Annotated in this window: 72 protein-coding genes and 2 tRNA genes (1 of these 74 cut by a window edge); 37 read left to right on the plus strand and 37 right to left on the minus strand. The window is 30.7% G+C overall.

Annotated features, from left to right (window positions below):
* A protein-coding gene (locus EW14_RS07570; protein ID WP_042850870.1) for a chlorophyll a/b-binding protein crosses the window boundary here: on the plus strand, positions 1-164 show its 3' portion. 82 nt of this gene lie to the left of the window's left edge; 164 of the gene's 246 nt are visible here — the last part of the coding sequence; its start codon lies off the left edge, out of view; its stop codon occupies positions 162-164.
* Positions 165-166: 2 nt separating this feature from the next.
* Positions 167-379, plus strand: a complete 213-nt coding sequence (locus EW14_RS07575; protein ID WP_042850871.1) for a hypothetical protein — start codon at positions 167-169, stop codon at positions 377-379.
* On the opposite strand, the gene EW14_RS07580 is transcribed toward EW14_RS07575, so the two are convergent.
* From EW14_RS07580 to EW14_RS07595, 4 genes are all read right to left on the minus strand, one after another.
* Positions 374-631 (minus strand): hypothetical protein, encoded by a 258-nt coding sequence (locus EW14_RS07580; protein ID WP_042850872.1) that lies wholly within the window; start codon positions 629-631, stop codon positions 374-376. The two genes, EW14_RS07575 and EW14_RS07580, sit on opposite strands and share 6 nt — an antisense overlap.
* A gap of 58 nt (positions 632-689) precedes the next feature.
* Positions 690-932: a hypothetical protein gene (locus EW14_RS07585; RefSeq protein ID WP_042850873.1), complete on the minus strand. Its 243-nt coding sequence runs from the start codon at positions 930-932 to the stop codon at positions 690-692.
* A gap of 54 nt (positions 933-986) precedes the next feature.
* The gene (locus EW14_RS07590; RefSeq protein ID WP_225866633.1) at positions 987-1244 is read right to left on the minus strand and encodes a hypothetical protein; all 258 of its coding nucleotides are present in this window, start codon (positions 1242-1244) and stop codon (positions 987-989) included.
* A gap of 194 nt (positions 1245-1438) precedes the next feature.
* Complete coding sequence (locus tag EW14_RS07595; RefSeq protein ID WP_002806330.1) at positions 1439-1714, minus strand: HU family DNA-binding protein; 276 nt, start codon at positions 1712-1714, stop codon at positions 1439-1441.
* Positions 1715-2340: 626 nt separating this feature from the next.
* On the opposite strand from EW14_RS07595, the gene EW14_RS07600 reads away from it, so the two are divergent.
* Positions 2341-4374, plus strand: a complete 2034-nt coding sequence (locus EW14_RS07600) for a glycogen-debranching protein (protein WP_042850875.1) — start codon at positions 2341-2343, stop codon at positions 4372-4374.
* Between the two features lies 1 nt (position 4375).
* Here EW14_RS07600 and EW14_RS07605 read toward each other — a convergent pair.
* A tRNA-Gly gene (locus tag EW14_RS07605) sits at positions 4376-4446 on the minus strand.
* Between the two features lie 112 nt (positions 4447-4558).
* Here EW14_RS07605 and EW14_RS07610 point away from each other — a divergent pair.
* The 5 genes from EW14_RS07610 to plsY are packed head-to-tail and all read left to right on the plus strand — an operon-like array spanning position 4559 to position 8724.
* Positions 4559-5905: an MFS transporter gene (locus EW14_RS07610; RefSeq protein WP_042851365.1), complete on the plus strand. Its 1347-nt coding sequence runs from the start codon at positions 4559-4561 to the stop codon at positions 5903-5905.
* A gap of 9 nt (positions 5906-5914) precedes the next feature.
* Positions 5915-6670 carry an ABC transporter permease gene (locus EW14_RS07615; protein ID WP_042850876.1) on the plus strand — a complete coding sequence of 252 codons (756 nt, stop codon included), beginning with the start codon at positions 5915-5917 and terminating at the stop codon, positions 6668-6670.
* A gap of 4 nt (positions 6671-6674) precedes the next feature.
* The gene (locus EW14_RS07620) at positions 6675-7079 is read left to right on the plus strand and encodes a DUF3119 family protein (RefSeq protein ID WP_042851366.1); all 405 of its coding nucleotides are present in this window, start codon (positions 6675-6677) and stop codon (positions 7077-7079) included.
* 35 nt (positions 7080-7114) lie between these two features.
* Positions 7115-8125, plus strand: coding sequence for a DUF3086 domain-containing protein (locus EW14_RS07625; RefSeq protein ID WP_042850877.1), 1011 nt, complete (start codon positions 7115-7117; stop codon positions 8123-8125).
* A 5-nt stretch (positions 8126-8130) separates the two neighbouring features.
* Complete coding sequence (plsY, locus tag EW14_RS07630; protein ID WP_042850879.1) at positions 8131-8724, plus strand: glycerol-3-phosphate 1-O-acyltransferase PlsY; 594 nt, start codon at positions 8131-8133, stop codon at positions 8722-8724.
* Here the strand turns inward: plsY and pyrF are convergent.
* From pyrF to EW14_RS07645, 3 genes are read right to left on the minus strand one after another with little or no spacing between them, the layout of a single operon-like run.
* Positions 8708-9436, minus strand: a complete 729-nt coding sequence (gene pyrF / locus EW14_RS07635; RefSeq protein ID WP_042850880.1) for an orotidine-5'-phosphate decarboxylase — start codon at positions 9434-9436, stop codon at positions 8708-8710. The two genes, plsY and pyrF, sit on opposite strands and share 17 nt — an antisense overlap.
* Positions 9437-9442: 6 nt before the next feature.
* Positions 9443-10681, minus strand: a complete 1239-nt coding sequence (tyrS, locus tag EW14_RS07640; RefSeq protein WP_042850881.1) for a tyrosine--tRNA ligase — start codon at positions 10679-10681, stop codon at positions 9443-9445.
* Between the two features lie 19 nt (positions 10682-10700).
* On the minus strand, positions 10701-11024 hold the full coding sequence (locus tag EW14_RS07645; RefSeq protein WP_002807348.1) for a DUF1825 family protein: 324 nt from the start codon (positions 11022-11024) through the stop codon (positions 10701-10703).
* 151 nt (positions 11025-11175) lie between these two features.
* On the opposite strand from EW14_RS07645, the gene EW14_RS07650 reads away from it, so the two are divergent.
* Positions 11176-11787: a hypothetical protein gene (locus tag EW14_RS07650; protein ID WP_042850883.1), complete on the plus strand. Its 612-nt coding sequence runs from the start codon at positions 11176-11178 to the stop codon at positions 11785-11787.
* 24 nt (positions 11788-11811) lie between these two features.
* The gene (locus tag EW14_RS07655) at positions 11812-13284 is read left to right on the plus strand and encodes a leucyl aminopeptidase (protein WP_042850884.1); all 1473 of its coding nucleotides are present in this window, start codon (positions 11812-11814) and stop codon (positions 13282-13284) included.
* Between the two features lie 12 nt (positions 13285-13296).
* Here EW14_RS07655 and msrA read toward each other — a convergent pair whose 3' ends face one another.
* Genes msrA through purC form a run of 7 tightly spaced genes read right to left on the minus strand, consistent with a single transcriptional unit; the run spans position 13297 to position 20158 of the window.
* Positions 13297-13899 (minus strand): peptide-methionine (S)-S-oxide reductase MsrA, encoded by a 603-nt coding sequence (gene msrA / locus EW14_RS07660; RefSeq protein ID WP_042850885.1) that lies wholly within the window; start codon positions 13897-13899, stop codon positions 13297-13299.
* 16 nt (positions 13900-13915) lie between these two features.
* The gene (gene lpxB, locus EW14_RS07665) at positions 13916-15094 is read right to left on the minus strand and encodes a lipid-A-disaccharide synthase (RefSeq protein ID WP_042850886.1); all 1179 of its coding nucleotides are present in this window, start codon (positions 15092-15094) and stop codon (positions 13916-13918) included.
* Positions 15091-15933 carry an acyl-ACP--UDP-N-acetylglucosamine O-acyltransferase gene (gene lpxA, locus EW14_RS07670; RefSeq protein ID WP_042850887.1) on the minus strand — a complete coding sequence of 281 codons (843 nt, stop codon included), beginning with the start codon at positions 15931-15933 and terminating at the stop codon, positions 15091-15093. Before lpxA ends, lpxB begins: the two co-directional genes overlap by 4 nt.
* A gap of 4 nt (positions 15934-15937) precedes the next feature.
* Positions 15938-16396 (minus strand): 3-hydroxyacyl-ACP dehydratase FabZ, encoded by a 459-nt coding sequence (gene fabZ / locus EW14_RS07675; protein ID WP_042850888.1) that lies wholly within the window; start codon positions 16394-16396, stop codon positions 15938-15940.
* A gap of 18 nt (positions 16397-16414) precedes the next feature.
* Positions 16415-17251 carry a UDP-3-O-acyl-N-acetylglucosamine deacetylase gene (gene lpxC, locus EW14_RS07680; protein WP_042850890.1) on the minus strand — a complete coding sequence of 279 codons (837 nt, stop codon included), beginning with the start codon at positions 17249-17251 and terminating at the stop codon, positions 16415-16417.
* Entirely contained in the window at positions 17252-19384 is a 2133-nt protein-coding gene (locus tag EW14_RS07685) for a BamA/TamA family outer membrane protein (protein WP_042850891.1), read from the minus strand.
* 36 nt (positions 19385-19420) lie between these two features.
* Entirely contained in the window at positions 19421-20158 is a 738-nt protein-coding gene (gene purC, locus EW14_RS07690) for a phosphoribosylaminoimidazolesuccinocarboxamide synthase (RefSeq protein WP_042850892.1), read from the minus strand.
* A gap of 133 nt (positions 20159-20291) precedes the next feature.
* On the opposite strand from purC, the gene purD reads away from it, so the two are divergent.
* Complete coding sequence (gene purD / locus EW14_RS07695) at positions 20292-21623, plus strand: phosphoribosylamine--glycine ligase (RefSeq protein WP_042850893.1); 1332 nt, start codon at positions 20292-20294, stop codon at positions 21621-21623.
* A 4-nt stretch (positions 21624-21627) separates the two neighbouring features.
* Positions 21628-23694, plus strand: a complete 2067-nt coding sequence (locus tag EW14_RS07700; protein WP_042850894.1) for an ATP-binding protein — start codon at positions 21628-21630, stop codon at positions 23692-23694.
* Here the strand turns inward: EW14_RS07700 and kaiC are convergent.
* The gene (kaiC, locus tag EW14_RS07705) at positions 23691-25220 is read right to left on the minus strand and encodes a circadian clock protein KaiC (protein ID WP_042850895.1); all 1530 of its coding nucleotides are present in this window, start codon (positions 25218-25220) and stop codon (positions 23691-23693) included. The two genes, EW14_RS07700 and kaiC, sit on opposite strands and share 4 nt — an antisense overlap.
* Positions 25221-25292: 72 nt before the next feature.
* Positions 25293-25610: a circadian clock protein KaiB gene (gene kaiB / locus EW14_RS07710; RefSeq protein WP_025913788.1), complete on the minus strand. Its 318-nt coding sequence runs from the start codon at positions 25608-25610 to the stop codon at positions 25293-25295.
* Between the two features lie 143 nt (positions 25611-25753).
* Between kaiB and rplU the strand changes: the two genes are divergently transcribed.
* Together rplU and rpmA are read left to right on the plus strand one after the other, a co-directional pair.
* On the plus strand, positions 25754-26194 hold the full coding sequence (rplU, locus tag EW14_RS07715; RefSeq protein WP_042850897.1) for a 50S ribosomal protein L21: 441 nt from the start codon (positions 25754-25756) through the stop codon (positions 26192-26194).
* A gap of 9 nt (positions 26195-26203) precedes the next feature.
* Entirely contained in the window at positions 26204-26464 is a 261-nt protein-coding gene (gene rpmA / locus EW14_RS07720; protein WP_025937540.1) for a 50S ribosomal protein L27, read from the plus strand.
* Here the strand turns inward: rpmA and EW14_RS07725 are convergent.
* A complete protein-coding gene (locus tag EW14_RS07725; protein ID WP_081925769.1) occupies positions 26457-27131 on the minus strand; it encodes a bifunctional 2-polyprenyl-6-hydroxyphenol methylase/3-demethylubiquinol 3-O-methyltransferase UbiG in 675 nt (224 codons plus the stop codon). The two genes, rpmA and EW14_RS07725, sit on opposite strands and share 8 nt — an antisense overlap.
* Before the next feature lie 142 nt (positions 27132-27273).
* Here EW14_RS07725 and truB point away from each other — a divergent pair, with 142 nt between their 5' ends.
* Positions 27274-28191: a tRNA pseudouridine(55) synthase TruB gene (gene truB, locus EW14_RS07730; protein ID WP_042850900.1), complete on the plus strand. Its 918-nt coding sequence runs from the start codon at positions 27274-27276 to the stop codon at positions 28189-28191.
* A 3-nt stretch (positions 28192-28194) separates the two neighbouring features.
* On the opposite strand, the gene EW14_RS07735 is transcribed toward truB, so the two are convergent.
* Entirely contained in the window at positions 28195-29370 is a 1176-nt protein-coding gene (locus EW14_RS07735) for a SpoIID/LytB domain-containing protein (RefSeq protein ID WP_042850901.1), read from the minus strand.
* Between the two features lie 89 nt (positions 29371-29459).
* On the opposite strand from EW14_RS07735, the gene rnz reads away from it, so the two are divergent.
* Both rnz and EW14_RS07745 read left to right on the plus strand, forming a co-directional pair.
* Positions 29460-30398 (plus strand): ribonuclease Z, encoded by a 939-nt coding sequence (gene rnz, locus EW14_RS07740; protein ID WP_042850903.1) that lies wholly within the window; start codon positions 29460-29462, stop codon positions 30396-30398.
* A 74-nt stretch (positions 30399-30472) separates the two neighbouring features.
* Positions 30473-31033, plus strand: coding sequence for a pentapeptide repeat-containing protein (locus EW14_RS07745; protein WP_081925757.1), 561 nt, complete (start codon positions 30473-30475; stop codon positions 31031-31033).
* Between the two features lie 9 nt (positions 31034-31042).
* Here EW14_RS07745 and EW14_RS07750 read toward each other — a convergent pair whose 3' ends face one another.
* From EW14_RS07750 to serA, 4 genes are all read right to left on the minus strand, one after another.
* Positions 31043-31411, minus strand: coding sequence for a hypothetical protein (locus EW14_RS07750; RefSeq protein ID WP_042850905.1), 369 nt, complete (start codon positions 31409-31411; stop codon positions 31043-31045).
* Positions 31412-31488: 77 nt separating this feature from the next.
* On the minus strand, positions 31489-31788 hold the full coding sequence (locus tag EW14_RS07755; RefSeq protein ID WP_011376994.1) for a ferredoxin: 300 nt from the start codon (positions 31786-31788) through the stop codon (positions 31489-31491).
* A 134-nt stretch (positions 31789-31922) separates the two neighbouring features.
* A complete protein-coding gene (gene prmA / locus EW14_RS07760) occupies positions 31923-32834 on the minus strand; it encodes a 50S ribosomal protein L11 methyltransferase (protein WP_042850906.1) in 912 nt (303 codons plus the stop codon).
* Positions 32835-32852: 18 nt separating this feature from the next.
* Complete coding sequence (gene serA / locus EW14_RS07765) at positions 32853-34439, minus strand: phosphoglycerate dehydrogenase (protein WP_042850907.1); 1587 nt, start codon at positions 34437-34439, stop codon at positions 32853-32855.
* A gap of 99 nt (positions 34440-34538) precedes the next feature.
* On the opposite strand from serA, the gene EW14_RS07770 reads away from it, so the two are divergent.
* From EW14_RS07770 to EW14_RS07790, 5 genes are all read left to right on the plus strand, one after another.
* Positions 34539-35105, plus strand: a complete 567-nt coding sequence (locus EW14_RS07770; RefSeq protein ID WP_042850908.1) for a hypothetical protein — start codon at positions 34539-34541, stop codon at positions 35103-35105.
* Positions 35106-35897 carry a photosystem II S4 domain protein gene (locus tag EW14_RS07775; RefSeq protein ID WP_042850909.1) on the plus strand — a complete coding sequence of 264 codons (792 nt, stop codon included), beginning with the start codon at positions 35106-35108 and terminating at the stop codon, positions 35895-35897.
* A 49-nt stretch (positions 35898-35946) separates the two neighbouring features.
* Positions 35947-36018: transfer RNA gene (locus tag EW14_RS07780), tRNA-Val, on the plus strand.
* 67 nt (positions 36019-36085) lie between these two features.
* On the plus strand, positions 36086-36703 hold the full coding sequence (locus EW14_RS07785) for an isoprenylcysteine carboxylmethyltransferase family protein (RefSeq protein WP_042850910.1): 618 nt from the start codon (positions 36086-36088) through the stop codon (positions 36701-36703).
* Complete coding sequence (locus tag EW14_RS07790) at positions 36696-37247, plus strand: pyridoxamine 5'-phosphate oxidase family protein (RefSeq protein ID WP_042850911.1); 552 nt, start codon at positions 36696-36698, stop codon at positions 37245-37247. Before EW14_RS07785 ends, EW14_RS07790 begins: the two co-directional genes overlap by 8 nt.
* 239 nt (positions 37248-37486) lie before the next feature.
* Here the strand turns inward: EW14_RS07790 and EW14_RS07795 are convergent, their stop codons facing one another.
* Entirely contained in the window at positions 37487-38038 is a 552-nt protein-coding gene (locus tag EW14_RS07795; RefSeq protein WP_042850912.1) for a DoxX family protein, read from the minus strand.
* 135 nt (positions 38039-38173) lie between these two features.
* Positions 38174-39328 carry an FAD-binding domain-containing protein gene (locus tag EW14_RS07800; RefSeq protein ID WP_042850913.1) on the minus strand — a complete coding sequence of 385 codons (1155 nt, stop codon included), beginning with the start codon at positions 39326-39328 and terminating at the stop codon, positions 38174-38176.
* Between the two features lie 277 nt (positions 39329-39605).
* On the opposite strand from EW14_RS07800, the gene EW14_RS07805 reads away from it, so the two are divergent.
* Both EW14_RS07805 and EW14_RS07810 read left to right on the plus strand, forming a co-directional pair.
* Positions 39606-40355: an NAD-dependent DNA ligase gene (locus EW14_RS07805; protein ID WP_042850914.1), complete on the plus strand. Its 750-nt coding sequence runs from the start codon at positions 39606-39608 to the stop codon at positions 40353-40355.
* Between the two features lie 96 nt (positions 40356-40451).
* Positions 40452-41381, plus strand: coding sequence for an oxidoreductase (locus EW14_RS07810; protein ID WP_042850915.1), 930 nt, complete (start codon positions 40452-40454; stop codon positions 41379-41381).
* Here the strand turns inward: EW14_RS07810 and EW14_RS07815 are convergent.
* On the minus strand, positions 41376-41642 hold the full coding sequence (locus tag EW14_RS07815) for a hypothetical protein (RefSeq protein ID WP_032521616.1): 267 nt from the start codon (positions 41640-41642) through the stop codon (positions 41376-41378). The two genes, EW14_RS07810 and EW14_RS07815, sit on opposite strands and share 6 nt — an antisense overlap.
* 100 nt (positions 41643-41742) lie before the next feature.
* Here EW14_RS07815 and murD point away from each other — a divergent pair, with 100 nt between their 5' ends.
* Positions 41743-43158 (plus strand): UDP-N-acetylmuramoyl-L-alanine--D-glutamate ligase, encoded by a 1416-nt coding sequence (murD, locus tag EW14_RS07820; protein WP_042850916.1) that lies wholly within the window; start codon positions 41743-41745, stop codon positions 43156-43158.
* Between the two features lie 101 nt (positions 43159-43259).
* Positions 43260-43574 (plus strand): hypothetical protein, encoded by a 315-nt coding sequence (locus EW14_RS07825; protein WP_042850917.1) that lies wholly within the window; start codon positions 43260-43262, stop codon positions 43572-43574.
* 14 nt (positions 43575-43588) lie between these two features.
* On the opposite strand, the gene EW14_RS07830 is transcribed toward EW14_RS07825, so the two are convergent.
* The 6 genes from EW14_RS07830 to EW14_RS07850 all read right to left on the minus strand — a co-directional run bounded on the left by EW14_RS07830 (position 43589) and on the right by EW14_RS07850 (position 47854).
* Positions 43589-44320, minus strand: coding sequence for a pirin-like bicupin family protein (locus EW14_RS07830; protein WP_071840810.1), 732 nt, complete (start codon positions 44318-44320; stop codon positions 43589-43591).
* 86 nt (positions 44321-44406) lie between these two features.
* Positions 44407-44535 (minus strand): hypothetical protein, encoded by a 129-nt coding sequence (locus EW14_RS10645; protein WP_255347392.1) that lies wholly within the window; start codon positions 44533-44535, stop codon positions 44407-44409.
* Between the two features lie 82 nt (positions 44536-44617).
* Entirely contained in the window at positions 44618-45154 is a 537-nt protein-coding gene (locus tag EW14_RS07835) for a DUF1643 domain-containing protein (protein WP_042850918.1), read from the minus strand.
* The gene (locus tag EW14_RS07840; RefSeq protein ID WP_042850919.1) at positions 45151-45636 is read right to left on the minus strand and encodes a DUF2214 family protein; all 486 of its coding nucleotides are present in this window, start codon (positions 45634-45636) and stop codon (positions 45151-45153) included. The genes EW14_RS07835 and EW14_RS07840 overlap by 4 nt, the downstream gene beginning before the upstream one ends.
* An 88-nt stretch (positions 45637-45724) precedes the next feature.
* The gene (locus EW14_RS07845) at positions 45725-46474 is read right to left on the minus strand and encodes a GAF domain-containing protein (protein WP_042850920.1); all 750 of its coding nucleotides are present in this window, start codon (positions 46472-46474) and stop codon (positions 45725-45727) included.
* A gap of 147 nt (positions 46475-46621) precedes the next feature.
* Entirely contained in the window at positions 46622-47854 is a 1233-nt protein-coding gene (locus tag EW14_RS07850; protein WP_042850921.1) for an NAD(P)/FAD-dependent oxidoreductase, read from the minus strand.
* A gap of 185 nt (positions 47855-48039) precedes the next feature.
* On the opposite strand from EW14_RS07850, the gene EW14_RS07855 reads away from it, so the two are divergent.
* Positions 48040-48276 carry a hypothetical protein gene (locus EW14_RS07855; protein ID WP_042850922.1) on the plus strand — a complete coding sequence of 79 codons (237 nt, stop codon included), beginning with the start codon at positions 48040-48042 and terminating at the stop codon, positions 48274-48276.
* Between the two features lie 142 nt (positions 48277-48418).
* A complete protein-coding gene (locus tag EW14_RS07860) occupies positions 48419-49291 on the plus strand; it encodes an EamA family transporter (protein WP_042850923.1) in 873 nt (290 codons plus the stop codon).
* Positions 49292-49487: 196 nt separating this feature from the next.
* Here EW14_RS07860 and EW14_RS10650 read toward each other — a convergent pair whose 3' ends face one another.
* Entirely contained in the window at positions 49488-49622 is a 135-nt protein-coding gene (locus EW14_RS10650) for a hypothetical protein (RefSeq protein WP_012008254.1), read from the minus strand.
* 295 nt (positions 49623-49917) lie between these two features.
* Here EW14_RS10650 and EW14_RS10580 point away from each other — a divergent pair, with 295 nt between their 5' ends.
* On the plus strand, positions 49918-50013 hold the full coding sequence (locus EW14_RS10580) for a hypothetical protein (RefSeq protein ID WP_369794268.1): 96 nt from the start codon (positions 49918-49920) through the stop codon (positions 50011-50013).
* A gap of 94 nt (positions 50014-50107) precedes the next feature.
* A complete protein-coding gene (locus EW14_RS10425; protein ID WP_197049573.1) occupies positions 50108-50278 on the plus strand; it encodes a hypothetical protein in 171 nt (56 codons plus the stop codon).
* 65 nt (positions 50279-50343) lie between these two features.
* Here EW14_RS10425 and EW14_RS10655 read toward each other — a convergent pair whose 3' ends face one another.
* On the minus strand, positions 50344-50475 hold the full coding sequence (locus EW14_RS10655) for a hypothetical protein (RefSeq protein ID WP_255347393.1): 132 nt from the start codon (positions 50473-50475) through the stop codon (positions 50344-50346).
* A gap of 282 nt (positions 50476-50757) precedes the next feature.
* Between EW14_RS10655 and EW14_RS07875 the strand changes: the two genes are divergently transcribed.
* The 3 genes from EW14_RS07875 (at position 50758) to EW14_RS07880 (ending at position 52117) form a co-directional block, all read left to right on the plus strand.
* Entirely contained in the window at positions 50758-50937 is a 180-nt protein-coding gene (locus tag EW14_RS07875) for a hypothetical protein (RefSeq protein ID WP_042850926.1), read from the plus strand.
* Positions 50938-51546: 609 nt separating this feature from the next.
* Positions 51547-51714, plus strand: coding sequence for a hypothetical protein (locus EW14_RS10430; RefSeq protein ID WP_197049574.1), 168 nt, complete (start codon positions 51547-51549; stop codon positions 51712-51714).
* Between the two features lie 67 nt (positions 51715-51781).
* The gene (locus tag EW14_RS07880; protein ID WP_042850927.1) at positions 51782-52117 is read left to right on the plus strand and encodes a DUF805 domain-containing protein; all 336 of its coding nucleotides are present in this window, start codon (positions 51782-51784) and stop codon (positions 52115-52117) included.
* Positions 52118-52120: 3 nt separating this feature from the next.
* Here the strand turns inward: EW14_RS07880 and EW14_RS07885 are convergent, their stop codons facing one another.
* A complete protein-coding gene (locus EW14_RS07885; RefSeq protein ID WP_042850928.1) occupies positions 52121-52444 on the minus strand; it encodes a hypothetical protein in 324 nt (107 codons plus the stop codon).
* A 208-nt stretch (positions 52445-52652) separates the two neighbouring features.
* Here EW14_RS07885 and EW14_RS07890 point away from each other — a divergent pair, with 208 nt between their 5' ends.
* From EW14_RS07890 to EW14_RS07895, 3 genes are all read left to right on the plus strand, one after another.
* Entirely contained in the window at positions 52653-52871 is a 219-nt protein-coding gene (locus tag EW14_RS07890) for a M protein (RefSeq protein ID WP_042850929.1), read from the plus strand.
* 83 nt (positions 52872-52954) lie between these two features.
* Positions 52955-53110: a hypothetical protein gene (locus EW14_RS10435; protein ID WP_011863497.1), complete on the plus strand. Its 156-nt coding sequence runs from the start codon at positions 52955-52957 to the stop codon at positions 53108-53110.
* A gap of 80 nt (positions 53111-53190) precedes the next feature.
* Positions 53191-54297, plus strand: coding sequence for a fatty acid desaturase (locus EW14_RS07895; protein ID WP_042850930.1), 1107 nt, complete (start codon positions 53191-53193; stop codon positions 54295-54297).
* A gap of 10 nt (positions 54298-54307) precedes the next feature.
* Here EW14_RS07895 and EW14_RS10440 read toward each other — a convergent pair whose 3' ends face one another.
* Positions 54308-54460, minus strand: a complete 153-nt coding sequence (locus EW14_RS10440; RefSeq protein WP_197049575.1) for a hypothetical protein — start codon at positions 54458-54460, stop codon at positions 54308-54310.
* Positions 54461-54901: 441 nt separating this feature from the next.
* Between EW14_RS10440 and EW14_RS10445 the strand changes: the two genes are divergently transcribed.
* On the plus strand, positions 54902-55054 hold the full coding sequence (locus EW14_RS10445; RefSeq protein ID WP_197049576.1) for a hypothetical protein: 153 nt from the start codon (positions 54902-54904) through the stop codon (positions 55052-55054).
* A 119-nt stretch (positions 55055-55173) separates the two neighbouring features.
* Here EW14_RS10445 and EW14_RS10450 read toward each other — a convergent pair whose 3' ends face one another.
* Positions 55174-55314, minus strand: a complete 141-nt coding sequence (locus EW14_RS10450; RefSeq protein ID WP_179852250.1) for a hypothetical protein — start codon at positions 55312-55314, stop codon at positions 55174-55176.
* Positions 55315-55575: the final 261 nt, after the last annotated feature.

Here is a 55575-nt window from a genome sequence, read left to right on the forward strand (position 1 = left end):
GGGTAGACAATCAAGGAGATGAAGTAAAGAATGTTTTTGGATTTAATAGCAGTGCTGAACTTGTAAATGGTAGAGCAGCAATGATCGGATTCTTAATGCTCATATTAACCGAGTTAGTTTTTAGCGGCAGACCTGTAACTTCTTCAATTTTTGGTATTAATTAAAAATGCAAGCAAAAAAATCTAATCCAATAAAAGTATTCTTATACATATCTGTTTGGGTAATTATTTGGGGTACTATAGGATCTTTAGTAGATTTTCCTCTATATAAAAATAAAATTTACTTAGAAGGAAGCATATATCAATATCTTACTTTCACAATTACAGCTGTTATTTCTATTATATCTGCAAAGTTTTTTTATAAGAAAATTGATTTATAAAAACTTGTACCTAAATTTCTTAATAATTTTTGCTGGTTCTTTACTTTCATTGGACTCGTAAAGTATCCACTGATGAGTCTCAGTATCATGGTCACAACCATAATTTCCCGATGGGTTATCGTAACTTGAAAGATATGAATGACAAATTTGGTCTGCCTCGAAAGCAGAGTCATAACCTGTTAGAAAATATATCAAAAATAGAACTGTTATCAACAAAAAAAATACTTGAGAAACTAAATTTACTACCTTCATAAGATATTCTAAAATTTAAATATATCATCTAATAAAATCTTTCGATCTAAAAATATAGCTAACGTCCAACATTAAATACAAAGTCATGGAATTCTTGATTCTTTAAATACAGGATGACTAGCAATACTAAAATGATATTTAAGCCTATTACTATTGATCCAAAAATATTTATTTGTTTTTTGCCTGGCAAAGTATAAGTAAATTTCTTGCCTTTAAGAAAACCAGCTAAGCCTTTTTGTTCTTTTATTTGAGTATTTTCAGTATTATTCTTAACTTCATTATCAGAAAAACCTTTTACCATTACAAATTAAATAACAAATTTATAATATTCCAAAAAAATAAATTATTTTAATAATTAACAATTTTTAATCACATATGGGATCATTAATGAAATTCTATCATTTGAGAAATTATTAAAAAAATAAGCTTCAATAATTTCCGTTTGCAGCCCCAATAAACTTGATTGGCATTTGAATCTATTTTGGTCAAATACTACTAATTGAAGTTTTTCTATTTCAGAAACTAATTCTTTACATATTTGGGTTCGAGAATCTTTAAAACAATCACTAGATTGTTTTAAAATCTTAGACTTTGTTGGTATTGTTTCAGCCATAACAAAATTAGATAACAACAAAAATTTAAGGAATAAAATAGTTAAACATTTCATTACTTCTTAAGATTTTAAAATTTTGGATAGCTCGTTAAGAGTATTGAGCATTGAGCTAATTACATCTTTTTGCGATTTTTAAAAAAAAAGATGCCCTAAAAGAGCACCTTGTTATTAAAGGAAGAAATAGATTAAAAAAATTACCCTTGAACTCTATCCTTAAAAAGTTTACCTGCAGAGAATGTTGGAACTCTTTTAGCGGGTATTGCTATTTTTTCGCCTGTCTTAGGGTTTAAACCCTGTCTTGCAGAACGATCTCTTGGTTCAAAAGAACCAAATCCTAGTAAAGAGACTTTTTTGCCTTCCACTACTGAATCAACAATAGTTTCTATAGCTGCATCAACAACTAAAGAAACATCCGTTTTTGTGAGCTCTGTACGAGCTGCAACAAGATTTACTAAATCAGCTTTGTTCATTGAAATTTAAATTAAAGCTAGGGGTTAAAAAAAAGATTTAAATCGAGTTTAAACCTCGAACTTTCACATCATATGGAGCAAATACAAATACGGCAACCGAAAATGCCGGCGGCGCAAAGCTTTATACAAATTTTAGGGACATTTTTAGCAACATTATTTATTTCTTATAACCGCGCTTTTTCATTTATAAAAAATAGCTTATTCATTTAGAGAACAGCAAAAAGCATTGGTGGCACTAGATTTAGCACTAAAAATCTAACTAGATTTAGCAAAGGGGGAAGATGTCAAAGGGGGGGTAAATTTAAGAATTTGAGCTATTTATTATGTTTTATTAATTTTCAGATATATTTCCTTCTCATCACATGAAAAAACACAATTTGTATTTTGAAATCAAGAAAAATCTAGTTTTCTCGTTATTAAACTTTCTCTATAAATCGTTTTATGCACTGAGCAGATGGATGAAGAAATTGTAATTAATTAGAAAATTAATACTCTCCAAGATCTAATAAAGTTGATTAGTGAAGCCTTAAATTTGAGTTTTTTTTTTAAATTTTGCATCTATTATTCAAATATCAGTAATTTAAATAAATTATCTCAATATTTAACTAATCAATGATAAAGAAAAAGTGATTCATCTCAATAAAGGTAAACCATTTCCTTTAGGGAGTTCTCGAACTTCACAAGGGATTAATTTTTCCTTAGTAGCCACAAATGCAGAATATGTAGAAATCTTATTGTTTGAGAAAGAGGACTCTATTTCCCCAAAAAGCACATTCAAATTAGATCAGACTCATAATACAGGTCCATACTGGCATGCGGAAATAAAAAATCTAGATGAAGGTTGTATTTATGCTTTTAGAGTGAAACAAAAAAATAATGAGATTAATAATAACTATGAAAAAAAAGTATTACTTGATCCATGTTCAAGGGGTATTACCGGATGGAGAAGTTATAAAAGAGAAAATGCATTAAAAAATCAAGAAAATACTAATTCTTGTCTTAAAAGTGTTGTTTGCGATAGAAAATTATTTAATTTTAAGGATTATCCAAGACCGAAACATTCTTGGGAACAAACAATTATTTATGAACTCCATATCAAAGCTTTCACTGAATCAACTGATAAAGATGAAAGTTGTTTTAAGAAATTTTTAAAAAAAATTCCTTATCTCAAAGAACTGGGTATTACAACAATTGAATTACTTCCAATTTTTTGTTTTGATCCTACTGATGCCCCAAATGGTCTAAAAAATTTTTGGGGATATAGTCCAATTAATTGGTTTACTCCGCATTTTGAATATCTTTCGAATGAATCCCCCGAAAAGAATAGAGAGGAATTTAGAAGATTTGTAGAGGAATGTCATAAAGCAGACATTGAAGTCATCTTAGATGTTGTATACAATCACACTTGCGAAGGTGATTCAAAAGGGCCAGCAATATCTTGGAAAGGTATAGATGAAAATCTTTATTACTTTATTGGAAAAGATAAAAATTATCAGGACGTCTCCGGATGTGGTAATACTATTGCAGCAAACAGAGGATTAGTTAGAAAACTAATAATTGAATCTTTAAAATGTTGGGCGAGTGAATTAGGAGTTGATGGTTTTAGATTTGATTTAGGAATTGCCCTATCAAGAGGAGAAAATCTTTCACCGCTTGATAATCCTCCAATTTTTGAAGATATAGAATGTGAACCAGAACTTATCGATATCAAGTTCATAAGTGAGCCATGGGATTGTGGCGGTTTGTATAAATTAGGTAATTTCCCATCTAAGAATATTTTCACTTGGAATGGTCATTTTAGAGATGACTTGAGGAGATTTTGGAAGGGGGATAAAGATACAGCTTGGAATATGAGCGATAAAATAAAAGGTTCTCCATCTATTTATAAAGAAGATAATATTTTCCCAAAGTCGATAAATTTTATTACTTCACATGATGGATTCACTTTAAAAGACTTAGTAACTTTCAATAGAAAACATAATTTTGCAAATAGAGAACAAAATAGAGATGGAGATAACCATAACAATTCTTGGAATCATGGTACTGAGGGACCAACTACGAACTTATTAATCAATGATTTAAGAAAAAGACAACAAAAAAATCTTGTTCTTAGTTTACTTATCTCTAAAGGTGTTCCAATGATACTTATGGGTGATGAAATAGGAAGATCACAAGGCGGGAATAACAATTCTTGGTGCCAAAATAATTTATTGGGCTGGATGAATTGGGAACATGGTCAACAAGATTTGGAATTATTAGATTATTTTAAATACGTTATAAAAATCCGAAAAAAACTTATAAACATTTTTAATCCATCATTCTTCCCTAATAATCAAACCAATGAAAATATTCCAACATATCATTGGCATGGAACAAAGTTAGATAGCCCCGATTGGAGTAGTTGGTCTCACACAGTTGCCTTTAGCATTAACAAAGACAATACTAGTCCTCTGGTTTGGATAGGTTTAAATGCATATTCAAAAAGTATCGATTTCCCCTTGCCGAAATGTAAATATAATTGGTTAAAAGTTATCGACACTAGCATGTCTGAGATTTTTGAACCCTTAACTATTAATGAAAAATCGGTTTCAATAAAGAGTAGAAGCTCTTTACTAATCATTTCAGAAGAAGTATTTGGGGCAAAAAATAATTTATTCTAAAAGCGGGCGGCGGGAATCGAACCCGCATCTTCAGCTTGGAAGGCTGAGGTTTTACCACTAAACCACGCCCGCATTAAGTAATAGAATTACCATTGCAATAATACATTATCAAACAATAAACAAAGTAAAAAGATTGGAAAATTCACACTCGAAAAAAAATATTTCTAGATCAACAACAAGATTAATGTTCTCTTATGGGCTAGGAGATGCAGGCACAGGTTTAGTAGCGACACAATTTGGTTTTTTTCTTTTCAAATTCTTTATTTCTGCTGGTTTACCAGTAATAATTGCAGGATCATTATTAATGTTAATAAAGATATGGGATGCAGTAAATGATCCGTTAATTGGATGGTTAAGTGATCGTACTAAATCAAGATGGGGGCCAAGAATCCCTTGGATGGTAGCAGCATCTGTTCCCCTTGGTTTCTCTTTAGCTGCGATATGGTGGACACCCACTGGTTCAGTGCTAACCAAGACTATTTACTATGCCATAATTTCTATAATTGTAATGACTGCTTATACATGTATTAATCTTCCTTTCGCAGCTCTTTCTACTGAAATTTCTGAAAAAACAGCAATAAGAACAAGACTAAACGCATCTAGATTTACTGGCTCAATAATCGCAGGACTAACTGGTTTAATAATTGCTGGAGTTGTATTAGGTTCCGAAGGATCAGCAAATAATGAATATTTTTTAATGGGTAAAATAAGCGGATGTATTGCAGTTGCTGCAACATTAATTTCTTGTTGGGGATTAGCTCCATTCGCAAAAAAAGCAAGAAGGCCTTCAGGAAAAGTTGAAGCTATAACACTTCAATTCAAAAGAATATTCAGAAATAAAAAATTTCTAAAAGTTATTACGCTCTATATTCTTCTCTGGTGCGCCTTACAATTAATGCAAACAGTAGCGTTAATCTATGTCGAGGATGTACTGAACGTACCAACATATATTGCGAAGTGGATCCCCATACCTTTCCAAATTAGCGCTTTAGTGGGTTTACAAATATGGACCAGAGTATCAAATAAATTGAACAGGATTTCAGCGTTAAACTATGGAGCGATTATGTGGATTATTTCATGTACAGCAGCTTTATTTTTACCTTCATTATCAAAAATTTCAGAAGCTGGAGATAGTTTATTCCTAAATGCCAGCAACATATTTCTGTTCATTCTTTTAATTTTTATAATCTGTCTTATTGGTATTGGAGCTTCAACCGCTTTTCTTATCCCTTGGTCACTACTTCCTGATGCAATAGACGAAGACCCAGAGAAACCAGCAGGATTATATACTGCTTGGATGGTACTTATTCAGAAGATTGGTATCGCGTTTAGTGTTCAATTATTAGGATTTTTATTGTATTTATCAGGCTATCAATCATGCTTTGTTGATAAAGATGGTCTAAACATTATTGAACAATGCTACTCAGCACAATTAACTATTAGATTATGTATTGGTTTTATACCCTCAATAATGGTAATAATTGGTCTTTTAATTATGAGAAAATGGGATCGGAAATTAATATCAAACTAATATAAAGATATGTATTACCTTAATTTTTTCAAAAGACTTCTAAGCAGTTTAATCATTGGCGGGCAAGCAATTAATTTTATCTTTAAGGGTAAAATTTCCAAAAATGATCTCTTTGACCAACTTATGGAGTCAGGTCCTGGCAGTTTGTTAATTGTATTAATTACAGGAATTGCCGCAGGTACAGTTTTTAATATTCAAGTTGCATCACAACTTACAAGCATGGGGGTTTCAAGTGAAATTGGAGGTTTATTAGCAGTAGGCATGGCGAGAGAAATGGCTCCTCTTCTAACTGCTACTTTAATGACTGGAAAGGTTGCCACTGCATATGCTGCTCAACTGGGCACTATGAAAGTCACAGAACAAATTGAGGCAATAACCATGTTAAGGACCGAACCAGTTCAATATTTGGTAGTCCCAAGGTTACTATCGATGGTAATAATGTCACCAATACAGTGTCTTTTATTTTTATCTGTAGCTTTATGGAGCGGACAAATTTGGAGCACAATCTTTTATAAAGTTCCTCCAATAGTTTTTTGGACGTCCGTAAGATCAGGTAATGTGAGTTTAACCAGTACAGACTTAACTTCAATGTTAATAAAATCTGTAGTGTTCGGATTACTTATTTCAATCATTGCTTGTGGATATGGACTTACAACTAAAGGTGGTCCAAAAGAAGTTGGAACAAGTACAACAGGCGCAGTCGTAATGACTCTTGTTACTGTATCTTTAATGGATGTGTTTCTAACACAAATTTTATTTGGATGACCCTATGTTTAACACTAAATCAAAAAAAGAGGAACCAGTAATAATATCTCCATCATTTCAGTTGCCAATCATTCTAATAGTTTTAAGTTTTATGCTTTTGTTTTTGAATATTGGTTCTTTGCCAACAATAGTTTTTGCTTCTTTTAGCTTATTTTTATTACTTCAGTCATTCACCTTAAGAATAAAAATAACAAATGATGATTTTATCGTTTTACAATTAGGGAAAGAGATAAGAACTTTTCCATTCAAGAACTGGATATCATGGAAATTCTTTTTCCCTATAATCCCAGGTATTTTTTATTTTAGAGAAAAGTCCAGTCCTCATTTATTACCAATTTTATTTAATCCAAAGCAATTAAAAGATGAGCTCATAAAAAAAGTTGACTCCCTGGAAATTAAAAATTCTTAAAATTCAGACTTTGCTTAATCATCAAAATTATTTAAATGACCAATACAGAAATTTCCGACAACAATCCTGAAAAGGAATTAATAATAGATAAGTCGATTTCAGATGATAAAACAAAACAAATTAGTAAGAAAAATACAACCCAAAATAAAAAAATTACATCCAAAAACGATAAATCAACTAAATCTTTTGATGAAATTTCTAATGAAATTTTTAGAGATCTAGTTTCAAAAAAAGACTATTTAGTAAAAGAAATAAAAGAGTTAGAAACAAAAAAAAATGAAATAGAAAAAGATATTGAGTCAAATTTCAAAGGACAGTCAGATAATATTGCTAAAAGAGTTAAAGGCTTTCAAGAGTACTTAACTGGAGCTTTGCAGAATCTTTCACAAAACGTAGAGAAACTTGAATTAGTTTCGCAACCAATAATCGTAAAGCCTTCCCCCCTTGATGAGAAAAAGCAAAACAATAGTACAAATAATGTAGTTAATGTTCCCGCTCTTTCTGAAACATTTAAGCCAGATGAAGAGATTATAAAAAGTTGCTTTTCAAGTTTTACAGAACAACCTGACTTTTATGCAGAACCATGGAAATTAAGACGGAGTCTTGATTCATCAGATATAGAAATTATGGATGATTGGTTCTTTAACATGGGCGGAAGAGGTTCTCTTGAAAGTAGAGGCTCTCGACAAAAAAATGCCTTGTTATCAGCGGGTTTAATATCTATTCTTGGAGAATTATATGGAGATCAGTTTCAGACTCTTATTTTAGCTTCGCAGCCTGAAAGATTAGGCGAATGGAGAAGAATTCTTCAAGATTCACTTGGTCTCACAAGGGATGACTTTGGACCTAATAGTGGGATTGTTCTTTTTGAAAGGCCTGAAGGCGTTATCGAGAGAGCTGATAGATTAGAAGCGAATGAAGAATTGCCATTTATTATCATTGATGCAGCAGAAACCTCTGTTGAAATTCCAATACTTCAATTCCCATTATGGGTTGCATTTGCTGGTTCAGATAATGAAATTTACGATGATCTTGAACTAAACTAGGCTTTATGAATATCTTAATAATTTTAACAAGTTATCTTTTAGGATCACTTCCGACAGGCTTTTTAATTGGAAAATATCTCAAGAATATAGATCTAAGAACTATAGGTTCTGGATCTACAGGTGCCACAAATGTCTTAAGAAATGTTGGGAAATGGCCAGCACTTTTTGTATTTATCATTGATGTTGGGAAAGGGCTTATTGCAGTAAAAATTGCTCAATATTACACAGATCAAGGGTTAATAGAAGTTATAGCAGGAATATCAGCTATCTCAGGACATATTTGGCCAATATGGCTTGGAGGTAAAGGAGGGAAAGCTGTTGCAACTGGATTAGGTATGTTTTTAGCTCTTTCTTGGAAAGTTGGACTCGCATCTCTTGGTATTTTTTTAATAGTCCTAACAAAAACTAAATTTGTTTCTTTATCCAGTATTTCAGCTGCAATGTTACTTCCTATTTTTATGTTTTTTTACCTAGGTAAATTTATGCACTCATATTTTTTCATAAGTTTAATTGTGGCATTATTAGTAATCTGGAAACATAGAACAAACATAATAAGATTGCTTAAAGGGGAAGAATCCAAAATTAATCAGAATCAATAGATTTAAATATTTCTATTAGAGCTTTATTAGGATCTATAGCTTTTGATATTGATCTACCAATGACTAACTTAGAAGCTCCATTATCTAAAGCTTTATGGGGAGTCATAATTCTATTTTGATCATCTTTATTATCATTATTTAATCTGATGCCTGGTGTAATAAGTTCGAAATTATCCTTATAAATAGATCTCAACATTTTTACTTCCCAAGGGGAACAAACACATCCATCTAATCCGGCATTAAAAGACAATTTTGCAAGTCTCAATACATTTTCTTCAATTGAATTATTTCTATCAAGATCAGTTTGAAAATCTTTAAGCGAAAAGCTGGTTAAAACAGTTATTCCTACAACAAATGGAGGTTTAACACTAACTGAGGTGGCTCCTTCTAAAGATGCTTTCTTCGAATCCTTTAGAGCTTTTAGTCCTGCTGAAGCATGAATAGAAATCATATCAACCCCTAATTTTGAAACTTGGAAACATGCCGCACGCATGGTATTAGGAATATCATGAAATTTTAGGTCTAAAAAAATTTTTTTATTTAAACCTTTTAATATTTCAATAACTCTTGGACCTTCCCTAACAAAAAGCTCTAGCCCAACTTTCACCCACTTAATATTAGGACATTTTTCCAAAAGTAATTTTGCTTGACTTAAATCTAATCCATCAATTGCCAATATTATTTTATCTTCTGAATTAAATCTTTTATTCATCAATTTTCAGTTTTCAAACCTCTTAAATATTTTTTTTCCAATTTGCAAAATTTTCCCTTCCAAATCATTTTTTGAATTAAAAACTAAATCAGGATTTATTAATTTCTGACTATCAATTTTTACACCACCACCTTTAATAGATCTTTTAGATTCACTGCTAGATTTGAAAAGTTTTAGAGCACTTAACAAGTAAAAAAACTTAACTGGAAAAACTACTTCTTTTAAAGAAATCTCTGGAATTTCTCCAACTTTTTCTTTGTGTCCAAGGAATAATTTTTCGCAGTTTGATTGCGCCTTTAATGCTTCTTCGGCCCCATGGAATAAAGTAGTAACTTCTAAAGCCATTCTTCTCTGTGATTCACGAGGATTTGAGTTTTCAAGAAAACTTAAATCTAATTCAGTAAGTAATTCAAAATAGGTAGGTATTAAATTGTCGGGTACTTTTTCTAATTTTGAATACATTGAGAGAGGATCTTCAGTCAAACCTACGGTGTTAAATTCAGATTTACTCATCTTCTTAATTCCATCTAAACCTGTCAAAATTGGCAGCAGAACACCAAATTGAGGGTCTTGTTTAAAATATCTTTGAAGATCTCTTCCTATTGCGATATTAAATTTCTGATCTGTACCTCCAAGCTCAATATCTGATTGCACAACTACCGAATCGTAACCTTGTAATAGTGGATATAAGAATTCATGCAAAGCAATTGGGACTTGCGAAGTGTACCTTTTATTAAATTCCTCCTTAGCTAACATTTGACTAACTGTTGCACTCCCCATTAATTCAATTATCGAATTGAGATTTAATCCTTTTAACCATTCACTGTTATATCTAATTTCTATTCTATCTTTTGAATCAAAATCTAAAATAGATTCATTAGCTGGCTTACCCATTCCTAGTTGGGTTAAGTATGTTTTTGCATTATCCTTAACTTGTTTTTCCGATAACTGAACTCTTGTTTTGTTTTTTCCTGTTGGGTCCCCAATTTGAGCAGTAAAATCTCCAATAATTAAAACTGCAGTATGTCCATTATCTTGGAATGCCCTAAGTTTTTTAAACAATATGCTGTGCCCAAGATGAATATCTGTTCCAGTTGGATCGATCCCGAGTTTAACCCTTAATTTTTTATTATTTTTTTTCGCATGATCAATTATTTCCGAAAAGGTTTGATCTGTTCCCCTAATTGGGAAATATTCTTCTATTCCTCTTGACAGCCATGATGGCAATATTAGATTATCTGACATGAAGCTTTAACATTTAAATTTAAGAAGTTTTATCAAGTTCATCCTTCATTCTTATTAAGGTTTTATTCATCTGATCGAACATTTGATCAGGAGTAATCCCAAATTGACTTAACTGTGTCTTTAATTGTTCTACTGTCATTTTGGCTTGAAAATCTTCAGACAATTCAAATCTCTTCATAAAAACCTTATAACGATCCATAAGGGATTCCATTTTTTTTATAAACATTTTTTTCCCTTCTCTGTCAAATTTTCCATAATCAGAGCCAAGTTTCATAAGTTCTTGGTAATCTGTAAAAAGCTTTTTAGCTTCTTCTTGAACGATGTCTGACTCAAAGAATCCCATTTTTATTTTTTTACTTCGCAAGATTAAGGCTCAATTACAAGATAACAAGAATCTTCTAAATTGATTAGAACATTAATAAATTTTAGTTTATAAATAATTCTTTGATTTATATTTTTTCAGAATTAAATTTAGTAGACATGTTTCAAAAATATTGGAAAAATTCAACGTAAATAATACTTCAAACCAAAATAGACAATTTGAATTATTTGGTTCAAATGTAAATACATCAATTAATTTTCAACAAACAAATAATTTAAAAATCGAAGGAGAAATCATTACTGAATGGAGAAATAGGATACATAATCACCAATTTAAAATTTCAAAAGATGCTCAAAATAAAACTTTGCACCAAACAAGTCTTCCTATAAATATAATTCCCAATGAAAGAAAAATTGATCCGTTTTCCCTGCAGCCATTATCATTGAACTTTTGGAGAACCAATAAACACATACACAATGGTCCAGCAATGTATTTTGTAATTGACTCGATGGAAAGTTCTAAAATAATCCTTTATATAGGAGAAACAAACGTAGCCAATAAAAGATGGAAGGGAGAACATGACTGTAAAAATTACATCATGAATTATAAAGAAGCCCTAGCCCATAACAATCTCTCAAGTCACCAAGATATTCGTTTCTTCTTAGATGTACCTAAAGAAGTAAAATTAAGACGTAAATTAGAGCAGCAACTGATATATTTATGGTTACCCCCTTTTAATAAAGAAACCCGAGATAGGTGGGCAACTACTTTCACAAATTACTAAAAGTTAATTAAATCCATTTTACAAATGCAATTTTCCACATTCCAAAAAAATCTAGATAACTGGCAAGGTGCTTCATTAATTTTTGGAGTTTTAGAGGAAGAAATTGCCAGCCAACTTGAAAACATAAAATTTGTTGTTGACCCAAAATTATTAATAAAAAAAGTTGCTCAAAAAAAATTCAAAGGAGAAAAAGGAAAAACTCTAAGCTTTGAATTTCTAGGTCAAAAATTAGAAACTTTATTCATAGTTGGTCTTGGAAAATCAAAAGACCTAAATAAAAGTGATATGGAAAACTCAATAGGAAATCTAATTAGAAAAAATGTTGATAAAAATGAAAAAATCAGCATCTTGCTTCCTTGGGAATTAATAAATTCTCAACTAGAAATTAATCAATTAGCAGAGTCAGCAAGATTATCTGCTTATAAGGACAATAGATTCAACAAGAAAAAAGATGAAGAGATAGTGCTTAAAGAAATAGAGTTTTTGAATTTAAAGAAATTTGAGAATACTAGCTTTGAAGAGACAGAAAATATATGTGAAGGAGTAGAACTTGCCAGAAAACTTGTAGCCGCGCCTCCAAATAGTCTTACACCTCAGGAAATGTCTATACAAGCTTCTCAAATAGCTAAAGATCATGGTTTGGAAGTAAAAATTTTAGAGGCAAAAGAATGTGAAGATTTAGGAATGGGTGCATATTTAGCTGTAGCAAAAGGTTCTGATCTAGATCCTAAATTTATTCATCTTACTTTGAAGTCAAAGGGTCCAATAAAAGAAAAGATTGCTCTTGTTGGGAAGGGTTTAACCTTTGATTCTGGAGGATACAACCTGAAAGTAGGAGCCTCTCAAATTGAGATGATGAAATATGATATGGGCGGAAGCGCTGCAGTTTTAGGAGCAGCAAAAGCACTTGGCGCAATAAAACCAAAAGGACTAGAAATACATTTTATTGTGGCAGCTTGCGAAAACATGATAAATGGATCTGCAGTACATCCTGGAGATGTAGTTAAAGCATCTAATGGTAAGACAATTGAAATAAATAACACTGATGCAGAGGGTAGACTCACGTTAGCTGATGCTTTAACTTACGCATCCAATTTAAAACCGGATTCAATAATAGATCTCGCCACTTTAACAGGAGCTATAGTTGTTGCATTAGGGAATGATGTAGCTGGATTCTGGAGCAATAATGAAGGTCTAGCTAATGAGCTAAAAGCTGCATCAGCCCAAGCTGGAGAAAAATTATGGCAAATGCCTCTGCAAAAATCTTATAAAGAAGGCTTAAAGTCACATATAGCTGATATGAAAAATACAGGTCCTAGAGCAGGTGGTTCAATAACTGCTGCTTTGTTTTTAGAGGAATTCTTTGATAAAGAGATTAAATGGGCTCATATTGATATTGCTGGGACTTGTTGGACTGATAAGAATAAGGGGATTAATCCATCAGGCGCAACCGGGTTTGGAGTTAAAACTCTTGTTCAATGGATTAAAAATAAATAATTATATTTAAAATCATTCAGCCCAAAGATTTGTGGATCTAGCATTATCCCCCCATAATTTATCCAACCTCTGATCTCTCCCACATGAGAATCTATAGAACTTATATTTTAATTCATTTCTCTCAGCAAAATCCTGATGATATTCTTCAGCCAACCAAAATTGACCTTTTGATTTTAGTTCTACAGATATTTTTTCTAATGGCACCCGTAACTCATTAGATGCTGAAACAATTGCATTTTTTGCATCACTTTCCTCACTTTTATCTTTGAAAAAGATCACTGGCCTATAAGAATCTCCACGATCACAAAATTGACCATTGGCGTCCAAAGGATCAATATTTCTGAAATAGAGCCTAAGTATCTCGGGTAAAGTCACGAAATTGGAATCATAGTTAACCAAAACCACTTCCTGATGTCCTTCATGATTTTCGTAAGTAGGATTTTGTAAATCTCCACCTGAATAGCCACTTTGCACAAAACTTACCCCTTTTAATGACTCTAAATCATGTTCTAAACACCAAAAACAACCTCCTGCAAGAATTAATTCCTCTGCCAAAGTGTTTAGAGGGTTAAAAAAAATTGAAAGAGCAATTACTAGAGGTAAGAAATATTTCATTTTTTTATTATAAAGTTTAAATAATAGAATTAATAATCTCTTTAGCAGTTCTCTGAACTACGCCCTCTTCGCCTAATTCTTTTTTTAAAAAAGCATAACCTTTTTTAATTTTTATTTTTTCTGACTTCCCCTCCAGAATCCTACAAGATTTGTCGAAGATTTTCTCTTCGTCAAAGTCTCTCTGTACAAACTCAGGAATTATTAATTTATTAACTAACAAATTTACAGGGGAAATAAATCTTACTTTGAAATTGAGAATTTTTTTAGCAATAAAAGCAGTAACCCTACTCACTCTATAACCGACAATCTGCGGGATTCCATACAAAGCTAGTTCCATGTTTACTGTCCCAGATTTACAAAGAGCGATTTTGGTGAGCGAATAAATATAAGGCTTTAATTTTGCACTATCCTTTTGAGAAATCACAAGTCCTTTGACTTGATATTTTCTAAAAGCCTTTTTGAAAATTCCATCAAAAGAGCTCCGGCAGGAGGGTATATAGATAATCAAACTTGGATATTTTTGTTGTAATTTTTTAGCCGCCCTCATGAAAGTAGGTAGTACATATCGTAATTCTTGAGGTCTTGATGCGGGCATTAAAAGTAGAATGTTTTGATTTGGGCGAAGGTTCAGAATAGTTCTGGCGTCTTTCTTTAGGGGAAGTTTTTTTATGAAATCAATCATTGGATGTCCAACCCACAAAACATTTCCGCCCCGATTTTTATAAAATGCTGCCTCTTTCTTGAAAATCGCAAAAATTTTGTCAGAAAATTTTATTAGATTTGTTGTAGTATTATTGCCAACTCTCCAAGCCCACTCTTGAGGAGCAATATAGTAATAAATTGGAATATTAGTCTTCGATCTTTTTAATTTAGTTCCAATGTTTATATTGGGCCCCATATAGTCAATCAGAATTAAGCAATCTGGAGGATATTTCTTCAGTAATTTATAAAACCTTTTTTGAATTCTTATTGTTGGAATAATAAGAGGTAAAGCCTCCCAAATCCCTATGGCACTTATTGATGTAGTATCTTGAAGAATTTTTACACCTTCTTTCTTCATCCTTTCCCCACCTAAACCGCAAATTTCTAAATCTATAGATTTTGTTTTGGCTTCCTCTAATAATGCTTTTGATAACAAACTTCCGTGCAAATCACCAGAAACTTCACCAGTACTTATAAATATCTTTTTATTCATAAATTCACTAAAGGCATAGGTCCTCGTCGCTCTTTAGATATTGACTCTTTTAAAAAATTACATAGTTTTGAAGATGAGATATCTAATTCTCCTGTCATTACTTTTTCTAACGAATTTGAAATCACATCATTAGATTTAAAAAGTAGATTCCATGTATTTTGAAGTAATTTTAAGTCAAATTCTTTGTTTTCCATTAAACCACTTCTTTTAATTCCAACCCTATTCAAACCTCTCAATCTTCCTGGATGCCCTTCTGCCAAACAAAAAGGAGGTACATCTCTATCTACTCTAGTCATTCCTCCAATCATTGCTAAATATCCAATATGGACAAATTGATGAATACCTAAACAGCCACCGATAATAGCTTTATCTTCAATCTTGACGTGGCCGGCAACTTGGACACTATTTGATAAAACTATCCTATTACCAAGTTCGCAATTATGGCCAATGTGGGTGTAAGCCATCAACAAATTATTATTGCCAATAATAGTTTTTTCTCCTTCATCAGTTGCTTTATTAATAGTTACACATTCTCTGAACGTATTATTATCTCCGATAATTACTTCAGTAGGGGCTCCTTTATATTTAAGGTCTTGGGGATCAAGACCTATAAAAACACTCGGGAAAACTTTATTGTTTTTACCAATTTGAGTTCTTCCTGAAATAACAGCATTCGGTCCTATTTCGGTTCCTTTTCCGATAATTACATTAGGCCCGACGATAGCTCCTTGAGAGATAATAACGCCATCATGTAATTCGGCACTTGGATCAACAAAAGCATTTGGGTGCACTTTTACACCACTAAAGCTTATGTTTAATTCACTATTTTTATTATCCATATAACTAATCAACTAATGAAAACATTAATTCTCCAGCACAAACCAACTTCCCATCAACATGCACCTCTCCTTTAACCTTCCCAAATCTTTGTCTTTTAATAGACAATAACTCACAAGAAATTATCAATTGATCTCCAGGCACAACTGGTTTTCTGAATTTAACATTATTGATTCCAGCAAAGACGAAAAGACCTTTAGGAAGATTGGGCATTTGCGTTACAATTATTCCACCAACTTGAGCCATTGATTCAACAATAAGAACCCCAGGCATTAAGGGTCTCTCAGGAAAATGTCCCTGAAATTGAGGCTCATTTATAGTTACATTTTTTACTGCAACCGCTCTTTCCCCCGGAATATGCTCTATAACTTTGTCCACAAGAGCAAAAGGATATCTATGAGGTAACAAACCTAGTATCTGCTCAGAAGAAAGTTGATTATTTTCACTTGTTAAGTTCTTTTCCAAAACAATTAAAAGATAAAGTTAATTTTTTAGCGATGAGGCCAATAAAGCATTTAAAGAATGTGATCCTTTATAAACTAAAATTTGTGCCTTAGGTAACCCTACCAAAGCCAAGTCCCCAATTAGGTCTAAAATTTTATGTCTTATTGGTTCATTATCAAATCTTAATGGTGGATTAACCCATTTATCACCGTCACAAACAAGGGCATTTTCCAAACTCCCGCCTTTAATTAATCCAAGTTCACTTAACTCTTGAAATTGATCTTTAAAGCCAAATGTTCTGGCAGGAGCAATCATTTCGACAAAATTTTTTGGATTTAAATCAATCACAAAAGTTTGATTTCCGATTGCTTTGTAGGCAAAACTTATAGTGGATATAATTGTAGTTTTTTCAGCAGGAGTTGCAGCTATCACTGAGCCTTCTTTATTTAAAATTATTGATTTATTAATCTCTCGAAAAAAATTATCTGGTCTAGGTGCTTTTTTAATCCCTACTTCTTCAAAATCTCTAACCCACTGAATTGCCGATCCATCTAAAAGAGGAATCTCTTTCCCATCAACCTCAATATGAATATAACTTAAACCACACCCTGCCATTGAAGATAATAAATGTTCGATAGTATACAAATTTCTCCCCCCTAATTTTACAGCCGTACAAAGCATCGTACTTCCAATTAAATCCTGAGTTAACTTAAAAATCTCATTAGGTTTATCTTTAAAAGAGACATAATATCCTTCTTTCTCATAGGAAGAAATTGTAACGCTTGTTTTTTCACCACTGTGCAGGCCTACACCCTCTCTAGAGATAACACCAGCCAAGGTATAGCAAGAATCATAATTAGCAGGCCAAGAAAACACTTAAAACTTCCATCCAACTCCAAGTGTATATCTCCAATCCCCACTTAAGTCCTTGCTAGCAACATCTAATCTTAATGGACCTATTGGTGTTTTAACACCAATTCCCCCTCCTAGGGAAAAACCAGAACCTGATTTCTGCAATAATTTACCGGGTTTTCCAGGAACATCCTTTTGAGAGCCTAGATCACTTCCTGCATCTACGAATATAGCTCCCGATAACATTCTCCAAACAGGAAATCTATATTCTGCTGTACCCTCAACAAAACTTTTACTTACAGACAAATCACAAGATCCCCAACCTCTAACAGATGATGTTCCTCCCATACAAAATGCTTCGTAAGGAGGCAATTCCCCAAGAATAGTTCCCGCCTTAAATTGAAATCCAATGGCCTGAGGACAGTCTTCACTCGAAGCATCGATAGATTTACATGCCTTTGTTAAATTTATTAATTTTGTTGGGATAAAAAATGAATATGAGGCTTTCATTCTATTAAAAGTTGGAGAATCTTGCCCCATTGAAAAAAATTGTTCGGAACCAAAGCTAAATTTATTTCCTGAAGTTGGGTTAACAGAATTGTTCAAATTACTTCTGGAAGTACTCGCTATAACACTTACTAATGTATTTTCTGCAGGACATGAACCATCATTTGGAGTAAATCCAATACAAATAATATCATTTCTATTTCCTGTTGTTGGAGTTGTGTCACCATAGGGTTTTTCGTTCCCATCTCCATCAATCATTTTTATTTTCTTAAAATTCATTCCTGCAAGAACTCTCCATTTTGAGACCTTAAATGGATCTCCACCATTTAATGGCCTTGAGAAAGAAAATCCACCTCCTGTTTTTTCTAAAACTATTGATGAAAAAGTATCAGAGGTTGAAGTAGTAGTATCATTTACCGCGTATATGCGCCCATTGTTTTCGCTTATGAATTCTTGTGGATAATCTCTACTTAAAAAAATATTTGTTCTAAAAGATGTTTTATGTTTATCTCCTTTAATCCATGGATCAGTTAATGAAAAATTATATGTAGTTGAATATTCACCAAAATTTAGATTTAAATTTGTAGACCATGCTCTTCCTAGTGCATTTGTTTCCTGTAAACCAATTGAGGCGAAGATCCCTGAACTATTACTATAACCAAGTCCACCTGTTAATGATCCTGTTCTTTGCTCGCTCAAGTCTAAAAAAATTATGACTTGACCAGGATTTAAATTATCAGGACCAATAGAAACCTTTACATCGTCAAATAATGATGTGGCATAGAGTCTACTGATATCAGCTTCTAAAATTTTCCTATTAAATATTGAACCAGGTTTTGTTTTTAATTCTCTCTTTATTACCCAGTCTTTTGTTTTCCCTTTCCTAGGTTTCCCATCAATAACAAATTCACCATCAGAACCAGGGAATCTTAATTTTATGTCCGATACGATGCCCTCAGAAACTTTTAATGTTACTACTCCGTTATCAGAAATTCTATCGGGGCCAGTTATTCTAGCTAGTGAATAACCCTTTTCTTCATAACGTTTTTTTATTATTTCTATCTTATTTTGAAGTTCATTTAAGTTAAGAGTTGTCCCATAATAATTATTAAAAATATCATCTACGTATTCATTGGAGAATACAGAGTTCATTGGTTTAAGTTCAACTTTCTTCAAAATTGGGTTAGGCACCACATTTACTATTAATCTCACGCCTAGTGGCCCATCTTGAGGCTTTATTTTAACTCCTGAAAACCACCCACTAGCATATATGGCATTGAGGTCTTGATTTAAAATTCGATTATCAACGATACTTCCAGGCTTTATGCTCATAGAATCATATGCAGCCAATTCAAGTTTTCTACCCTCAGGATGATTTTCCCAACCTTCGATAATTATTTCTGAGATAAGAACACTTTCTTTATTAATGCCTTCATTATTTTCTGCAAGTAGAAATTTCTCCTCTTTTTTGATATCAATCCCTTGAAATAAATTATTTTTAATATTTGAAATTTCTAAGGTTGTTATTGATTGATCAACTTCATTTGAAAAATACTTTGCAGCCAGTTCTGAATTATTTGATATCAAAATAAAGGGTGCGCAGGCAACATTTGTGAAAACCTTTCCAAATTTTAAAAAATGCTTTTGCATAGTACTTTTGTTTAAGGTAAATAAATCATTATTTATTCAATAAGGTTCAAGAAAATCATTTATTCTTCTGTGAATTTCACTATAAGCCTCAATAAGACCACCTAAATCATTCCTAAATCTATCTTTGTCTAGACTTACAATTGTATCAGTTTTTGGCTTTAGATCCCACAATCTACAATTATCAGGACTTATTTCATCCCCTAGAAGAATGTTATTTCTAAAATCATAACCAAACTCCAACTTAAAATCCACAAGTTGAAGTTGAATATTTTTAAAAAAACTTTTCAGGATTTCGTTAATTTTTAAAGTTAGATTTATTATTAACTCTAAATCATCAGAGCTTAATATGTTCATTAATTCAATTCTATCTTTTGTAATAAGGGGATCATTAAGTTCATCATTTTTAAGATAGATATCAATTAATGGTTTTGGTAAGAAAGTTCCAGGTTTAATAGTCGTTTGTCTACACAAAGAACCATAAGCAGTATTTCTTAGGACAATTTCTAATGGAATTACTTTTATTTTTTTTGCAATCATTGTAATTTCATTTTCAAGTTCAATAAAATGAGTTGGAATATTCTTCTTAATCAGAATCTCAAAAATTCTTGCACTAATTAGGCAATTAAGTTTGCCTTTACCTTCAAATTTTTCTTTTTTCAACGCATTAAAAGCTGTAGCATCATCTTTAAATTCAATTTTTACTTTATCTACATCATGATGAGCAAATACTTTTTTTGCCTTGCCTTCATAAATCAACTCAAATTTATTGTTCATTAATTTAAAACCTCATTATGATTACTAAAGTACTTTTTTGTAATTAACATAATTATTAGAGATCAATTTCAAGTGATTTTATTTCATTTTAACTGATTATCCATCGAAACCTTCTAACATTAAAATAACAAATATGGGAAATCATTTACCAAGATCAAGAAGCTTTAATAGGTTAGAAAATATCTTAATAATTGGGAATGGGGGAAGAGAAAACTCTCTAGCTTGGGCTATTCAAAAAAATAAATTAGTTAAAAAAGTTTATTTAATACCTGGTAACGCTGGTTCAGAAAGAATTAGTAAATGTAAAAGAATAGAAATTGATATAAATAATAAAAATCTACTTGTAGAAAAGCTTGATTTTCTCAAGATAGATTTAGTAGTAATCGGACCAGAAATACCTCTGGCAAATGGATTAGCTGATTTTCTTCGCAAAAGGGATTTTAAAGTATTTGGTCCTAATAAAGATGGAGCAAAATTAGAATTCAGCAAATCTTGGGCTAAGGAATTTATGCAAGAAGCAAATATTCCAACTGCAAACTTTTGGAAAGTCAATTCTCTGGAAGAAGCAAAAAAAATTATCAATTTATCATCAATTCCACTGGTAGTAAAAGCTGATGGTCTAGCTTCAGGTAAAGGTGTTTTTATTCCAAATTCAAAAGATGAATGCTTTAAAGCCGCAGAGTCAATTTTTAATGGTAGATTTGGCAAATCTGGGAGTATAGTTGTCCTAGAAGAAAAAATTCAAGGACCAGAAGTTTCAGTTTTTGCTTTATGCGATGGTGAGCGATATACATTACTTCCAACCGCCCAAGATCACAAACGACTTAACGAGAAAGATAAAGGACCAAATACAGGCGGTATGGGAGCTTATTCTCCGGCGCCACTAATAACAGAAGATTACCTTGATAGAATTATTAAAGAGATAATTGAACCGACAATAAATGAACTTAATAAAAGAAATATTGATTATAAAGGCGTAATTTATTTTGGGTTAATGATCACAAAATCCGGACCCAAAGTTATAGAATATAATTGTAGATTTGGTGATCCAGAATGCCAAACAATAATGCCGTTGATGGATCAAAATTTTGTATTTCTTTTAGAAAAATGCTCAATGGGAAATTTGACTGGTCATGAAAAAATCAATACTTCTGATAAGGTTAGTGGTTGTGTAATAGCGACCTCCAAAGGTTATCCGCAAGAATATAAAACCGGCTTTCAAATAAAAATTGGTAAGATCGACTCTGATGATTGTCAAATCTTCGACTCCGGTACTTCTTTAAGTAAAAATGGCAAGTTATTAACTAATGGGGGGAGAGTTTTAAGTATTGTCTGTCAAGATAAAGATTTTGATATGGTTTTTGAAAAAGCATATAAAAATTTAAAAGAAATTCATTTTGATGGTATTTACTTCAGAAATGACATAGGCCATCAAGTCAGAAAAAACTTTTCTTGGGAGAATTAATTTTATGGTCGATACCAATAATCGAGAAAGTAGAAAATATAACATCAATGATATTGAAGATTTGAATAGTAACTATTGGATTAATGGAATCCTAGCTTGGTGGAGCGGGTTCAGTTTAAGAACAAAGTTGTTAGCAATAGCAACTCTTGTAGTAAGTCTGCTAATGACAGGAATAACTTTTTTTGCGTTAAATAGCATTCAAAGAGATGCAGGAATGAATGATACTAGATACGCTAGAGACCTTGGCTTATTGTTATCTGGGAATGTTACAGAATTAGTTGCTAATAACCAAAAAAAAGAAATTTCAAATGTTGCTGAAAAGTTTTGGAGATCAAGTCGAAACTTGCGCTATATATTTTTTACTGATGCTGAGGATATTGTTCAACTTGGGATACCGATCAGTGCAACACCGACAAGCTCAGACAGTCAGTATCAACTTACTCGAAAATTAAAACTCCCTTCAGAATTAAAGAAGAGACCACAATTCCCTTTAGTTAGGCAACATGCGACGCCGCAAGGTCAAGTAACAGATGTATTTGTCCCTATGTTATGGAAAGGCAAATATCTTGGAACTTTAGCTTTGGGAGTCACCCCTAATAAAAAAGCATTAGCCAGTGCTGCCTTAACTAGAGAAGTAACCATTGCAGTTTTTATCTCTATTTGGGTTTTAGTAATACTTGGAGCTGTATTTAATGCATTAACAATAACAAGACCAGTAAGAGAGTTAGTAAGAGGTGTCAGAGAAATTTCAAGAGGAAATTTCAAGTCTAGAATTTCTTTACCTATGACAGGTGATCTAGGAGAACTCTTAAATGGATTTAACCGAATGGCCACACAGTTAGAAAATTATGACGAAGCTAATATAGAAGAATTAAAAGCGGCACAAATCAAACAGCAATCTCTTATAGCTACAATGGCTGACGGTGCCATATTATTGGATTCACAAGGAAAAATTGTACTTACTAATCCAACAGCAAAGAGATTATTTCGTTGGGAAGGAAGATTATTAGAGGGTAAACATTTTTTAAATGAAATCCCCGAGATTTTATCTAACGACTTGCATACGAATATAGAGTCTATTTTAAACAGAGAAAAGGAGAAGGACGATTTAAGATTTAGTTTAGGAGAACCCGCAAGAACCTTGAGAATTGTCTTGCAATCAGTTTTAGATACAAATAAAGTTGAATTAAAAGGTATTGCTGTAACTATCCAAGATTTAACAAGAGAAGTTGAACTTAATGCTGCACAAAATAGATTTATTAGTAATGTTTCGCACGAATTAAGGACACCGCTTTTTAATATCAAAAGTTACGTAGAGACCTTACATGATTTGAAAGATCAGCTTTCTGATGAAGAACAAATAGAATTTTTGGGCATTGCTAATTCAGAGACTGATAGGTTAACAAGACTTGTAAATGATGTATTAGATTTATCAAGATTGGAGTCTGGGAAAATTATTCAGCTTGAGCAAATGGACATAAAACCAGCAATAGAACAAACCCTTAGAAATTATAGACTTAATGCTACAGAAAAAAATGTTTCATTAGCTCATGATATAGAGGAAACTATTCCTCCAATTCTTGGAAATTTTGATTTGCTTCTACAGGTTTTTGATAATTTGCTGGGTAATGGATTAAAATTCAGTCCTAAAAACAGCTCTCTTATTATACGAGCTTATACTTGGCCAGATTCCTGTCCAGCTTTCCCTCCAAGTATTAAAAATGATGGAGCCCCTCAATGTGAATTAGTTTCACCACTCCCAAAAGTGAGAATTGAGATTGCTGATACTGGCTCAGGAATATCGCAGGCTGATCAAGAAAAGATATTTGATCGTTTTTATAGAGTAGAGAATTCTGTTCATACTGAGCAAGGCACCGGTTTAGGTTTATCTATAGTGCGGGGGATAATTGAAAAACACGGTGGCGAGATTCGTATGGCTAGTGAATTAGGAGTAGGAACAACCTTCTGGTTTGATTTAGCCTTAGCACAATCTGATAAAGATGAACTATTGACAAAAGCTATTAATAATTCAGATTCTTTTTCAGGTTCTGAAATTAAAGAAATTATCTAATTATTATCTAATCCTTTAAAAACATTTTGGACATTTTGATCAGGGACAACTCGGTGAGGAGCACCACTAAATATTTGTTCGAAATTAGAAAAAGAATCTTTTATTTCTGGGCCACTATTTGTAATGATAAATTCTCTTATTCTTTTATCATGCCATGATCCACGCATTTTAAAGACATTTAATGCTCGTGCCATCTCACCTTTTATTTCTACATATTGAAGCAACAATATGGTATCTGTAATAGTTGAGATATGTGAATCAGTTATAGAATGACTACCCATAAATTCTTCTGCAGTATTAGTAAAAAAGCCTGCTATCTCCTCTTGTTTTGTATAACCAGTAACAGCAATTACAAATTGTCTAAATGCATTCAAACTTACACCTCTGGCTAATGCAGAGAGAGAATCAATTGCCATTCTTTTTGGTTTAAATTGATTAATTTGCGTTTTTATAATTTGTAAGTGATCTTCTAAACCAGTTGACTCAGGATATGCACATATAATTTTCAATAAACCATCACTTTCCATTTTTTCAAAATCTATTCCCCAGCTAGTCGCATTCCTAAGTAATTGAGCTCTGGATTCTTCATATGCAAAAAGTATTGCTCTTTCATTATTGTTATAAGCATCTTCAACAAATTTTGATACAAGCATTGTTTTGCCTGTACCAGTAGCTCCAGTAGCGAGAATGATGGAATCTTGAAAATATCCTCCACCGCACATATCATCAAGATCTTTAACTCCAGAGCTAATCCTAATATTTGAGGATCTCTGAGTTAATCTCATTGCTCCTAGGGCAAACACACTTATTCCATCCATTCCCATAGTAAATGGATATTCACCTTTCATATGGACAGTACCCCTTAACTTCAAAACTTCTAGAGTTCTTCTTCTCTTCTCTGACTCAAGCACATTTCTTAATAAGACAACATTATCTGATACAAATTCTTCTACTCCATATCTAGCAATTGGTCCGTAATCATCCACCCTTTCTGTAGTCATAACTGTTGTCACACCTATTTCTTTTAATCTTGCTATCAATCTAAATATCTCTCTTCTAACAACGTAAATAGCATCATACTGTTGAAAGACCGCAGTTATTGAATCTATTGCAACTCTTTTAGCTTTATATTTTCTAATTGCATAACTAATTCTCTCAATAAGACCAGACAAGTCAAAGTTTCCTGCAACATCCTGACCATCAGGATCAGGAGAAGCATCCAAAATAAAAAGTTTATTTTGATCAATTAATTCTTGTAAATCCCAACCAAAACTTGCGGCATTTCTAATAATATCTAAAGGTGATTCCTCAAATGTCACAAAGATTCCAGCCTCATCAAAATTACAAATTCCATGGTGTAAATATTGCAGAGAAAAAACAGTTTTACCAGTTCCTGAGGTGCCACTAACGAGTGTACTTCGAGATACAGGCAACCCACCCCTACAAACATCATCAAAACCTTCTATTCCAGTTGGTAATTTTTGTACTTGCATTTTATTTGATTTGCCAAATTTCTTATCATTCATAGTTCTGTGCTAGTTAAACAAAAATAAGATAAATTTTGAATTTTATTTTTAATTTTAAAAGTTTTATATATATTACTTATCTCCACTATATTCAGTTTCAGTTAATTCATCAAAAAGTAGATCTAAACCAATTAAAACTTTCTCTCTATCTGAAAGATCACCTATTATTTTTCTAACTGGTGGAGGTAAAATTTTAGCTAACGTTGGAGTGGCTAAAATTTTATCTTCTTCTGCAAGTTGTGGTTGCTTAAGTACATCGATAACCTTCAAAGCATAAACTCCTTTGAATTCATTATCTAAAATTTCTCTTAAGGTATTTAAAGCTCTCATCGAATTAGGAGTATTTCCAGCAACATAGAGTTTTAAAATATATGTTTTCCTTGCTGCCATCGTTATAGTTCCTGAATTGATATAAAAGATTTAAAACAACCCTTGACTTATTACACTACAAAATAAGAAAATAAACAAACTATTATGATTGCTTATTGGGCTTAATCAAATTTTTAATTTGAGCCTATTAGCGTCTTTAAGATATGACAAATTCTAAAAACTCCTCTGACAATTCTTCTAAAAGTAATGAATTGTATGCAATAGCAGAAACTTCAGGCCAACAATTTTGGTTCGAAGTTGATAGATACTATGACATAGACAGGTTAAATGCAAAAGAGAAAGACAAGATAACACTTGAAAAAGTTTTACTTTTAAAAGACAAAGATTCTATTACTGTTGGCAAACCTTACGTTAAAGATGCAAAAATTGAATTAGAAGTAGTCTCTCATAGAAGAGATAAGAAAATTCTTGTATACAAGATGCGTCCAAAAAAAAAGACAAGAAGAAAGATGGGTCACAGACAAGAACTTACAAGAGTTATGGTAAAATCTATAACAATTGGTAAAAGCGCTCCCAAGTCTGCTTCTAAAAAGGAAACTGTCAAAAAAGAGACTAAACCAAAATCAGAAAAATCTACAAATTAAACACTTCTAATGGCACATAAAAAAGGAACAGGTTCTACTAGAAACGGAAGAGATTCAAATTCCAAAAGATTGGGTGTTAAAGCTTATGGAGGAGAAAAAGTAACTGCCGGATCAATTTTAATTCGTCAAAGAGGTACCTCATTCCTTCCCGGAAATAATGTTGGGAAAGGTAAAGATGACACCCTTTTTGCGCTCAAAGAAGGAACAGTAAGTTTCGAAAGCATTAAAAGAAATTTAAGAAATAGAAAAAGAGTTAATATAGTTATCTAATTTTCTTATAAGCTCTTGTAGTTATAAGAATAGGATGAAATACTTCTAAAAAATTTGATTGAAGAGTCTCAAAAAATTTTTCAACAATTTGAATGTCGTCGATATGAAACGGATATTCATTTTTTTCTCCTTTGAAAAAATACCAATTAAATAAAGCAATAGAATTAGAATCCATAAACTCATTGAAAATCTCAATTTGTGAAGCTGGATCAGCAAGATGTTCCAAAACATCAAGGCAAACTATCGAATCAAATTTAGATATTTGTGTATCTTGAATTGTCTTGCAAAAAGTAAGTTTTTTTTCGACTCCTAATTTCTTTGCCCTGTATTCAACAAAGTTTCTATTTGTCTCATTAATATCTACAAAAAAAACATGCTCAACTTTTGAAGACATAGCATTAGCTAAGGCATGCGTTCCAATTCCCCCTCCAAAATCTAAAACCAAATCTCTAGAAAATCTCTGCTGAAGTTTTAAAGTATCAGCGATGTAGTCCTTGCTTGTGATATGCCAAGCAGCTAAATCAGCTACATGCCGATCTCCAACTATTTCAGTATAAAAATCCGAAACATCATTCAAAGCATCTCCAGGATGTGAATTTGCCAAATTCATCTTTGCATTTGCAAGGAATCCATCTAAATCATATTCTTTAATAGATAAGTATTCCATTAAATGTGATTTCAAATTAAAAGCATTGTCTAAAAACTCTTTTAAAATAAAATTATTGTTTTTCAATTTCTTTCTCTAAATTTCCAATATCAAAATCATAGGATGGTTATAAATCTTTCTCAAAGTATTCTTAATATATAAAATGGAAACTAAAGATGGATTCTTAGTAATTAATAAAGATAAAGGATGTACTTCACATGATTGTGTTAAACAAATAAGGAAGTTACTAAATACAAAAAAGGTCGGTCACACAGGAACTCTTGATCCAGAAGTTATAGGAATATTACCAATTGCGATAGGCAATGCAACAAGATTTATTCAATATCTCCCCCAAGGTAAAACATACATAGGACAAATTAAATTAGGGATAAGAACTAACACTGATGATATTCACGGTGAAATAATTAATCAAAAAAGTTGGCCCAAAATCAGTGATGAAGAATTAGATCAATACTTAAATAGATTTAGAGGAATTATTAAACAAATCCCGCCGAAAGTATCTAGTGTGCACGTTAATGGTGAGAGAGCTTATAAGAAATCTTTCAGAAACGAAGTTTTTGAATTAGCACCAAGAGAAGTAAAAATAGACGAACTTACTTTAATGAAATGGGACCAAATTAACGGAATCATAGAAATAAAAATCAAATGTTCAGCTGGCACATACATAAGAGCAATTGCAAGAGATTTAGGAGAAATTCTTAATTCCGAGGGTTGCCTTCTACAACTAAAAAGAATTTCAGCTTGTGGCTTTGATGAACAAAACTCGATAAAAATATCTGATATCGAAAAAGATAAAAAAAACTCGAAAAATTTCATTATTCCAACACTTTCTGCTCTTAATCACATTTCATCATTTGTCTTAAGTACCGAAGAACAAATCAATTTTTGGCAAACAGGAAGAGCAATTAGAGTTGATATTAATTACTTCCAGGAAAACAAATCTTTTGACTACAAAAAACCCATAAAAGTAATAGATAAAAAACAAATACTACTTGGGATAGGTTTCTTAAATGAAGAGCAATCTAATATAAATCCAAAATTAGTCCTTAATGCTAAATAACTTCTATAGGTAATCTTTTCTAAAAGGTTTAATCTGCACACCCTTATAAAAATGCTTTAATATTCTTTCAGCTTTTTGGCCTCTAGACGCCAGATATTTAGCCCCCCACTGACTCATTCCGACTCCATGACCTGATCCTTGTCCAAAAACTATCAACCCTTTCTTTTGAGGAGTATTATTGTTTAATTCTTCCTCAAAAAATTTAAATCTGATAAAATTACTTTTCAGACCTAATCTTTTTCTAAAATCTACCCCAGATATTTGATCAGAACCATAAGCTCCAATAAGTTTTAAATTTTTTACCCTCCCTGTACTAGTAATATCCTGAATCTCTATATTTTTTAAACCTCCAAGCTTTGGAAATAAATTTAATAATTCATTACTCGAAATTTTTTTTTGCCATCTAAATTTTGGACTATTTTTATCAAAATCTTTCACACTTGATAAATATGGATATTTATTTTTCCAGACATCTTGACTATTTTCTGTCATTCCGCCTGAGCTGCTATGAAACAAAGCATTAATTAATTTATTTTTATACGTTAAAACCAAAGATCTTGTACTTTTAACGGCTCTGATAGTTTTATAAGTTCTTGATTCCAAGCCATTGTAGACTTGATTTTTCTGGGTTGAATCTATATCAAATAAATTATTTCCCTTTTTCTTTAAAGCATAAGTTCTTGAGGCAATCGCTTGTGCCTTTAATGCTTCAATAGGCCATTTTGTTGGCATTTCTGAACCCACTACACTACTTAGGTATTTTTCTATTCCTAAAATATTCACTACCAATATTTCAGAATCAAGTACAAAGAGATTAAGCTTCCCGGAAAATCTCTTCTGACCTACCCAAATACCTCTTCCATCAGAAGATCTAACTTTAAATTGTTGATTACTTTTTAAGTCATATTTTTTTTGTTTATTTTTATCAAAATATAAAATTTTTCTATTTTTCTCATTTTTCAAGGTTAAACCTTTTATTTTTTTACTTGAAAAAAAATCCCCCTCTATGGTTAAAGGAATTGATCCATCTGATCTAATCCTTAAATTGTTATTTTTTGATATCAAAACTCTAATTATTGGCTCTCTAGATGCAAAAACACTTTCACTCTGAAAAACACAAATAAATAAAATAGTAACCAGCCAATACTTACTATAGAAATTTTTAAATTTAAGTATCACTTTGTTTAAAAAACAAATGCTTAATTTGCCTAAGTTTGACTAAAAGTCTAGATTTAATCCAGATATAAAAATAAAAATATCATAAATAAGTGAATATCACCTTCTTAGGAACAAGCTCAGGAGTACCATCCTTAACGAGAAATGTGTCTTCCCTAGCACTTAAATTATCACAGTCATCAGAAGTTTGGCTTTTCGATTGTGGTGAAGGAACACAACATCAAATAATGAAAAGCAATATTAAATCTTCACAAATCAAGAAAATATTTATTACACATATGCATGGAGATCATATTTATGGTTTGCCTGGACTTTTAGCTACCTTAGGTTTATCAGGAAATAGTAAAGGCATTGAAATTTACGGTCCTTCAGAGTTACGAATTTTTATAAATTCTGCACTCAAAAGTAGTTTTTGCAAATTGTCTTTCCCATTGCATTTTGTGGAGGTTGAAAATTTTGCATCAGAAAATAAAATTCTATTTGAAAACAACAAAATAAAAGTAAATTGCGCATTCCTTAAACATAAAATACCCGCTTATGGTTACCGCGTTAGTGAAAAAGATAAGCCAGGTATATTTGATATCAAAAAAGCTGAGTCTCTAAAAATAGCACCTGGACCAATTTATTCAGAACTGCAACAAGGTAAAAAAGTCGTTTTAGCGGATGGCAGGACATTTGATGGTAAAGAATTCTGTGGACCTCCTAGAAAGGGTAAAAGTTTTGTTTATTGCACAGATACAGTCTTTAGCGAATCAGCTGTTTCACTATCAAAAAATGCCGATTTACTAGTACATGAATCGACTTTTTCAGAGGTGGATGAAAGCATGGCCTACGAAAAATTACATTCCACAACAATCATGGCTGCCAAAACAGCATTATTATCCAACACAAAAAAATTAATTATTACTCATTTTAGTCCAAGATACACCAACAAAAATACAATTACGCCAAGCGATTTGCTTAAAGAAGCTCAAAAAGTTTTTCCAAATACAGAGCTTGCAAAAGATTTTCTAACGGCAGAAATAAAATAAACTGCAACAGTTCGTGAGAAGAAGGGTCGCAAATGACCAACCCATGGAATAATAGTCATAGGTTTTCTATATTGATGTCGATCGAAATGGTCTCTATTTTTTCATCACTACATAAGTCTTGTAAAAGACTATTTATTTTTCTTCCATTAGTTATTGGTTTACTTATTAATCCAATCTCTGTAAACGCACTCTATCCTAGTGATCCCTCATCAGTTGACGTACTAAAAGATGATCTTCACGGTGCAGACCTTCATAATACAGAATATGTTAAATATGATTTATCTAACCAAGATTTAGGAGAAGCTAATCTTCAAGGCGCATATATGAGCGTAACAACTGCAAAAAACTCTAGCTTTAAAGGAGCCAATATGACGGACCTCATTGCATATGCAACACGCTTTGATAACGCTGATTTTACAGATGCAAATCTTACTAATGGTGAGCTAATGAAAAGTGTGTTTGATGGAGCAATTATTGATGGAGCAGACTTTACTGATGCAAATCTTGATCTTTCTCAGAGAAAATCATTATGTGAAAGAGCTAGTGGAACTAACTCACAAACTGGAGTTAATACCATTGATAGTCTTGAATGCACTGGCTTAAAAGGTTACATGCCTCCAAAGCCAAAAGCATAATATTTAAAGCTAATTAACTCCTGAAGGGAAGATATTACCAGGCTCTTTTGAGTCTGGTTTTTTGCTATACCACCATTCTTGTATATCAGAAGAAAATTTCTTTGAAAAAAGAGTTATAACAGTCTCAACAGGCTTTGATCCAGGTTCTAAAATCTGAACTGAGTAAGACGGGCATTTTCTTGAAGCCATATCAGCAACGAACCTAGAGCCTATTCTTCTCCAACTAGGCTCCTTACTTCTCCAAGCAAGCCTTGAGCAAGGCCAAGGTAACTCTTCCCTATCATAAAGTCTGCAACATGGTCCAATTACCTTATAACTATACTGACCTCCATAACTTGATTGAACACTGCCAGTCTTGAAGAATTCAAATTTATTCATTCACAAAAAAAGCCACCTTCATAGAGGGTGGCAGAGAAATAATGAATAATCAACTTAGAAAAGATAATTTTTTATAATTAATACAATTCTTCCTCAGCATGAGTTGTAATTGTTACGTCAGATGTTGGATAAGCAACACATGTAAGAACAAAACCAGCTTCTAGTTGATCATCATCCAAGAAACTTTGATCTGATTGGTCAACACTACCTGAAGTAACTTTTCCAGCACATGTTGAACATGCTCCAGCTCTGCAGGAATATGGAAGGTCAATACCTTGTTCTTCAGCCGCATCTAGGATGTACTGGTCATCAGGTACTTCAATAGTTGAATTGAGACCTTCACCTTCGCTGATGAGTGTAACTTTGTAAGAAGCCATTTAAATAAAAAGTTGTTGGTAATTAATACCTTTTAAATACATTTTTAACATCGATTTAGTCGATATGGGAGATTTTGAAGTAATAAATGACACAATAAAATGTATTAAAGAGTATCCATAAGAAAAACTTATACTTAGATTGGATCACCGTTTTTTTGAGCATAAATGCATGCCCAATCTTTTCTAGTGGATACATCCAATAATTTCAAGTCATTCTGAATTAATATTTTTATAATTTCATCTTTTTGTGAATTCAGAATTCCACTGAGAATGACTTCCCCTTTGTTTCTCAAGCACTTATAAATATTTGGAATCATTTCTTTTATTACTTCAGCAAGAATATTGCATAAGACAAAATCAAATTGTTTGAGTTGATTTTTTAAAATTACTTCATTAAAAGATCCCAAATGTGTATTTAATTTTTTTAAATTACCAAAATTTAGTTGAAAATTAGAGTTAGTTGAATTTATAGCTAAATAATCATTATCAACTGCATAAACCTCCTTAGCGCCAAGCAATCTTGCAGCCACACTTAAAATCCCGCTACCACTTCCAATATCTAATACCTTTTTATCCGAAAATAAAATATTCTCCATTTTTTCCAAACAAAGATAAGTTGAAGGGTGGCTTCCTGTACCAAAGGCTGCTCCAGGATCAATTTTTATGATTTGTTTATCTTTATATTTTTCATTTAGGTTTATCCAACAAGGCAATATTAAAAAATGATTTCCTACTAATTCAGGCTCCCAATATTTTTTCCAACTTGTCAACCAATCCTCCTCTTTAATAATACTCCAGTCAAAAAATTGATTCTTAGGGGTATTAATGTTCAAAAGTTTGCTAATTATTTTTTCAAAACTACTTCTAGAACCCTCGCCCCAATCATCAATTGGAAGCCATATATTAACCTCTTTTTTATTTTCATTTTTAATTAAATATTCAAATGAAAAACTAAATATTCCCAGCTCATTTAATTTCCAAATAATAATTTCTTCTGAATCACTTTCTATCTGGAAAGTTAGTTTATACCAATCTTTAATTTCCATGTAATAGGGAAAGTCTCTTTATAGAGTAACTGGATTAGCATTGGTAATTCCCTCAACTTCAATAATGGTATCAAGCAACTTATTAGGAATTGGATCATCAATACTTAGAACCATAACGGCTTCTCCTCTAACAATTTTTCGCCCAACTTGCATTGAGGCAATATTTACATTGTTGCTACCCAATAAAGATCCAAGTTTTCCAATAATGCCTGGCATGTCTCTATGCCTAGTAACCAACATATATCTACTTGGCGATACATTAACAGGATATTGATCAATACTAATAATCCTTAATTCCCCATCTGCAAAAATGCTTCCTGCTACGCTATGGTCTCCATTATCTCCATATGTGGTTAATTGAAGTGATCCACTAGCAAATTCAGGTCTTGCCTCATCTTTACTCTCGACCACTGTAATGCCCCTAGAATCTGCTTCTAAGGAAGCATTCACATAATTGATCCTATCTCCCAAAGCTTTACTTAGAAGGCCTTTTAGACTAGCTATTATTAATGGCTGGGAAGGATGTTGAACGAATTCGCCTTGAAGCTTTACTTCTAATTTCTGTATTTGTCCTCCTGAAAGCTGGCTTATAAGCAGACCCATTGTTTCAGCTAACTGCAAATGAGGTTTTAGACTATCCATAATGTCAGGGCTCAAACCTGGGATATTTACTGCAGTTCTAGCGGATAAACCAAGCAAAACATCTCTGATTTGTTCTGCAACATCAACAGCCACATTTTCCTGCGCTTCCCGAGTAGATGCTCCTAAGTGAGGAGTAAGAATAAGATTTTTTTCAACCTTCAAAAGTGGTGAATTAGATTCCAAAGGTTCTTTAGAAAAGACATCTATTGCGGCTCCTCCGATCAATGATTTATTTAAAGCTTCTGCTAATGCATTTTCGTCAATTAATCCTCCTCGAGCACAATTAATTAATTTTGCGCTACTTTTCATACTTTTAAGCACCTCCATATTTACTAAATTCTCTGTCTCTGGTGTGCGAGGTAAATGCAAAGTTACATAATCGGATTGTTGGAATAAATCTTCTAGATCAGACAGTTTAACTTGGATTTGTTGAGCTCTTTCAGTTGAAACAAAGGGATCATATCCGCAAACTTCCATTCCTAATGCATTAGCAACTTTTGCTACATGAGCACCAATTTTCCCTAAACCTACTACACCTAATTTTTTCTTGTAAAGCTCATTCCCAACGAATTTCTTTCTCTCCCATTTACCTAACAAAGTACTACTATTAGCAATTGGAATATGTCTAGATAAGGCCAACATCATAGCTATAGTGTGTTCAGCCGCAGCTATTGTGTTACCCCCTGGAGAATTAACAACAAGAACTCCTTTTTGCGTAGCAGCCTTAACATCTACATTATCGACTCCAACTCCTGCTCTCCCAATGATTCTCAGTTTACTTGAAGAGTTAATAATTTCTTCAGTCACTTGAGTACCAGAGCGAATCATTAAAGCATCATAATCCTTAATAATGGAAGCTAACTCGGAGTCTGAGATTCCTATCTTCTGATCAACCTGAGCAACTTGTGAAAGAATATCGATTCCTGTTTGATCAATTGGATCTGTAATGAGAACTTTTGTCATTTAAGATTGGTTCTTTAATCTTTTACTTTAACTTAATCTATAGTGTATGTATCTTATTTTATTAATTTGAATAACACACAAACATTTGAGGATTGAAATTTGACTAAAAGTATTGTGATATTTGAAGACATTGATAAATGTATCCAGCTATTTAATGTTTTCAAAGAAAAATCAGTAATGCTCTCTGAAGCTATTTTGATCCCACCAATAAGTGAGAAAATATCATCAGACGAAACAGAATTGCTCAATGCGAAAGCAAATGTCTTATTCAAATCTCAAAATTTTGAAGATATAAGAATTTTAAATCCTAAACTTGATAGAAAGATCAGACAACAAGATATGAGTAGATGGCTAATGCCATTTGGGTTTATAGCTGGAATAGCTTTTTCTAATATGACAAATTTATCTACCTTCAGCTTTCTTGGTTTAAATAACATCGGGGAATCATTAATTGGAGGTCTTTTAGGAATGGGTTCAGGATATTTAGGAAGCATTGTTTCTTCTGCAAGTATCAACATTAATAGAAACAAAGAGTTAAGATCAATCATTAATTTCAATAAAGAGGGTAAATGGCTTGTTCTACTTGAAAATCAAATTGGAGCTGAATTACCATGGGCTTTGATAAAACAATCAGAAGCAAAAGATATAATTTTTTTAGAAGGCTAAATGATTGACTTAAAAGAGATCTTAATAAATTCAAACTACAAAAAAGAAACTGAGGAATTAATAAATATTGCTAACTTAGCTTACAAACACTGGGAAACTTATTGGACTGGGTTTAATTCAACTTATGTTTGCGAAGAGATTTTAAAAGATTTTAAAAATTTAAATGATTTCAAATTTTTTATTTATGGAGGATTCTCCTCTTCTCAAAGATCTAGGATAGCTTGCTTTAGAGGAGATAATATTCCTGAAGAGCATGCGCTAAAAAGTAATTTTCCAGCTCAAGGGATAAAAATTAATGGAAATTTTTTATTTGATAATGCTACACAAGACGACTTTAGATCCCTCTTAATTGAAAATGGGGTTAATCAAATAAAAGTTGGTGATATATGGACTATTGGCGATAGGGGAGCACAAGGGATAATTGATAATTCAGATATTACGCATCTAGATGAAAAGATTTTTTATTTAAGAGACGTAAAAGTAAAAGTTAATGTAGTAGATATAGATGAATTACAAATACCTTCTGGAAGATCAAAAAAACTTGTCAATACAGTAGAAGCTTCAACAAGATTAGATGCTATAGCTTCAGCTGGCTTTAGGGTATCACGAACCAAAATCATTGAAAGGATAGAAAATGGAATGCTCAGATTAAATGGAAGCAAAGTTAATAAGCCAACAATCAATTTAAAAATTGGCGACAAATTAGAACTTGAAAATAAAGGATTTATCGAAATTCTAAATTTAGAAATGACCAAAAGAGAACGATGGAAAGTTAAATTACTTAGAAAATGAAACGCAACCTGCTATTTTCTTATAAGGGGAATTAAAAATTCCTCAATTGGGGCGATTAGCTCAGTGGTAGAGCACTACCTCGACACGGTAGTGGCCACTGGTTCGAATCCAGTATCGCCCATTAAAACTTTTGACGACCTAGGTTATATCCACAGAAAATAATTTCATTTTTTAGATTATTAAAAAAGATGAAACTTAATCAGATAATTAATCTACATAAAGGTCTCACTGCATTTGTAGTGATAGGTCTTATGATTTTTTTTGATAATTTTACGATCGCTCCCTTCGTTTATTTAGCTCTGCATGGTACTTATGGATTACTTTGGCTTCTAAAAGAAAAGATATTCCCAGATCCTTATTTTAAAGAAAAAATCAATTTTTTAACTTCAGTTACTGGTTTTATTTTTCTTGGAAGTTACTGGGTAGCTCCCTACATTCTTATCTCATCTCAGAAATCTGTTCCAAATATCGTAATAGCTGCATCTGTATCTATAAATATAATTGGTGTGTTTCTACACTTTGCTAGTGATGCCCAAAAATATTTTTCTCTTAAATTAAAAAAAGATCTAATTAAAGAAGGATTTTTCAAAAATATAAGGAATACAAATTATCTAGGAGAAATACTAATTTATCTATCATTCGCGATACTTTCAATGAGTTTCATACCATTAGTAATTCTTGCAATATTTTTCTCTATAGTTTTTCTACCAAGAATGATAAAAAAAGATAAATCGCTCTCAAAATATGATTCATTCGAAGAATACAAAAAGAAAAGTGGTCTTATATTGCCTAAATTAAATGCCTGATAACAACTTACCCAGTTGGAGGCAAGATTTAAAATCTTCTAGAAAAAAAGAGGGCAAATCACCCTCTAATAGATGGATACAGCTTGCAACAGTCAGCGAAGAAAATGAGCCAAGATTAAGAACAGTTGTTTTCAGAGGATGGCATAAAGATAGTTCAATGATTATTTTTACAGATAGAAGAAGTGAAAAAATTGGGCATTTAAAATCTAACCATAATGCAGAAATATTATGGTTCTTTTTGAAAAGCAAATCACAATATAGATTCAAAGGAAAAATACATGAATTAAGTGATAACAAAAATTATTGGGATTTATTATCAGAAAAATCAAAATCTTCTTGGTTTTGGGGATCTCCTGGAGAGAAAATAAACCCAAAAGTCCAATCTACTTATGAAACATTATCCAATCTACCCAAGTCAGAAAATTTTGTAGTTTTAAATTTTGAAATCGATTCAGTAGATCTTCTTAAATTAGAACAGCCTGTTCATAAACGATATCTTTGGGAAAAGATTAAGAAATGGGAAAAAGTTGAAATTAATCCTTAAATATTTCTAAATTGTATATTTAGGTTGAAAAACATATAGTGATCAGTCAGTTTTAAAAAAGAAGTATTATTCATATGAATTTCTCCGAAATTCCAGAAAACCCTTTTATTTTTTTATCTTGGGTGACAGCTATAGGGCTATTTATAAGTCTTTCTGAAGCAACAATTAAGATAAAACTTGAGAAGAGAAACAGTTATCGAAAAAGGTTAGAGCTAATCAATAACCTTTATCCTAAAAAGTTAGCTTGAAGTATCTGAGAGTATGTTCGCTTGCAAAAATTGAAATAAGCCACCTTTACTTGTTTCTTCTTTAACTTCAACTTGTTTGGAAGGTTTTGCTTTTGTTGAGGGTACAATTTCCTCATCATCTTCTGATTTCAAAATTCTGATAATGACTTCATCTAAAGAGAAATTACCGGGACCTGTTAATGCAATTGAAGTTGCTGAAGCAAAATACAAAAGTAAAAGCTCTAGTAAGAAAATATTAAAACCTGAAGTAACCAGTGCATGATATATAGCGACAGAAATTGTTCCAACAATTGCCAAAGCTCCGAATCTTGTGGCTAAGCCGATAATTAGCAACCAACTACCACCTATTTCTGAGAATGCCGCTATGTATGATAAAAATATTGGGAATGGGAGATGTAATGGTCTTACAAAAGCATCAGCGAAATTTTCTATATTTGCTAATTTCTCATAACCGTGATGAATAAGAACAGTTCCAGTTATAACTCTAAGAATTAATAAAGCAGTATCTTTGCTAAACGACTTGGTAAGAATTGTTGAAAGCACTATAAAAAAATTATCCTTAAGTAAAAATAACTAGTCACAGTATCCATCGTGGATTAAAGAGCAAAAGTCGCACCTAAATAAGTATTTATACTTACTCACTAAAAGGGTTATTTTGTGATCAGGAATTCAACTAAGTTACAAATTATTTTTTGAAGAATTTTCTAATATTCTCTGATTTATTTTTGGAATATTTTCTTTAAATTTAAAAAACCCTCTTTTAGCAAATTTCCAAGCAAATAAATCTTCATCCCTCACAAGATTAAAAATTTTTTTATGGTTTAAATTTTTAAACTCAGTTATGAAATCATAATTTTCTCCCACTCCAGGATAAATAATGTCTATTTCGTTGGTATTTTTAAAAGTATTTTCCAGTAAATAAGAATCAAGCTGTTCAACATTATCAAATTGCTCTACAAATTCAGAGACCAAGTCTTGTTTAAATTTCAAAACAGATTCAGACAATTTAATTTGTCTTTGTTCATTTTTTAAAAGGATAATAAATACTTTTTTATAGCTTGGAAGTAAATTTTCAAGGGTTGCAATGTGCAGATCATTTTCAAACATAATCAGATTATCTGATTTAGGATCCATATCATTTTTATAAATCTGATCTTCAAATGGTGTTTGATTAGATTCTTCAAGAAAAATTTGTTTATTACTTATTTTTTCTACATTAAATCTATTATTTGAAAACTTTCTGAGGTTTGATGATGAAAAAAGATATTGTTTTCCCTTCGTTTGCAATCCTCCGACCCATCTCCAGCTAAGGAGATTAGATGAAGCATCTCCATCAAAAAGATATTTAAAGAAAAACTTTGCTCCCAATTGCCATGGGAGGCCTAAATTAAATATCCAAGTACTCGCAAACCACATTCTTGTATGGTTATGCAAATAGTTGTACTGCTTTAATTCATGGACCCAAGAATTAAAAAAATCTAATTCTGTATTGCCATTAATTGCACTTTCATATAGCTCATAATCAAAATCGAGATTGTTTTCTGAAATAAAATTTCTCCAAACTTTAGGTCTATTTTCCATCCACCCTCTCCAGTAAACTCTCCAAAATATTTCTTCAACAAACTTAGTTGAATTTTTGATTTTGTACTTACTTTTAATATCAAAGATCAGATCATATTCCGATAAAATTCTATGGGTAATAAAAGGCGATAATTTTGAAACCGAACTTTCGTTATTGGGCCCAAAATCAAAATTTCTTAATTTTGCATAATCATCAATTTTGTATTTCGCAAAATTTTCCCAGGTATTTTGAGCTTTTAATAAAAATGACATTTTCTCATAACTTTAAAAAATTTTTTTTTGTATTGATAGAAATTTCAAAAATTTGCCTGCAAATTAATTATTAAAATTTTGTATTTCACTTTTAAGTAAATATGTTTGATTGCAGTATTTAATTTAAACGCCTGACAAGTACATTTTATACTCTTAAATTGCTCTCTGCGTAGGAGGATATTTAGTGGTCAATTACTTTTTAGATCTAATTTTAATTTTCAAATCTTTATTTAAATGATTTTTTCTAAAAGATTTTTAAATATTTATCAAAATTATTATGAATAATTTATTAGTGAGAGATGTTAAGTATCTTGATGAACAATACAGAATAGGTGAAGGCATAATTTCGGATGATGCATTTAAGCAACTTGAAAAGCTCTTTATTACTGTTGATCAAGAGCATAACTACTTTAATCAAAAAAATAATAAACTTTTGCCAAAATTAGCCAAAGAAAACTATAAAGAATTTTTGGAAAGTTTATTAACAAAAACTAGATTAAGTATTCAACCAAAAATTGATGGATGTGCTATTGCAATTAGATATATAGATGGCAAGTTTAATAAAGCTATTACAAAAAAAGGATTTGATGTCTCAAGCAAAATTAAACAAATTAAAAATGTCCCCGATTGTATTCCTATCAAACGAGATTTTCAAATTAGAGGTGAACTATACGCTACAAACAAAGTTGCCGGTATTTCCCAAAGAATTACAAGAAAATACCTCAATGATAAGAAAGAGATTGGAGAAAGTCTCCGCTTTTGCTGTTTCCAAATACTTAATGGAAGACTTAATCAATACGAAACCCTTAACTATCTTAAAAAATGTGGCTTCAGTACCCCTGACAGTTACTTCACAAATCATACAAGCGAAATCCAAATATATAAAAAAAATTGGTTAGAGAAAAAAATATTTGCGAAATATCCAACTAATGGGATAGTTATAAAAATAAATAGTAGGAAATTACAGTTAATTAGAGAGAAAAGTTTATCTCAAAATAACGAATGGCAATATGCAATTGAAAAATAAAATTAAATATTACCTTCATAAAGATCTCACGATACTGACTTCCGGTATTTACAGTGGATAATAATTAAATTCCAAAGCAATTTGCAGGATTACTAAATGACTGCCACTATTTCAAGACCTAAAATTTCTAACTGGGCAACATCTAATATTCCAAACCTTATAGGCAAAACAGCGCTAATTACTGGTGCGAATAGTGGTCTTGGATACTTCACTGCAAAGGCCTTAGCAGAAAAAAATGCTCATGTTGTTATAGCTTGTAGATCCCTTGAAAAAGCTAATCAAACTATCAAAAAACTTAAAGGTCTTAATCCTGAAGGATTATTTACACCTTTAGAATTAGATTTTTCAGATTTAAAAAATATTGTTGAAGTTCAGTCCAAAATTTTTGATAATTTTGAAAATTTGGATTTACTAATTAATAATGCAGGCATTATGCATCCGCCTAAAACTCTTAGTGCCCAGGGATATGAAATACAATTTGCAGTTAATCATCTAGCCCACATGCTTTTGACCCTAAAGCTACTTCCAATTATTGAAAAAAAAGAAGAATCTAGAATAGTGACGGTTACTTCTGGTGCACAATTTTTTGGCAAAGTTGGTTGGGAAAATCTTAAAGCTGAGAACTATTACAACAAATGGGAATCTTACTCCAATAGCAAATTGGCAAATGTAATGTTTGCTTTGGAACTAAATGAAAACTTAAAGCACAAAAATATACTTTCTTTAGCTGCTCATCCAGGAATTGCAAAAACAAATCTCTTTACTGCTCAAAAACCTAACCCTAGTCCATTAGAAATTTTCTCCTTGGAATTATTTAGTCCAATTTTTCAAACTGCTGAGATGGGTGCTTTACCTCAACTTTTTGCAGCTACTTCACCAGATGCAAGAGGCGGTGAACATTATGGTCCTAGATTTAATTTCAGAGGTCATCCAAAACTATCTCCTACTTCTCCTTTCGCTATGAATAAAAAAGAAAGAAAAAATTTATGGGAAAAAAGCCTCGAAATACTTAGTGACTTCTTATAAATTTTTCATTTTTACTAACTTTAGAAAATACTTCAAGATATGTAATTCACTTTCTGAGAGTTTCATAAATTCTGTTAAAGCATCATAATTTTTTTCATCAATTTTTTTTGACAATTTAATAAAACTATCATGGTTTTCATTAACAAAGCGCTCAGCAATCTGAGACGGAGTTAAACCCTTTTCAATTAATTCACCTGGAGCATTTTTCTCCCACTTTTCATAAAACCAAGAGAACCAATATTTTGCAGTATTTTCTTCCATTAATTAACTTTTCTTTGGCAAATACTATAAATACTGAAGAAAGATCTCATGATTGAATTACCTCTTAAACACAATTAATATAAATGCAATTATAAATTTAATGATAGATAATCATTCTAGTAAAGGAAATATTAATCTTATAATTGGATTAGGTAAATCTGGATTTTGGGCTGCCAAGTATTTGAGAAGCATCAATAAGAGAGTAATTGTTTGGGAAAGTAAAGATGGGATAGAATTCTTAGAAAGAAAAACAGAATTAGAAGAGCTTAATATACTAGTTTATCTGAATAAAGAATTTGTATTTGAAGAAATTCAACCTTTTGTGAAAGAGATCGAATCTGTTGTTGTAAGTCCATCAATACCTTATAACCATAAAACTATTATTGAATTAAAAAAAAAGGGAATTAAAGTAATTGGAGAAATTAATGTTGCATGGGAAATTTTAAAAGACACAAATTGGATAGGTATTACTGGCACTAATGGCAAGACTACTGTTACTCATCTACTAAGCCATATACTCTGTGATACTGGATTATATGCTCCTTTTGCTGGAAATATTGGTACACCTTTATGTAAATATGCTCACTCCAAAAAAGATGAAAAAATTGATTGGGTTGTAGCTGAATTAAGCAGTTATCAAATAGAAATATCTCCAGAAGTAAAACCTAATATTGGAATATGGACAACCTTCACAGAAGATCATCTTGAAAGACATAAAACACTTGAAAACTATTTCAACATAAAAAAAAGCTTGCTAGAAAAATCTGATTTTAGAATTTATAATTATGACGATAAAAATCTAAGAAATCACTACACTTCGCTATCAAGTGGGGTTTGGATAACAACTAGTTTCGATAAATCAAATTTTATTCAATGCGATTATTGGATAGATGATCAAGCATACATTGTTGAGAGAGGAAAGAAATTATTCAAACTTGAACATTTTTCTTTAAAAGGAATGCATAATCTTCAAAATCTTTTATTGGTAATTGCAGCAGCTAGAAAAGTTGGATTATCTGGGAAGAAGATTAAAGATTCTTTATCTAATTACAAACAATTACCCCATAGGATGGAAACAATTTATAAAAATAATGATCTGGAAATAATTAATGATAGTAAAGCTACAAATTTTGACTCATCTATTGCAGGAATTAATTCAATTGAAGGTCAAATAATAATCATTGCTGGGGGTAGATTAAAAGGGCATGAATATAGTGAGTGGATAAAAGTTTTAAAGAAAAAAGTTAAATGTGTTTTCCTTTTTGGAGAAAGCTCAAAAGTCCTTAAAATGGCGCTTATTAATGAAGGATTTAAAAAAAATATTTTTGAATTTTCAGAACTAAAAGAGCTTTTAAATTTTGTTTTTCATTATTTACAAAATAATAGGTTTGGAACATTATTATTCTCACCTTCATGCTCTAGTTTTGATCAATTTAAAAATTATGAAGAGCGTGGAGATTATTTCAAGAAACTAATAAGTGAAAAATTAAAGGTTAATAAATCCATTTTTTGTTAAAAAAATATTTCGTATTTATCAGGTCGGTCATCACAACCGTCTCCCCACTAGCAAATATTCACTTAATTAGTTAGATTTTAACCATAAATTAACTACTAGTAATGAGTGAATCTAACAATTTACCTCAAGCAATAAGTCATAAAAAATTAAGTTACTTAATGCTTAGGGCACAAAAGGATTCTCATTTTTCTGATGAATTAGCAGAAATAGAAAGTCCCGAAATAAGAGAATTTGAAGAGTTATTAAACACTTGGGAAGCTTCAACTAAGAAAGTAGTTAACGAGTTATCAAAAAGAAAAGAGAATTTACTAAAAGATAAATCACCGAATTCTTTAATTGCTCTTGGTGCTATGGAAGTTCACCTTAATATGGCTTTGCAAGCCTTAAATGCATTTAATAAAGGACTTGATGGGTAAAATTAACATATAAATTACAAGGAAGGCATCGAAAATAAGAGAAAATCTAGTTTTTTTTCAGTATCTATATAGACATCATCATAATAATTAACTTCAAAACCCATGCCATCTCCAGATTCGAGACATATATTTGAATTAGAGTCTTTACTTTTTAATAAAAGATTACCTTCTATTATTTGTATCCAATTATATTTATCGATTTTTAATGGCAATTTTTTTTCTTTAATTGGCTTATATTTACAACGCCATATAGAGATACTTTGATTTAGAAAAAGCTTATTATTTTTTAAGTCTTTGTAATTAAAAATAAGATTATCCCACAACTTTTCATTTAATGAAATTTGATCATATCGGGGGTTGATATTTTCTTTTTGAGGGTATATCCAAATCTGGAACAACTTACAGGTCTCATTTTCTTCATTCTTCTCGCTATGAGAGATTCCAGTACCTGCAGACATAACTTGTACTTCATCTTTGTGGATTTTCCCAAGATTATTTAAAGAGTCTCTATGAGTTATTGCTCCTTTTGTTACGACAGTAATTATTTCCATATTTGCATGAGAATGTGTATTAAATCCTGCATTAGGAGAAATAATATCTTCGTTTATAACTCTAATTTTCCCAAAATTATCCCATTTTGGATCTCTATGCTCTGCGAAAGAAAATGAATGCATCGAATTTAGCCATTCTCTAGTCGATCTAAATCTTTCGTGAGATTTCCTTATTTTAATTATTTTCAAAGACATAAATACTAAGAAATAAATATGGTGTATTTGTGTAAATTAAATATTTTGAAAATTATAAATTATGAATAAGTTAAATTACTTTTTATTTATTTGTTGATTTTATTTTGTGCTTTATTTGCTTTAATAATTATTTTTTTTGCTTCTTCTCTCGTAGAACATTTTTCTGCCTCAACATTCAAATTTTTTAATTTATTTAGTTGCTTTGAAATTTTCATATAAGGTTAACTTAACAAATAGAAGTTAACACATATTTAATGGAATAGCTAAAAATACGGTTTTGCACTTGAGCCCTACTACCTAAAAATAAGATTGGAGGATGGAATTATCAGAACAGTATAGAGGATGTATTGGATTATCTTTGATTGTTTTTTTAATTAAAAGCGGTCCAAGAGGATTATCAAAATTATTTTTCCTAATTGAGTTATATTGCATTATTTTTTTTGATATTTTTTTATTTCTATTCAGAAATTTTCCTTTGTTACCCCAACCTATCCATAAATCACAATTTTTATTTTCAGACCAGTGTTTTAAGTTTTTATTAATATGATTATTGTTTAGATGACCCACAGGATTTTTGTGATTAAAAAGTTTTTCTGGTTTGCTTGAAATCAGAGCAAATAGATTGATTAACTTTACTTTGCCATAATTATTGTTTTTCGAAATTTTGATTATCTTTTTTGTTGTATTATCTAAGAAAACTTGATCCGATAATGAGGGATTTAAACCAATAAAAATAATTTCCTTTGTAGATTTAGAAATCTTATAACTTAAACTCCATCTATATAGTTTGTTAGCACTTATTAAACAATTTCTTTCTAGAAATAAATTTTTCAACCTAAACCTACACCTCTAGCCATAAGAGTGGCAAATAACGGTATTGTTGCAAAGCCTACTAGTTCAGTAGTAATGATTAGTCTGAACCTCTTAACTAGATTCTCAGATATTTCAGGTAATTTATTCTTACTTAATGGAATGGCCCATAAGATATAGGTTGTTGTTGGGTATAAAGAAAGTAATCCTACCAGAATGTAAAGAGAAACCTTTATCCAAAACACAGGATTACCTGTATAGAAATCACCTCCTTGACCAAAATACTTAACACGCAAAATTCCAGTAACTAATATTGCAACTCCTGCCAAACCATAAACTAAGTCTGCAATTATCATTGAGATCGTCTCATTCCTATTAAGACCTACTTTGAGAGTCAATCTTTCAAATAAAAGAGAACCGAAACACAAAATAATTCCTAAATAATGAACATATGCTACTAATGCACTTTTAGCAATTTCACCTGTAAATAGCGTTCCGAATAACATTTTCTAGTCAAATTTTATACAATACTAACCACCAAATAAATAATTTGTTTAGAAAATAGATTTAACAATGAAAAGCAAGGTATTAAATCTAGGACTCTAAAAACCTTTTTTGACCATCTTCAAAAAAATCCTTTTTATTCCATACTTCTATTACATCTGGGAAATGTTTTTCCATACAATTATCACAAACCCCATGACTGAATCTAATATCACTAATTTTCGAAAGATATTTTTCTAAATGCATCCAATCGCCCTCCTTATTTTTCACTTCTCTGCAATATGAACATACAGATAAAATCCCTTCCTGTTTATGCAAATTAGATAATGCATCTAGCAAATTTAATGACTTTTTTCTAAGCTCTAAAAATGAAACTATTTGCTTGGATAATAATTCCATAATATTAAATTGTTGTGTAGTTAAATTTCCTGGCTTTCTATCTATTACACAAAGAGTTCCAAGCTTATTACCATCACTATTTCTAAGGGGAAAACCTGCATAAAAACGAATCTTTGGATCTCCAGTTACCAATGGATTATTTATAAATCTTTCATCTTGGAAAGCATCATGAATAATTAATGGACTATTTTCTTTTATTGCATGTGTACAAAAAGACCAATCTCTTTTAGTTTCTGATATTTGAAGTCCTATTTTGGATTTAAACCATTGTTTATCTTTGTCTACCAAAGTCATTAAAGAAATAGGCACATTACAGGTTGTAGCAGCAATTTTTGTAATATCGTCATAACATGATTCTGGCTTAGTTCCCAAAATCCTATATTCTGCTAAAGCTTTTAATCTTCTTTCTTCTTCTTCTTTTTTTGATACAAGATTCTGCATTAATCTTCACCAATAATTAAAACTTTAAAATTAAAGCTTCTTCAAAAAACTTTTTCCGTTTAATACTTAATAAAAAAAAGATAAACTTATTGATTTGTTACTTATTGATTTGTTACTTATTGATTTGTTATTTAATTGATTTGTTACTTAATGTTTGAGCTTTGAGACTGCCATCCCAGCGATCCATCCACTTGTCCAACAATGTTGAAAATTAAAACCACCTGTGATCCCATCAACATCTAAAACTTCTCCTGAAAAAAATAATCCTGGACAAATTAAGCTCTCCATACTTTTAAAATTGACTTCATTAATTTTTACGCCTCCAGAAGTAACAAATTCCTCTCCAAATTGTCCTTTGCCCGAAATTATATATTTATCCTTCATTAGAATATTTATCATTTTCTCTCTTTCATCCGCCAGTAAATCACCCCACTTTTTCTCTTTTTCAATACCTATTTTATTTAATAAAAAAATCCATAATCTTTTTGTTAATAGTGGAACAGGTCTACTGTTAATTAGATTCACCTTACCTTTATTTAATCTTAAATAGTTAACTTTTTCTTTTAACTCCTCATAACTTAAAGCAGACCATTTAATGATTAGATTAAATTTATATTTTTGGCTATAAAGTTCCCTTGCTGCAATTGATGAAAGTTTTAATACTACTGGTCCACTAAAACCCCAATGTGTTATCAGTAAATCACCTCTATTTTGAAAATTCTTATTTTTTAATTTAATTTCTATATCTATGCCCTTTATCGATACCCCACTACATTCATCCAAATTTGGTTCTTTTGTAGCAAAAGTAAAAAGCGATGGTACAGGTTTAACAATGTTATGTCCAAGATTTTGAGCTAATTTATATCCGCTTGGATTACCTCCAGTTGAAAGAATAATATTTTTTGAAGTTACCTTTGCTTTTTTAAGACTAAAAATATTGAATATATTATCTGGAGTTTTTGAAATTTCTTTTACAAAAAATTTTGTTATTATCTCTACATTTTTTGATAAAGCACTTTTTCTCAAACAATCAATAACATCCGAAGAAGAGTTAGACACTGGGAATACTCTCAGATCTTCCTCAATTTTTAATTTTAACCCTTTTTTCTCAAACCAATCATATACATCTCCAGCAGCAAAACGATTAAATGATTCCAAGAGCTTAATTCCACCTCTGGGGTAATTCTCAATTAGTTCATTAGGTATCCATGTCGCATTAGTGACGTTACATCTCCCCCCTCCACTAATCCTTACTTTCTCCATAAGTTTTGAAGTGCCTTCAAGAATTATTATTTTTTTTACTCCATTTTCAGCAGCAGTTATTGCTGTCATAAAACCAGCTGCACCGCCTCCTACAACTGCTAAATCAAAAGGTTCCAAAAACTGATTATTTAATATGCTTCAATCTGATAATAGCAAGGAGTTATAAAGAAAAATTATTCCAAAAACCATAAAAAAAGAAATAAAAAACTTAAAAACTACTTAATAAATAGCTGCAATTCAATAATTTTTAAATTTCTAAAAAAATCAACGCAGTCGTTATTTTTATGCTTTAAGTTTATTACATGAGTCTAGTATTTTCTTACGTTAAATATTCTGAGGCCAGTTTTCCTATGACTGGTCAATATTCGGCTCTTCTTTTAATAACTTCTGTTATTTGGGTTTTACTTTGGTTTGGATATAGACAAAATAAGATAAATGATGAGATCAAGAAAAAAGAAAAAGAAGAAAGAATTAATGCGAAAGTTAAAAGAAGAAAGAAATTAGAGAGTTTGTACCCTAGTAATAAAAAAACTGTTTAAAATAAGTTTCTTTTAAGTAAATATGAAAAAAATTAATTTCAAATCATTAATACAGTACTTACCTGGGATTTTGATTCTTATTTATGTATTCTTTTTAGCATTTACTCAATTTATAAAATAAAATTTTTAAAAATTATTCGTTTTGATTGGAATCCTTTCTGCTTTTGGAGCTGCTACATCTTGGACATATGCATGCTTTATTTGGCGCTCACAAACTCAAAAATATAAATCAATAGATATTAATTTAATAAAAAATATAATAGCTTTTTTAATTTTTATACCTACTTTTTTCAATCTAAGTTCTACAACTGAATTTAAATACATATTAATCCTGCTAATTAGTGGAATAATAGGTATTGGTTTAGGTGATACTTTCTACCTAAAGTCATTACAAACAATTGGCACAAGAAAAACTCTATCTATAGAAACTCTTTCTCCGTTAATGGCTGCTTTGTCAGGGGAAATTTTTATTAATGAAAATTTAACAACTAAATCTTGGGTTGGAATAATCATAGTATCGATTTCGCTATTCATAATTCTCAAAAAAGGTAACGATTTTCAAGGAGGAACCTCCACTTTCTCAGAAAAAAATAACTTTAAGATTTTTGCTTTTCCTTTTTTATCAGTTTTATGTGCTGTTCTTGGAGGTCTTTTTTCAAGGATGGTTTTTCTTCAAAGCAATTTATCTCCTTTCCTTACCACTGAAATAAGATTATTAGGTGCAATAATTTTTTTGGTTAGTCTAAAAGGTTTTAGAATTAATTTTTTCTTGAAAAACATAGAGAAACAACAACAAAGAAGATTTTTGCTCTCAATACTTCTTGGAACAAATATAGGAATATTGCTACAACAAGTTGTTTTTAAAACCCTTCCCATAGGAGTAGGATGGGCTTTATTAAGCACATCTCCAGTAATTTCTTTATTTTTTGCTAAGAATGAGGAAAGAGAAATTACCAAAAAAATAATATTTTTTACTTGTTTTTTATTTTTTGGCTTGACATTAATAATTCTTTAATCACTGAGTTAATGTAAAAAATACTCATGTTAATAGAAATCAGATTAAGTAAAATTACCCTATAAGTACTCAAAAAAATGAAAATTTTAAAGAAAAAAAGAATCGGCACATTGGAAGTTTATTTTATTTTTCTAAGCTGCATTTATGCAGGCTTTATAGGTTATAAATCTCTATTAAATATTTTATTTACTTAGAATTAATTAATTCTTTCTAATGATTTAATCAACTTACCTCCATCTTGGTCATCATCATCATTTGAAGCAAAAAATAAAAAAAATATCCCTAGAGAAGCTATAGATAGCGAAATTGACAATACAGAAAGCTCATCCATAAATTAGAAATTTTTTCTATGATAAACGAAAAAAAATAAAAGATAGTAAAGAAATACACATTCTCGAAAATAAAATTTTCTTTATTTGTAAAATAAAAAAACACATCCGAAGTATTTCTTGAATGTTCTGATATCTTCCCCCTATAGTGCAAGCTTAATAATTCAGTATGGAATAAAGAGTTGGCTTATTTAGGAATGTGAGCCAAGCTAATTTCAATGGAATTACGATGATAAGTAAATTAGCTTAGTTATTGAAGGTCAAGCGAAAATAAGTACCCGAAACGGAGACATATTCGTGATTAAAGCTGGAGATCTAGTTGAGTTTCCTGCTGGACTTTACTTCAAATGGGAGGTAACCAAAAGTATTAAAAAAAATTTATCGATTGGGTAGCTAAATTAAAAAAAAGATTTTTTCTTTCTTTACTGTTAAGTCAATGCAGATAAAATATGGTTAATAAATAATTTTCAAAAGGGAAACTAATATTATGCCTTTTACCGATCAAGAATATTTTGAGGTTATCGAAAAAAACGAAATAGTAAAAAAGGCCTTTGAAAATATTAAGCAAATTTGCATTGATTTACAAAAAGAAACGAATTGTCCTGAAGAGGATCTAGAAGATTTTCTTGAGTTTATTTCTAAACAATGGAATAAGTAATAATTAACAAGCCTTTTTAAACACTAAATTTAAAATTTCAATTTAGTTTTCTGACAGAATAAGTTCTAATCTAATTCTTTTTTTGGTTTTGTATTTATGCTGGAAGTTTCCTTAGCAGCAGAAACAAAGAAAAAGAAGCCTACAATTCCTGATATACCAAATATTGCAGCCAAAGGATCAAAAGTGAAAGAAAACATAGAATTTATAAAATCAAGATAAATAATAGTTTTTGAATCAGAATTGTACAATTATTGTTAAGTATAAAAAATAACAATTGCGCGATTCATTATGTCATTATCAGTTTCTCATTAGGTTCAATAAAATTATTATTCAAATTCATATTGAAGAATAAAAATATCAATACATACCAAAGATCTATTCGTTTGAAAGAGAAAAGTTTTTAAAAATATTTATAGAAATATTGAATTCCACTACCTAAAGTATCCACAATTGTTGTTTCTTTAGATTAATATCAATTTATGACAGATCTATATTCAGCTTCTTCCTCAGTAAGTCCTTTTACAGCAATACTATGGTGTTTTTACCCAATAGCTGTACTAGTAATTATTGAATTACTACTTGGAGGTGGGTTTGATGATGATAACGACGATCAAGATGGCGGAATGCTTATACCTGCTTACTCTAGATCTAACGTTTGATACTATATTAAGTCTAAAATTAAAAACTTCTATTCAAGCTCAGTAAATTGACTGACTATTTTAATTCAACTTTCATACCCTTAATAATACTTACTTTCCTTATCATTTATTTTTTCTCTTGGCTTGTCTTAAAAACCCATAAAGAAGGTAGAAAAGCTCTAACAGAAATAAATGAGGATAGATCATAAATATAAAAAAGTTCCAAAATTCAAAAGTTTGTAGAGTCCTTTATCGCTTACTTTTAAAAGGTTTCCTAACTTAAATAAATATTCCTAATAAATAACGACTTTTACTTATGAAAGTTTGAGAAATCATAAAGAAACCAAATAAATATTAGAATCTGTGAAATTGTTAGGTTTAACAACTACATATTGATTGATATCCTTTTATTTATAAAAGGCTTTGTCTTTGTAGTTACCTTGATAAAAAAATGCATCTAAATTCTTTACTTTATATTTGTTCTATATCTTTATTCATTTATGTAATGGCGCTATTTTGGAGAGACTTGCCAAATCAAAAAAAGTAAATAAATAATTAATATTAATTTTGTTGCTTATCAAAATAAATTGAGTTATTAATTTAATATTGGATTTAAATTTTTTTATATAAATGCTGCAAGAATCTTCAAACAACAACAACAAAAATATATTCTCAGAAGCTACAAGTATTTCAAAAGAAAAGATGATTTGCAAAGACGGATTCTGTTCATTACCAAATCAAGATGAGATCCCTAAAAAAGATTCAAATGATATGAATTTATTTGATCCTATTAGGTAAATAAATAACATTTTGATAAATTGAAGATTAAATTGATAATGTTAAATTCTTTAAATTTTTTAAATTTATGCTTAATGACTTTTTAAACGCATATAAAGAGTTTTGGATTAAAGCTACAGAATTCAAAGGATACACATCTAGATCAGACTGGTGGTTAGTTCAATTAGCGAATTTTATAATTTCTTTACTAACTATCCCAATTTTTTTAAAGACGTTCGGTTTTAATGCCTATGGAATAGTTTGTATCATTCCTCAAATAGCTATTGATATAAGAAGAATAAGAGATTTTGGAAAAGATTGGAAATGGATCTTTATTAATTTAATACCTATCTTCGGATGGATCTTGTGGTTCATCTGGTTAGGCTTTGGAAAGACTGGTAATGGGAAAAATAAACTTATATAGAAATTAACTCTTTATTTTTTTCTTTTTTTTAAAATCTACAAATCTTATCTTGTTTCTTAACTCTATTTGTTTGTCAATAATTCTAAACACATGCATCTCACATTCTGTTAATTTAAGAAACTGATCGAGTGTATCTTTATCTTCTTCATCAAAATTCTCGAAAACTTCTGAAATAGCAATACTATTTCTAGTGATAAAATCCTCTGCAACATCTCGAGGACTCATGCCTGATTCAAAATCCTGAAAAGCTTCATAAGAATTAAGTTCTCTCGTTAACCAATTAAACCATGGTTCATTATTATGTTTTTTATTTATGATTTTCTTCATAAAAAAATTTTTTACTAATTTAATAATTATTAATTATTGATTCTTTGACAGCTGTACAATTACTTATTTTAAAATTTAATTAAAGATAAACCCTATTTATCTTTCACAAAATAACTAGCATAATTCACCATAAAATTGCTAAAGAATAAGTATTTATTACTCATTTTTTGTTTAGTAGATAGCTAGAATTAACTTTATTTAAAGTACATTGTCGATTCCATTTTATGACTTTCCTTCATCTCCAATTTTAATTATTGGTGCTGGTGGTATTGCAGTAGCGATAGCAGTTTTTTTTGTCTCTTACCAAAAATATTTTAATTCTCCTTTGAACAAAGAGCTTGCAGAAAAGAAAAAAGCCTTAATTAAAGAACAAAAAGAATTAAATGAAAGATTAGAAAAAATAGATCAAGATTTAAAAAATTTATAAAAAAAACACTTATAGAAATGAGTTAATGATCTCGAATTCAAGACCTTAATTTTTTAATAAGGAATTATGGTCTATAAGAGGTTATGGATAAAGATCATCTTATTGAGTTAATTTCTAATAGCCTTCTTTACGAGAGTAAAAATTCAGACTCTACTAAAAATCTTAGTGACTTTAAAAATTACTTAGAAAGATTAAATCTAGATCAATTGAGAACTATGTCTAAAGAATTTATTCTTTAGTATGCTTATTAAAATATTTTATTGTTTAGTAAATAACTTATACTCTTTAAAATCATTATTATCAAGAAAATAAGAAAAATATGCTTAAAATAAATAGAAGTGATTTTTTAATAAAGCCATTTCTAAAAAAAAATAATTTTAGAGCTTCTTATCAAATTATTTCCACTATCTTCCCAATAATTTCTATTTGGTTAATCGTCTACCAGATAATAAATCAACCCTCTTCATTACTTATAAAAGGATTTCTATTAATTCCTACTATAGTTCTTCTAACTCTTTTCTCTTCTCGAACATTCTCATTAATGCATGATTGCGGTCATAATTCTCTTTTTACAAAACCCAAATTAAACCGCTTTTTTGGATTTTTGCTTGGATTGGTGAATGGGATCCCCCAGAAATCATGGTCAATTGATCATGCATTTCATCATAGAAATAATGGAAACTGGGAAATTTATAAAGGCCCAATAGATGTTTTAAGTCTTGAAGAATATAATAACCTTACAAAAAGAGATCAAAGATTTTATAAAGTAAGTCGTAACTGGATAATGCTTTTTCCTGGAGGCTTTTATTACTTAGTTTTAAAACCTAGATTAGGACTGGTTATTATTATTTTTAATTTCACTAAAGATATATTAGAAGAGACTTTTGCAAAAATTAAAAACAGAGAACTTTCTAAACTATTAACTATTAATTCAAGGTTCAAACCCCCTTTTTCTGATTATGGAAATAATTTCAGTGAGCTCTTTGAATTAATAATAAATAACATAGTAGTCATAATAGGGTGGACTTTCATGAGTAAATGGTTGGGTTTAGCTTTTTTCTTATCATTTTATTCCCTAGTATTAACCCTATCAGCCGCAATTTTAATATGTATTTTTTTCGTCCAACATAACTATGCAAATGCGTATGCTAAAAATACAAAAAATTGGGATATCCTCGATGGAGCGATTTTGGGAAGCAGCAATTTAGATATACCTAATTGGCTAAATTGGTTTCTAGCAGACATCTCTTTCCACAGCATTCATCATCTGTCTGAAAGAATTCCAAATTATAACTTAAGAGCTTGTCATAAAGCGAATATTCATTTGCTTCATCAATCAAAGTTCTTAAAATTAAGCGATTTTTCAAATTGCTTTAAATATATTATTTGGGATAATAAGAACGAAAAATTAATCCCGCTAGGTTAATAATTAAAACCTAATTAAACCTTCTTCTTAACTTTCTTTTAAGGGGAATACTGCTATATGCATGAGTACCAATAGATGGAGGTAAGTCATTTTTTAAAGGATGCATAAAAGCGTTTGCCATACTCTCTAACATTTTCGAAAGCCAATTAATTGCTGATTTCATTTGAAAATCTAAAAAGTGTACTTTTTTATCATCTAACTAAATTACTGAAAAGTAAATCAGTCTTTATGCTGATTTTTTTGGAAGATTACCTTACACAAGGTATATTAAATAATTAAAAATATTTTTCTTTTACTCTTTCAAAATGAAAAATATTACTACCTTTTTGAAGGTATAAGAGGTGCAAAATAAATTTAGGAAATAATACTTATTTTTTCTAATTGACTTAATAAAGCAAATTTTTGAACATCATTTCATGCTATATCTCTATTCCAAATTAATTTAACAATATTATGAATGATTCATTTGTTTCTACCAACCAGAATATAGAAAAAGATTCTATAAATTCATATTTTGAGTGTATTACTGAATGCAATATTGTGGATGGTCATCAAGAATGTATTACTCGTTGTTTAGAAATTCACTTAAAGGGGGGTGATCAAAATGAATAAAAGAAATTCCCCTCAAAGGAAAACAACTTTAAAATGGAACTCAAATGGAGAGCTTTCTGAAATTGATATGTTAAGAATTTTAGAAAAGATATCAACTGATAATCTTAATCAATGTGAATTAACGTGTGATCCTGATCAAAGTTAAAAGTATTTATATCAAAAATCTTTAATCATGAATTACGAAAAAAAATTTGATACCAGTATAAAAAAATTCTATTAAGATCTAGAACATTTTCTCAATACCTTAGGTTTTAATTTAAAAAATTAATTTTTAGAACTCCTACCTTTTTTTAAGAATGTTTTACTAATTTCTTTTTTTGTTAGTTGAATCGGTTTTACTAAACCTGAATCGCCATGAGTTGGACAATAATAAGTCATAAGCATCCACTTTTTTTCTTCATCCATAAGAAATCTTTAAGTAATGATTAAGTAGATAGGACGAATTATGAAAAAATTGATGTTTTTTAATCTTTTTTTCTTTTTTACTTAATAATTTATAAAAAATTTGAATCTATTCTCACTAAATAGATATAAATACGCATGACTTTTAAAAAAAATCCTGCTATTTATTAATAAATTCAAAATTATTCATGTCTTTAGAATCTATATTAATTATAGTTGCTCCAATCTGTCTTTTTACAGTAGGAGTCATAGTTCTACCTATTC

The sequence above is a fragment of the Prochlorococcus sp. MIT 0604 genome (assembly GCF_000757845.1).
Classification (GTDB): Bacteria; Cyanobacteriota; Cyanobacteriia; order PCC-6307; family Cyanobiaceae; genus Prochlorococcus_A.

Bases quoted from the DNA above. Each gene is read 5' to 3' on its own strand.
- EW14_RS07575 (WP_042850871.1), top strand. From the start codon at position 167: ATGCAAGCAAAAAAATCTAATCCAATAAAAGTATTCTTATACATATCT.
- EW14_RS07580 (WP_042850872.1), bottom strand. From the start codon at position 631: ATGAAGGTAGTAAATTTAGTTTCTCAAGTATTTTTTTTGTTGATAACA.
- EW14_RS07585 (WP_042850873.1), bottom strand. From the start codon at position 932: ATGGTAAAAGGTTTTTCTGATAATGAAGTTAAGAATAATACTGAAAAT.
- EW14_RS07590 (WP_225866633.1), bottom strand. From the start codon at position 1,244: ATGGCTGAAACAATACCAACAAAGTCTAAGATTTTAAAACAATCTAGT.
- EW14_RS07595 (WP_002806330.1), bottom strand. From the start codon at position 1,714: ATGAACAAAGCTGATTTAGTAAATCTTGTTGCAGCTCGTACAGAGCTC.
- EW14_RS07610 (WP_042851365.1), top strand. From the start codon at position 4,559: ATGTTCTCTTATGGGCTAGGAGATGCAGGCACAGGTTTAGTAGCGACA.
- EW14_RS07615 (WP_042850876.1), top strand. From the start codon at position 5,915: ATGTATTACCTTAATTTTTTCAAAAGACTTCTAAGCAGTTTAATCATT.
- EW14_RS07620 (WP_042851366.1), top strand. From the start codon at position 6,675: ATGTTTAACACTAAATCAAAAAAAGAGGAACCAGTAATAATATCTCCA.
- EW14_RS07625 (WP_042850877.1), top strand. From the start codon at position 7,115: ATGACCAATACAGAAATTTCCGACAACAATCCTGAAAAGGAATTAATA.
- plsY (WP_042850879.1), top strand. From the start codon at position 8,131: ATGAATATCTTAATAATTTTAACAAGTTATCTTTTAGGATCACTTCCG.
- pyrF (WP_042850880.1), bottom strand. From the start codon at position 9,436: ATGAATAAAAGATTTAATTCAGAAGATAAAATAATATTGGCAATTGAT.
- tyrS (WP_042850881.1), bottom strand. From the start codon at position 10,681: ATGTCAGATAATCTAATATTGCCATCATGGCTGTCAAGAGGAATAGAA.
- EW14_RS07645 (WP_002807348.1), bottom strand. From the start codon at position 11,024: ATGGGATTCTTTGAGTCAGACATCGTTCAAGAAGAAGCTAAAAAGCTT.
- EW14_RS07655 (WP_042850884.1), top strand. From the start codon at position 11,812: ATGCAATTTTCCACATTCCAAAAAAATCTAGATAACTGGCAAGGTGCT.
- msrA (WP_042850885.1), bottom strand. From the start codon at position 13,899: ATGAAATATTTCTTACCTCTAGTAATTGCTCTTTCAATTTTTTTTAAC.
- lpxB (WP_042850886.1), bottom strand. From the start codon at position 15,094: ATGAATAAAAAGATATTTATAAGTACTGGTGAAGTTTCTGGTGATTTG.
- lpxA (WP_042850887.1), bottom strand. From the start codon at position 15,933: ATGGATAATAAAAATAGTGAATTAAACATAAGCTTTAGTGGTGTAAAA.
- EW14_RS07685 (WP_042850891.1), bottom strand. From the start codon at position 19,384: ATGCAAAAGCATTTTTTAAAATTTGGAAAGGTTTTCACAAATGTTGCC.
- purC (WP_042850892.1), bottom strand. From the start codon at position 20,158: ATGAACAATAAATTTGAGTTGATTTATGAAGGCAAGGCAAAAAAAGTA.
- purD (WP_042850893.1), top strand. From the start codon at position 20,292: ATGGGAAATCATTTACCAAGATCAAGAAGCTTTAATAGGTTAGAAAAT.
- EW14_RS07700 (WP_042850894.1), top strand. From the start codon at position 21,628: ATGGTCGATACCAATAATCGAGAAAGTAGAAAATATAACATCAATGAT.
- kaiC (WP_042850895.1), bottom strand. From the start codon at position 25,220: ATGAATGATAAGAAATTTGGCAAATCAAATAAAATGCAAGTACAAAAA.
- kaiB (WP_025913788.1), bottom strand. From the start codon at position 25,610: ATGGCAGCAAGGAAAACATATATTTTAAAACTCTATGTTGCTGGAAAT.
- rplU (WP_042850897.1), top strand. From the start codon at position 25,754: ATGACAAATTCTAAAAACTCCTCTGACAATTCTTCTAAAAGTAATGAA.
- rpmA (WP_025937540.1), top strand. From the start codon at position 26,204: ATGGCACATAAAAAAGGAACAGGTTCTACTAGAAACGGAAGAGATTCA.
- EW14_RS07725 (WP_081925769.1), bottom strand. From the start codon at position 27,131: ATGGAATACTTATCTATTAAAGAATATGATTTAGATGGATTCCTTGCA.
- truB (WP_042850900.1), top strand. From the start codon at position 27,274: ATGGAAACTAAAGATGGATTCTTAGTAATTAATAAAGATAAAGGATGT.
- EW14_RS07745 (WP_081925757.1), top strand. From the start codon at position 30,473: ATGTCGATCGAAATGGTCTCTATTTTTTCATCACTACATAAGTCTTGT.
- EW14_RS07750 (WP_042850905.1), bottom strand. From the start codon at position 31,411: ATGAATAAATTTGAATTCTTCAAGACTGGCAGTGTTCAATCAAGTTAT.
- EW14_RS07755 (WP_011376994.1), bottom strand. From the start codon at position 31,788: ATGGCTTCTTACAAAGTTACACTCATCAGCGAAGGTGAAGGTCTCAAT.
- prmA (WP_042850906.1), bottom strand. From the start codon at position 32,834: ATGGAAATTAAAGATTGGTATAAACTAACTTTCCAGATAGAAAGTGAT.
- serA (WP_042850907.1), bottom strand. From the start codon at position 34,439: ATGACAAAAGTTCTCATTACAGATCCAATTGATCAAACAGGAATCGAT.
- EW14_RS07775 (WP_042850909.1), top strand. From the start codon at position 35,106: ATGATTGACTTAAAAGAGATCTTAATAAATTCAAACTACAAAAAAGAA.
- EW14_RS07785 (WP_042850910.1), top strand. From the start codon at position 36,086: ATGAAACTTAATCAGATAATTAATCTACATAAAGGTCTCACTGCATTT.
- EW14_RS07790 (WP_042850911.1), top strand. From the start codon at position 36,696: ATGCCTGATAACAACTTACCCAGTTGGAGGCAAGATTTAAAATCTTCT.
- EW14_RS07800 (WP_042850913.1), bottom strand. From the start codon at position 39,328: ATGTCATTTTTATTAAAAGCTCAAAATACCTGGGAAAATTTTGCGAAA.
- EW14_RS07805 (WP_042850914.1), top strand. From the start codon at position 39,606: ATGAATAATTTATTAGTGAGAGATGTTAAGTATCTTGATGAACAATAC.
- EW14_RS07810 (WP_042850915.1), top strand. From the start codon at position 40,452: ATGACTGCCACTATTTCAAGACCTAAAATTTCTAACTGGGCAACATCT.
- EW14_RS07815 (WP_032521616.1), bottom strand. From the start codon at position 41,642: ATGGAAGAAAATACTGCAAAATATTGGTTCTCTTGGTTTTATGAAAAG.
- murD (WP_042850916.1), top strand. From the start codon at position 41,743: ATGATAGATAATCATTCTAGTAAAGGAAATATTAATCTTATAATTGGA.
- EW14_RS07825 (WP_042850917.1), top strand. From the start codon at position 43,260: ATGAGTGAATCTAACAATTTACCTCAAGCAATAAGTCATAAAAAATTA.
- EW14_RS07830 (WP_071840810.1), bottom strand. From the start codon at position 44,320: ATGTCTTTGAAAATAATTAAAATAAGGAAATCTCACGAAAGATTTAGA.
- EW14_RS10645 (WP_255347392.1), bottom strand. From the start codon at position 44,535: ATGAAAATTTCAAAGCAACTAAATAAATTAAAAAATTTGAATGTTGAG.
- EW14_RS07840 (WP_042850919.1), bottom strand. From the start codon at position 45,636: ATGTTATTCGGAACGCTATTTACAGGTGAAATTGCTAAAAGTGCATTA.
- EW14_RS07845 (WP_042850920.1), bottom strand. From the start codon at position 46,474: ATGCAGAATCTTGTATCAAAAAAAGAAGAAGAAGAAAGAAGATTAAAA.
- EW14_RS07855 (WP_042850922.1), top strand. From the start codon at position 48,040: ATGAGTCTAGTATTTTCTTACGTTAAATATTCTGAGGCCAGTTTTCCT.
- EW14_RS10650 (WP_012008254.1), bottom strand. From the start codon at position 49,622: ATGGATGAGCTTTCTGTATTGTCAATTTCGCTATCTATAGCTTCTCTA.
- EW14_RS10425 (WP_197049573.1), top strand. From the start codon at position 50,108: ATGCCTTTTACCGATCAAGAATATTTTGAGGTTATCGAAAAAAACGAA.
- EW14_RS10655 (WP_255347393.1), bottom strand. From the start codon at position 50,475: ATGTTTTCTTTCACTTTTGATCCTTTGGCTGCAATATTTGGTATATCA.
- EW14_RS07875 (WP_042850926.1), top strand. From the start codon at position 50,758: ATGACAGATCTATATTCAGCTTCTTCCTCAGTAAGTCCTTTTACAGCA.
- EW14_RS10430 (WP_197049574.1), top strand. From the start codon at position 51,547: ATGCTGCAAGAATCTTCAAACAACAACAACAAAAATATATTCTCAGAA.
- EW14_RS07880 (WP_042850927.1), top strand. From the start codon at position 51,782: ATGCTTAATGACTTTTTAAACGCATATAAAGAGTTTTGGATTAAAGCT.
- EW14_RS07885 (WP_042850928.1), bottom strand. From the start codon at position 52,444: ATGAAGAAAATCATAAATAAAAAACATAATAATGAACCATGGTTTAAT.
- EW14_RS10435 (WP_011863497.1), top strand. From the start codon at position 52,955: ATGGATAAAGATCATCTTATTGAGTTAATTTCTAATAGCCTTCTTTAC.
- EW14_RS07895 (WP_042850930.1), top strand. From the start codon at position 53,191: ATGCTTAAAATAAATAGAAGTGATTTTTTAATAAAGCCATTTCTAAAA.
- EW14_RS10440 (WP_197049575.1), bottom strand. From the start codon at position 54,460: ATGAAATCAGCAATTAATTGGCTTTCGAAAATGTTAGAGAGTATGGCA.
- EW14_RS10445 (WP_197049576.1), top strand. From the start codon at position 54,902: ATGAATAAAAGAAATTCCCCTCAAAGGAAAACAACTTTAAAATGGAAC.
- EW14_RS10450 (WP_179852250.1), bottom strand. From the start codon at position 55,314: ATGGATGAAGAAAAAAAGTGGATGCTTATGACTTATTATTGTCCAACT.